This window comes from Zafaria cholistanensis (genome assembly GCF_008580665.1).
GTDB classification, from domain to species: Bacteria; Actinomycetota; Actinomycetes; order Actinomycetales; family Micrococcaceae; genus Zafaria; species Zafaria cholistanensis.
The window spans coordinates 1-56,831 of record NZ_BKDJ01000013.1 but is presented as its reverse complement, the minus strand read 5'-3'; the positions used below and the strand labels follow the sequence as shown (position 1 = coordinate 56,831).

The 56,831-nt window shown below is 69.7% G+C and carries 52 protein-coding genes (1 of these 52 running past the window's edge); 30 read left to right on the top strand and 22 right to left on the bottom strand.

What is annotated here, in order from left to right; genetic code table 11:
- From amaB to NCCP_RS11765, 4 genes are all read right to left on the bottom strand, one after another.
- A protein-coding gene (gene amaB / locus NCCP_RS11780) for an L-piperidine-6-carboxylate dehydrogenase (RefSeq protein ID WP_149957484.1) crosses the window boundary here: on the bottom strand, positions 1-1,144 show its 5' portion. The gene continues 383 nt to the left of window position 1, outside the view; 1,144 of the gene's 1,527 nt are visible here — the first part of the coding sequence; the start codon lies at positions 1,142-1,144; its stop codon lies beyond the left edge, outside the window.
- A 36-nt stretch (positions 1,145-1,180) separates the two neighbouring features.
- Positions 1,181-2,593, bottom strand: a complete 1,413-nt coding sequence (gene hglS, locus NCCP_RS11775) for a 2-oxoadipate dioxygenase/decarboxylase (RefSeq protein ID WP_149957483.1) — start codon at positions 2,591-2,593, stop codon at positions 1,181-1,183.
- Between the two features lie 49 nt (positions 2,594-2,642).
- Positions 2,643-3,833: an NAD(P)/FAD-dependent oxidoreductase gene (locus NCCP_RS11770; RefSeq protein ID WP_149957482.1), complete on the bottom strand. Its 1,191-nt coding sequence runs from the start codon at positions 3,831-3,833 to the stop codon at positions 2,643-2,645.
- A 238-nt stretch (positions 3,834-4,071) separates the two neighbouring features.
- Positions 4,072-4,752: a GntR family transcriptional regulator gene (locus NCCP_RS11765; RefSeq protein ID WP_149957481.1), complete on the bottom strand. Its 681-nt coding sequence runs from the start codon at positions 4,750-4,752 to the stop codon at positions 4,072-4,074.
- Between the two features lie 248 nt (positions 4,753-5,000).
- On the opposite strand from NCCP_RS11765, the gene NCCP_RS11760 reads away from it, so the two are divergent.
- The 8 genes from NCCP_RS11760 (at position 5,001) to NCCP_RS11725 (ending at position 13,596) form a co-directional block, all read left to right on the top strand.
- Complete coding sequence (locus NCCP_RS11760) at positions 5,001-5,843, top strand: ABC transporter substrate-binding protein (protein WP_216364710.1); 843 nt, start codon at positions 5,001-5,003, stop codon at positions 5,841-5,843.
- 73 nt (positions 5,844-5,916) lie between these two features.
- Complete coding sequence (locus NCCP_RS11755) at positions 5,917-6,906, top strand: ornithine cyclodeaminase family protein (protein WP_149957480.1); 990 nt, start codon at positions 5,917-5,919, stop codon at positions 6,904-6,906.
- A gap of 22 nt (positions 6,907-6,928) precedes the next feature.
- Positions 6,929-7,711 carry an amino acid ABC transporter ATP-binding protein gene (locus tag NCCP_RS11750; RefSeq protein ID WP_149957479.1) on the top strand — a complete coding sequence of 261 codons (783 nt, stop codon included), beginning with the start codon at positions 6,929-6,931 and terminating at the stop codon, positions 7,709-7,711.
- Positions 7,712-7,714: 3 nt separating this feature from the next.
- Complete coding sequence (locus tag NCCP_RS11745) at positions 7,715-8,353, top strand: amino acid ABC transporter permease (RefSeq protein ID WP_149957478.1); 639 nt, start codon at positions 7,715-7,717, stop codon at positions 8,351-8,353.
- Entirely contained in the window at positions 8,350-9,006 is a 657-nt protein-coding gene (locus NCCP_RS11740) for an amino acid ABC transporter permease (RefSeq protein ID WP_149957477.1), read from the top strand. Before NCCP_RS11745 ends, NCCP_RS11740 begins: the two co-directional genes overlap by 4 nt.
- 336 nt (positions 9,007-9,342) lie before the next feature.
- Positions 9,343-10,326, top strand: a complete 984-nt coding sequence (locus NCCP_RS11735) for an EamA family transporter (RefSeq protein WP_225873810.1) — start codon at positions 9,343-9,345, stop codon at positions 10,324-10,326.
- Positions 10,327-11,629: 1,303 nt separating this feature from the next.
- The gene (locus NCCP_RS11730) at positions 11,630-12,355 is read left to right on the top strand and encodes a FadR/GntR family transcriptional regulator (RefSeq protein ID WP_149957476.1); all 726 of its coding nucleotides are present in this window, start codon (positions 11,630-11,632) and stop codon (positions 12,353-12,355) included.
- Entirely contained in the window at positions 12,352-13,596 is a 1,245-nt protein-coding gene (locus tag NCCP_RS11725) for a CynX/NimT family MFS transporter (protein WP_149957475.1), read from the top strand. Before NCCP_RS11730 ends, NCCP_RS11725 begins: the two co-directional genes overlap by 4 nt.
- A 253-nt stretch (positions 13,597-13,849) precedes the next feature.
- On the opposite strand, the gene NCCP_RS11720 is transcribed toward NCCP_RS11725, so the two are convergent.
- Together NCCP_RS11720 and NCCP_RS11715 are read right to left on the bottom strand one after the other, a co-directional pair.
- A complete protein-coding gene (locus tag NCCP_RS11720) occupies positions 13,850-14,239 on the bottom strand; it encodes a hypothetical protein (RefSeq protein WP_149957474.1) in 390 nt (129 codons plus the stop codon).
- A gap of 303 nt (positions 14,240-14,542) precedes the next feature.
- Positions 14,543-14,839 (bottom strand): GroES family chaperonin, encoded by a 297-nt coding sequence (locus NCCP_RS11715; protein ID WP_149957518.1) that lies wholly within the window; start codon positions 14,837-14,839, stop codon positions 14,543-14,545.
- 155 nt (positions 14,840-14,994) lie between these two features.
- Here NCCP_RS11715 and NCCP_RS11710 point away from each other — a divergent pair, with 155 nt between their 5' ends.
- The 4 genes from NCCP_RS11710 to ilvA all read left to right on the top strand — a co-directional run bounded on the left by NCCP_RS11710 (position 14,995) and on the right by ilvA (position 19,553).
- Positions 14,995-15,822, top strand: a complete 828-nt coding sequence (locus NCCP_RS11710; RefSeq protein ID WP_149957473.1) for a Bax inhibitor-1/YccA family protein — start codon at positions 14,995-14,997, stop codon at positions 15,820-15,822.
- 216 nt (positions 15,823-16,038) lie between these two features.
- Positions 16,039-16,962, top strand: coding sequence for an aldose 1-epimerase family protein (locus tag NCCP_RS11705; RefSeq protein WP_149957472.1), 924 nt, complete (start codon positions 16,039-16,041; stop codon positions 16,960-16,962).
- A 42-nt stretch (positions 16,963-17,004) separates the two neighbouring features.
- On the top strand, positions 17,005-18,267 hold the full coding sequence (locus tag NCCP_RS11700; protein WP_149957471.1) for an AI-2E family transporter: 1,263 nt from the start codon (positions 17,005-17,007) through the stop codon (positions 18,265-18,267).
- Positions 18,268-18,302: 35 nt separating this feature from the next.
- Entirely contained in the window at positions 18,303-19,553 is a 1,251-nt protein-coding gene (ilvA, locus tag NCCP_RS11695; RefSeq protein WP_149957470.1) for a threonine ammonia-lyase, read from the top strand.
- Positions 19,554-19,663: 110 nt separating this feature from the next.
- Here the strand turns inward: ilvA and greA are convergent, their stop codons facing one another.
- On the bottom strand, positions 19,664-20,155 hold the full coding sequence (greA, locus tag NCCP_RS11690; protein WP_149957469.1) for a transcription elongation factor GreA: 492 nt from the start codon (positions 20,153-20,155) through the stop codon (positions 19,664-19,666).
- Between the two features lie 244 nt (positions 20,156-20,399).
- On the bottom strand, positions 20,400-20,834 hold the full coding sequence (locus tag NCCP_RS11685; protein ID WP_172627384.1) for a DUF4307 domain-containing protein: 435 nt from the start codon (positions 20,832-20,834) through the stop codon (positions 20,400-20,402).
- 112 nt (positions 20,835-20,946) lie between these two features.
- Here NCCP_RS11685 and mca point away from each other — a divergent pair, with 112 nt between their 5' ends.
- From mca to NCCP_RS11670, 3 genes are all read left to right on the top strand, one after another.
- The gene (mca, locus tag NCCP_RS11680; protein WP_149957517.1) at positions 20,947-21,813 is read left to right on the top strand and encodes a mycothiol conjugate amidase Mca; all 867 of its coding nucleotides are present in this window, start codon (positions 20,947-20,949) and stop codon (positions 21,811-21,813) included.
- Between the two features lie 46 nt (positions 21,814-21,859).
- Complete coding sequence (locus NCCP_RS11675; RefSeq protein ID WP_149957467.1) at positions 21,860-22,213, top strand: hypothetical protein; 354 nt, start codon at positions 21,860-21,862, stop codon at positions 22,211-22,213.
- Positions 22,214-22,355: 142 nt separating this feature from the next.
- On the top strand, positions 22,356-24,617 hold the full coding sequence (locus NCCP_RS11670) for a thioredoxin domain-containing protein (protein ID WP_149957466.1): 2,262 nt from the start codon (positions 22,356-22,358) through the stop codon (positions 24,615-24,617).
- Positions 24,618-24,622: 5 nt separating this feature from the next.
- Here NCCP_RS11670 and NCCP_RS15600 read toward each other — a convergent pair whose 3' ends face one another.
- The gene (locus NCCP_RS15600; RefSeq protein WP_414727726.1) at positions 24,623-24,736 is read right to left on the bottom strand and encodes a pentapeptide repeat-containing protein; all 114 of its coding nucleotides are present in this window, start codon (positions 24,734-24,736) and stop codon (positions 24,623-24,625) included.
- A gap of 17 nt (positions 24,737-24,753) precedes the next feature.
- Positions 24,754-25,422, bottom strand: coding sequence for a PAQR family membrane homeostasis protein TrhA (trhA, locus tag NCCP_RS11660; protein ID WP_172627383.1), 669 nt, complete (start codon positions 25,420-25,422; stop codon positions 24,754-24,756).
- A 170-nt stretch (positions 25,423-25,592) separates the two neighbouring features.
- Between trhA and NCCP_RS11655 the strand changes: the two genes are divergently transcribed.
- Together NCCP_RS11655 and NCCP_RS11650 are read left to right on the top strand one after the other, a co-directional pair.
- A complete protein-coding gene (locus NCCP_RS11655; RefSeq protein WP_149957465.1) occupies positions 25,593-26,354 on the top strand; it encodes an isoprenyl transferase in 762 nt (253 codons plus the stop codon).
- 431 nt (positions 26,355-26,785) lie between these two features.
- Positions 26,786-28,105: an RNA 5'-3' helicase PhoH2 gene (locus NCCP_RS11650; RefSeq protein WP_225873815.1), complete on the top strand. Its 1,320-nt coding sequence runs from the start codon at positions 26,786-26,788 to the stop codon at positions 28,103-28,105.
- 130 nt (positions 28,106-28,235) lie between these two features.
- Here the strand turns inward: NCCP_RS11650 and NCCP_RS11645 are convergent, their stop codons facing one another.
- Positions 28,236-29,102, bottom strand: a complete 867-nt coding sequence (locus NCCP_RS11645) for a hypothetical protein (protein ID WP_225873809.1) — start codon at positions 29,100-29,102, stop codon at positions 28,236-28,238.
- Between the two features lie 69 nt (positions 29,103-29,171).
- On the opposite strand from NCCP_RS11645, the gene NCCP_RS11640 reads away from it, so the two are divergent.
- On the top strand, positions 29,172-29,678 hold the full coding sequence (locus NCCP_RS11640; protein ID WP_149957464.1) for a prepilin peptidase: 507 nt from the start codon (positions 29,172-29,174) through the stop codon (positions 29,676-29,678).
- Positions 29,678-30,199 (top strand): NUDIX hydrolase, encoded by a 522-nt coding sequence (locus NCCP_RS11635; RefSeq protein ID WP_149957463.1) that lies wholly within the window; start codon positions 29,678-29,680, stop codon positions 30,197-30,199. Before NCCP_RS11640 ends, NCCP_RS11635 begins: the two co-directional genes overlap by 1 nt.
- Before the next feature lie 15 nt (positions 30,200-30,214).
- Here NCCP_RS11635 and NCCP_RS11630 read toward each other — a convergent pair whose 3' ends face one another.
- From NCCP_RS11630 to NCCP_RS11620, 3 genes are all read right to left on the bottom strand, one after another.
- Positions 30,215-31,633, bottom strand: a complete 1,419-nt coding sequence (locus NCCP_RS11630) for a class II fumarate hydratase (protein WP_149957462.1) — start codon at positions 31,631-31,633, stop codon at positions 30,215-30,217.
- A 69-nt stretch (positions 31,634-31,702) separates the two neighbouring features.
- Positions 31,703-32,338, bottom strand: coding sequence for a carbonic anhydrase (locus NCCP_RS11625; protein WP_149957461.1), 636 nt, complete (start codon positions 32,336-32,338; stop codon positions 31,703-31,705).
- A gap of 29 nt (positions 32,339-32,367) precedes the next feature.
- On the bottom strand, positions 32,368-33,036 hold the full coding sequence (locus NCCP_RS11620; protein ID WP_172627382.1) for a DUF4245 domain-containing protein: 669 nt from the start codon (positions 33,034-33,036) through the stop codon (positions 32,368-32,370).
- A 202-nt stretch (positions 33,037-33,238) separates the two neighbouring features.
- Between NCCP_RS11620 and glpX the strand changes: the two genes are divergently transcribed.
- Positions 33,239-34,261, top strand: a complete 1,023-nt coding sequence (glpX, locus tag NCCP_RS11615; protein WP_149957459.1) for a class II fructose-bisphosphatase — start codon at positions 33,239-33,241, stop codon at positions 34,259-34,261.
- 114 nt (positions 34,262-34,375) lie between these two features.
- Here the strand turns inward: glpX and manA are convergent, their stop codons facing one another.
- From manA to NCCP_RS11595, 4 genes are read right to left on the bottom strand one after another with little or no spacing between them, the layout of a single operon-like run.
- Positions 34,376-35,656, bottom strand: a complete 1,281-nt coding sequence (gene manA, locus NCCP_RS11610; RefSeq protein WP_149957458.1) for a mannose-6-phosphate isomerase, class I — start codon at positions 35,654-35,656, stop codon at positions 34,376-34,378.
- A gap of 7 nt (positions 35,657-35,663) precedes the next feature.
- Entirely contained in the window at positions 35,664-37,316 is a 1,653-nt protein-coding gene (locus NCCP_RS11605; protein WP_149957457.1) for an LCP family protein, read from the bottom strand.
- 6 nt (positions 37,317-37,322) lie between these two features.
- On the bottom strand, positions 37,323-37,856 hold the full coding sequence (purE, locus tag NCCP_RS11600) for a 5-(carboxyamino)imidazole ribonucleotide mutase (protein WP_149957456.1): 534 nt from the start codon (positions 37,854-37,856) through the stop codon (positions 37,323-37,325).
- A complete protein-coding gene (locus NCCP_RS11595; protein WP_149957455.1) occupies positions 37,857-39,032 on the bottom strand; it encodes a 5-(carboxyamino)imidazole ribonucleotide synthase in 1,176 nt (391 codons plus the stop codon).
- Between the two features lie 180 nt (positions 39,033-39,212).
- Here NCCP_RS11595 and NCCP_RS11590 point away from each other — a divergent pair, with 180 nt between their 5' ends.
- Complete coding sequence (locus NCCP_RS11590; protein ID WP_216364709.1) at positions 39,213-39,779, top strand: GtrA family protein; 567 nt, start codon at positions 39,213-39,215, stop codon at positions 39,777-39,779.
- Positions 39,780-39,816: 37 nt separating this feature from the next.
- On the opposite strand, the gene NCCP_RS11585 is transcribed toward NCCP_RS11590, so the two are convergent.
- The gene (locus NCCP_RS11585; RefSeq protein ID WP_149957454.1) at positions 39,817-40,626 is read right to left on the bottom strand and encodes a TIGR03089 family protein; all 810 of its coding nucleotides are present in this window, start codon (positions 40,624-40,626) and stop codon (positions 39,817-39,819) included.
- A gap of 387 nt (positions 40,627-41,013) precedes the next feature.
- Here NCCP_RS11585 and NCCP_RS15470 point away from each other — a divergent pair, with 387 nt between their 5' ends.
- Genes NCCP_RS15470 through NCCP_RS11570 form a run of 3 tightly spaced genes read left to right on the top strand, consistent with a single transcriptional unit; the run spans position 41,014 to position 46,915 of the window.
- Positions 41,014-41,535, top strand: a complete 522-nt coding sequence (locus NCCP_RS15470; protein ID WP_149957453.1) for a WhiB family transcriptional regulator — start codon at positions 41,014-41,016, stop codon at positions 41,533-41,535.
- Entirely contained in the window at positions 41,532-45,308 is a 3,777-nt protein-coding gene (locus tag NCCP_RS11575; protein ID WP_308655507.1) for a glycosyltransferase family 2 protein, read from the top strand. Before NCCP_RS15470 ends, NCCP_RS11575 begins: the two co-directional genes overlap by 4 nt.
- Positions 45,305-46,915, top strand: a complete 1,611-nt coding sequence (locus tag NCCP_RS11570; protein WP_149957451.1) for a DUF5719 family protein — start codon at positions 45,305-45,307, stop codon at positions 46,913-46,915. The genes NCCP_RS11575 and NCCP_RS11570 overlap by 4 nt, the downstream gene beginning before the upstream one ends.
- Positions 46,916-46,953: 38 nt before the next feature.
- On the opposite strand, the gene NCCP_RS11565 is transcribed toward NCCP_RS11570, so the two are convergent.
- Positions 46,954-47,463 carry a metallopeptidase family protein gene (locus tag NCCP_RS11565; RefSeq protein WP_225873808.1) on the bottom strand — a complete coding sequence of 170 codons (510 nt, stop codon included), beginning with the start codon at positions 47,461-47,463 and terminating at the stop codon, positions 46,954-46,956.
- Positions 47,464-47,576: 113 nt separating this feature from the next.
- On the opposite strand from NCCP_RS11565, the gene NCCP_RS11560 reads away from it, so the two are divergent.
- From NCCP_RS11560 to ahcY, 3 genes are read left to right on the top strand one after another with little or no spacing between them, the layout of a single operon-like run.
- Entirely contained in the window at positions 47,577-47,966 is a 390-nt protein-coding gene (locus tag NCCP_RS11560; RefSeq protein ID WP_149957450.1) for a DUF3499 domain-containing protein, read from the top strand.
- 17 nt (positions 47,967-47,983) lie between these two features.
- Positions 47,984-48,178: a Trm112 family protein gene (locus tag NCCP_RS11555; RefSeq protein WP_149957449.1), complete on the top strand. Its 195-nt coding sequence runs from the start codon at positions 47,984-47,986 to the stop codon at positions 48,176-48,178.
- 7 nt (positions 48,179-48,185) lie between these two features.
- Entirely contained in the window at positions 48,186-49,673 is a 1,488-nt protein-coding gene (gene ahcY / locus NCCP_RS11550; protein ID WP_149957448.1) for an adenosylhomocysteinase, read from the top strand.
- Between the two features lie 109 nt (positions 49,674-49,782).
- On the opposite strand, the gene NCCP_RS11545 is transcribed toward ahcY, so the two are convergent.
- Complete coding sequence (locus NCCP_RS11545; RefSeq protein WP_149957447.1) at positions 49,783-50,586, bottom strand: RDD family protein; 804 nt, start codon at positions 50,584-50,586, stop codon at positions 49,783-49,785.
- Positions 50,587-50,790: 204 nt separating this feature from the next.
- Here NCCP_RS11545 and NCCP_RS11540 point away from each other — a divergent pair, with 204 nt between their 5' ends.
- Positions 50,791-51,783, top strand: a complete 993-nt coding sequence (locus NCCP_RS11540; protein WP_149957446.1) for a stage II sporulation protein M — start codon at positions 50,791-50,793, stop codon at positions 51,781-51,783.
- 151 nt (positions 51,784-51,934) lie between these two features.
- Complete coding sequence (locus NCCP_RS11535; protein ID WP_149957445.1) at positions 51,935-53,797, top strand: TIGR01906 family membrane protein; 1,863 nt, start codon at positions 51,935-51,937, stop codon at positions 53,795-53,797.
- A gap of 33 nt (positions 53,798-53,830) precedes the next feature.
- Here the strand turns inward: NCCP_RS11535 and NCCP_RS11530 are convergent, their stop codons facing one another.
- Positions 53,831-55,438, bottom strand: a complete 1,608-nt coding sequence (locus tag NCCP_RS11530) for a dolichyl-phosphate-mannose--protein mannosyltransferase (RefSeq protein ID WP_225873807.1) — start codon at positions 55,436-55,438, stop codon at positions 53,831-53,833.
- Positions 55,439-55,675: 237 nt separating this feature from the next.
- On the opposite strand from NCCP_RS11530, the gene rsmI reads away from it, so the two are divergent.
- Positions 55,676-56,518 carry a 16S rRNA (cytidine(1402)-2'-O)-methyltransferase gene (rsmI, locus tag NCCP_RS11525; RefSeq protein ID WP_225873806.1) on the top strand — a complete coding sequence of 281 codons (843 nt, stop codon included), beginning with the start codon at positions 55,676-55,678 and terminating at the stop codon, positions 56,516-56,518.
- Positions 56,519-56,831 lie beyond the last annotated feature (313 nt).

Below are 56,831 nucleotides of genomic sequence, written 5' to 3'. Positions count from 1 at the left end.
CAGGTTCAACGTAGTAGGCGTCCGGACGCTCGTCGGCGAGAACGCGTCCGCCGCCGGTCAGGACGGTTCCGCCCTGGGCCCGGGCATCGGCAAGGGCGCGCTGCATGTCGTTGAAGCTCTTTTCGTTGATGAGCGGGCCTACCAGGGTGGAGGGCTCAGTCGGGTCGCCGATGCGCAGGGTGCCGTAGGCACTGACGAGCTTTTCGGTGAGTTCGTCGACGATGGATTCGTGCACGATGAGGCGGCGCATGGTGGTGCAGCGCTGGCCGGCAGTGCCGACGGCTGCGAAGACAATGCCGCGCAGAGCGAGATCCAAGTCGGCGCTGGGGGCCACGATCGCCGCGTTGTTGCCGCCAAGTTCCAGCAGGGCGCGGCCGAAGCGGGCGGCGATGCGCGGGGCGATCTCCTGTCCCAGACGCACGGAGCCGGTGGCGGAGACCAGGGCCACGCGTGGATCCTCAATGATCGCCTGGCTGGCGTGGCGGTCCGCGATGACCAGCTGGTGGATGTCGGCTGGGGCGCCGGTGTCCCTGATGGCACGGGCCAGCAGGGCGTGGGCGCCCAGAGCGCTCAGGACAGTGATGCCCGAGGGCTTCCAGACCACGGAGTCGCCGCAGACCAGGGCCAGGGCGGTGTTCCAGGAGTAGACGGCGACGGGGAAGTTGAAGGCGGAGATGACGCCCACGACACCGAGCGGGTGCCAGGTTTCCTGCAGCCGGTGGCCCGGGCGCTCGGACGGCATCGTCTTGCCGTAGAGCATGCGGGACTGTCCAACGGCAAAGTCGCAGATGTCGATCATTTCCTGGACTTCGCCCAGAGCTTCGGAGGTGATCTTGCCAGCCTCGGCCTGGACCAGGATCGCCAGGTCCTCCTTGTGCTCGGTGAGCAGCTCGCCCCACCGCTTGATGACGTTGCCGCGCACGGGTGCGGGCACCTCGCGCCACTGCAGGAAGGCTTCGTGGGCCTTGGTGATGGCTTCGGTGACGTCTTCGGCGGTGGCGGTCGGGACGGTGAGCAGCACTTCGCCCGTGAGCGGGCTGCGTGCTTCATGCTCGCCGCCGAGGGCCTCGGCGGTAACGCCGCAGGCCTCAAGTGCGCGGCTGACGGATGCTGCGAGGGAGGTTTCCCGGATGGTCTCGGTCATGTCTTCTGTCTCCTCTGGATTTGGGTGGTTTGCGGGTCAGACCTCGACGGTCGTGCCCAGGTCTTCTGCCAGTGCGGCAATGGAGGCGTCCTGCTGGCGCTGGTAGAGCTCGGCCGGGTCGGCCACGGGGCGGCCGACGATGGTGGACATCACGTCGATGTCGTAATCGGTGCCGGTCTGGGCGTCGTCGCGTGAGCCGTCGTCGGTGAGGTTGGACTGGAAGATCCCGGCTGCGGAGCGGGGCAGGAAGTCCTCGTAGACGATGGGCTCGGGAACCGCGACGCCCTTTTCGATCAATTCCGTCAAGGAAACGGTCCCGCCCCGCAGGGAGTCGCCGTAGTGGCTGCCCAAGGCATCGCCATCCACCGTAAAGGTGAAGTAGGCGAGCTTTTGGAGAGCCAATTCCTTCTCGGTACGGGGAAGGTTTTCCTCCCACACCCCACGGGCGACGTCGACGCGCACGCCGTTGCCTTCCCCTGCCGCCAGCCGGCGGTCGGTTTCGGCGACCATCCGGTCATAGAGGTCCCGCCCGGTCGGGGTGAGGGCAATGCCGCGCTGTTCGACCTCACCGAAGCGCACGCGCAGCTCGCCGGGGCCCACGGTGCCGTCCTCGAAACGGAAGATCCGGTCCTCGGACAGGGCGCGGAAGGAGGTCTGGCGCAGGAGGATGTCGGGGCCGTCCCACCGGGGCGGGCCCTGGATCTCGTCGATCATGGTGATCCCCTGGGCTTCCATCCGGGCATAGAGGTCATCGATGTCCAGCACCCGCGGGGTGAGGTGGTTAATGTGGGTGCTGGTGACGCCGCCGATGTCCGAGGCCACCGCGGAGACCGCTTCGAGCTTCTTGTACCAGGCGTAATCGACCGGGTCATCGGAGAGCTTGAACGCCGCGGTGGCCAGCTCAAGCAGGCGCTCGGCGTCGCCCCCCTCCAAGCCGCCGTGCTCCGCGGCCTGGTCCGCCAGCTCCAGCAGCTCTTCGGGGAAGAGTGTGCGCGCGCCAATGAAGTCGCGCAGCTGCTCCTGCAGCTCGGGGCTGAAGAAGCGAGGGTCGTCAGCGGCGAGCATGGAGGTGAAGACCCGGAATGGGTTCTTGGCCAGCTCGTCCGGTTCGACCGGCCGGAACGCGGTGGAGACGACGGGAACGGAGGACTTGGAGGCGTCCCGCAGGTCGTAGAAGCCCACCGGGTGCATGCCGAAGGCGGCGAACACGCGGGCTACCTGCGACATCTCTTGGGGGGAACCGACGCGGATGGCTCCGTGGCGTTCGGCGGTCACCCGGGAAATGCTGCCCAGGCGTTCGGCCTCGGCACCCTTATTGCGCAGGTGGTCTTCGTTCACCGCAGTGGAGACGTCCACGAGGGTGTTGTAGGCGGGGACTTCATCCCCGTACATGGCCGACAGCCGACGGGCGAACTCTGCCCGCAACTGCCAGTGCGCGCGGAAGGACATGGAGATGGTTCCTTTCTGGTGCGGTGTTTCGATGCCTGGATCGGGCGGGTCAGATGATGTTGACTTCCCGCAGCGCTGTTTCGCTCCCGTGGAAGCGGTCGGCCGAGAAATGGGAGGAGTCGAGGAAAGTGGGCTTGTCCAGGTAGAGGTCGGCCACGAGTTCGCCCACGGCGGGTCCCTGCAGGAAGCCGTGACCGGAGAAACCGGTCGCGTAGAAGAAGCCCGGCAGCTCGCGCGCCTGCCCAATGAGGGCGTTGTGGTCCGGGGTGTTCTCATACAGGCCTGCCCAGCCCCATTCCAGGTCCGGGTTTTCCAGCGCGGGGGCGCAGATTGAGGCAGCGGCATTGAACTCGGGGAGCCAGTCGTAGTTGAACTCCCGGGAGAAGCCGGACTCCTGTTTGTGGGAAATGCCGATGAGCAGGCCATTGAGGTAGTTGTGGAAGTACATGGTGGTGGACAAATCCAGCGTGAAGGGCACGCGTGGGAAAGGCTGGGGTTGCTGGCGGGTCATGCCAATAAGCCGCCGTACCGGGGTCACCGGCAGGTCGACGCCTGCCATCGCGCCGATCCCGGCACTCCACGCTCCGGCACAGCAGACGACGGCGCCGGTGCGGATGGTGCCTCGGTTGGTGGTGACCGATTCGATGGATCCGCCGTTGCGCTGGATGTCGACGACCTGCGTGCGGTTCAGGAACGTCACGCCTTTTTCCTTGGCTGCCGCCATATAAGCCCGGACTACGAGGCCGGGCTCGGCGAAGCCGTCGCTGGGGGAGAACGACGCGGCCACGAGTACGGACGGGTCCAGCAGGGGGTTGATTTCGGCCGCCTCGACGGGGGAGACCATGCGGCTGTTGACTCCCATGGAGTTTTGGATCTCCGTGGCCTTGGCCAAGTCCTCGGCCTCGTTGGCCGAGCGGCACAGGAACAGGTAACCGACGTTCTGCAGGCCGATGTCTGCCCCGAACTTCTCGGGGAAGTTGGCGTACTCGGCCAGCGAACGCTGCCCCAAAACGATGTTGCCCGGGTCCGAGAAGTTGGCCCGCACCCCGCCGAGTGGCTTGGCGGAGGAACCGCTGCCGAATTCGGCCTGATCAAGGATGACGATGTTTTTTACGCCGCGGTCCGCGAGGTGCCAGGCCGTGCTGACACCCATGATGCCGCCTCCAATGATGACGACCTCGGCTTCCGTCGGCTGGGACGGGGCGTAGCTCAGGCCTAGGGGGACGACTTGGTTTGCCACGGTGATGTCTCCTAACTGGGCTCTATGCGCCTTGAAACCGTGCCCACAAGCAATCGGTAATGGGTTATGGATTACATATATGGTGACCGGTCCCACTCGGGCCGTCAAGGGGGTAAGGCCAATTCCTCAGACCAGCCCGCCACGAGGCGGAATGTCGCATGCGCTGCAGTGTCACATTGGGCAACGAAAAAGCCCGCCCTGCCGGTGGGCAGGGCGGGCTCGGGGGCTGGAGGCGAGGTTATGCCGTCCCGCTATCGGGACGGGCGTAATCGAGGTGGCGGGTCATCAGTTCCGCGGCGCGGCGGTCGTCGCCCGCAAGGACGGCCTCAATGATGCCCCGGTGTTCTTCGGCACTGCTCATGAGCATGCCGCGCTCCTTGAGGTGGTACGAGCCGGTGATCCGGGACTGGTCCCGGAGGTTTTCGACGATCGCCAGCCAGCGGCGGTTGCCCAATAGTCCCACCAGGTGGCAGTGGAAGGCCTGGTCCGCTTCCAGGTATTCCAGCATGTCCTCAGTGCCCGCGGTTTCGATGGTCTTCTCGGTCAGGTTTTTCAGGACCAGTGCCTCCGACTGGTCAACGCCGGCTGCCGCCACCCGGCGGACGGCCTCAACCTCGATGAGCAGGCGGAGGTCGTAGACCTCCTGCTTGTCCCGGTCGCTCATCTCCACGACCCGGAAGCCGCGGTTGCGCACGACTTCGAGGAGTCCCTTGCCGGCCAAGGCCATCATGGCTTCTCTGGTGGGGCTGTTGGATACGCCGAGCTGGGCGGAGAGGCTGTTGGCCGAATAGATCTCCCCGGGCTTCATGGAGCCGCTCAGGAGTGCGCGGCGAACGATTTCTTCTGCCGAATCCTTCAGGGTCAGGTGTCGGAGGGCCGACGCGTCAACGTGGCCACCTAAGGCTGAGATAGACGCCATATTTTCCTCCCATAGTCGTGTGTAATCCATTGTCCGTCAGTCCACGGCCTTCCTGCCAGCAGAGAGTCGCAGTGGTCCTTTTGGACCTAAGCGGCAGGTGCTGAAACGTGGCGGAAATACCCTCGCAATCTCGGGCCGTCACAGAAAACTTTTACCTTGACATTGAGGCGGCGGTGATCTGTTATTAGTAATCGACAACCGATTAAGTGTTGTATATCACACTTCCTTCCCAGCAGAGGATCTCGTCCATGAAGAAGTCTTTCCTCACCACTGCGGCGCTCGGCGCGCTTGTCCTCTCCGCCATGACCGCGTGCGGCAGCGGGACTGCCAAAACGGTCGCCGCTGACTGCAAGCCCGCCGCCACGTTTGAGACCCTGACTGCCGGCACCCTTACGGTCGCTGTCCCTGAACTCCCACCGTTCTCCACTTATGCGGGCAACGAGCTGGCAGGCGTGGACGGAGAGCTGATCAAGGAATTTGCCAAGCGAAACTGCCTGGAGATCAAGGCAGAACCTACCTCGTACGCCGGCGCGATCCCTGCGGTCCAGTCCAACCGGGCGGATGTGGCCCTCGGGGCCTTTTACCGGACGGCTGAAAGGGACAAGGTCGTCGGACTCACCGCGCCGGTCTACACCGACGAGATGGCCACCATCAGCGCTGAAGGCATTGACCAGATCCCCGCCCTGGAAGCCCGCAAGGTGGGCACGGTGGACGGCTACCTCTGGGTGCCCGACCTGAAAACGCTTCTGGGCGACAAGCTGACCATTTACCCGTCCGCAGTGGAAATGCAGGCCGATTTGAAGACCGGCCGTATCGACACCGGTATCGACAGCTACGGGTCCGCCGTCGAAATGTACAAAAACGATGCCAAGTACAAGGTGGTGGCCGTCAAGCCGGATGCGCGCGTGAAGGCTTCCAAGGAACCGGCCCAAATCACCTTCCCCTACATCAAGTCCAACAATGCCCTGGGTGCGGCCTTGGATGAGGCCATCGCCTCGATGAAATCCGACGGCACGATCGGTTCCGCCCTTACGGGGGCCGGGCTTCCCGAGTCCGGTGCGGAGACGGGCGCGCCACGGCTCATTGGCTAACCCTGCCGGTTCCCGGGCAGGCGTCCGCGGCCCGGGAACCGACCCCTTCCCTCCCAACTTGAAGGACCATGCCGTGCCCGCCAACGCTGCCCTGCACCTCGCTGACCTTTCCCTCGCCGTGCTCGGATCCGAACAGGTCATGGAACTGCCGGCCTCGGCCGCAGTCAAAGCCCTCAGTGACGCATTGTCTTCCGGCCTGGACCCTGAACTCGACGGTATCCGGACTCGCCTGGAGACACCCCACGGTCAACTGCTGCAAATGCCGGCAGCGGCGGAAAACTATGCAGGAACCAAGATCCTCACGCTCACGCCCGGCAACCCGTCCCGGGGCCGGCCCGACATCCAAGGCGTCTACGTCCTCTTTGCAGGGGATGCCCAGCGACCGGCCGCGGTCATCGACGGTGCCGCACTGACCAGGCTGCGCACCCCCGCGGTCTCGGCCCTCGGCTTGAGGCTGCTGGGACACCGGGACATCCCGCAGATCCTCGTCTTTGGAGCCGGAGTCCAGGCATGGGAACACATCCGGCTCTTCCATGCCGTCTTCGGGGTACGGAGGGTGGCCGTCGTTGCGCGCCGCCGTGCAGCTGCCCGGAGCCTTGCGACCCGGGCCGGGGAGGAACTTGGACTCCAGGCAACGGCGCATGGCCTGGACGAGGCAGATGAACTGGTCAGCGGAGCGGACATCACCGTCTGCTGTACGGCCTCGCCCGTGCCGCTGTTTGCGGGTGCATCGGTACGGCCCGGAGTCACCGTGGTCGCCACCGGCTCCCATGAGCCCGGCAGCAGGGAACTCGATCGGGACCTGATGGCCAGGGCCCGCATCTGCGTCGAGTCGTCCAGGACCGCACTCACGGAGGCCGGGGAAGTGATAGACGCTGTCGCCCATGGAGTGACCGATGCACGCAGCCTGCTGACTCTGGCCCAGCTGCATCGGGACATCCAGCAGGCCCAAGGGGAGCAACCGACCGTATTTAAGACCACGGGGATGCCCTGGCAGGACCTTGCCATCGCGGCTGCCATTTACCGCCGCCGGTTCCCCGAAACCGGCACTTCAGCCCAGTGACCCATCGAAAGGACTCCCGGAAATGCAAAGCATCGCAACGGACCCCCTCACTACAGGACAAACAGCGGTTAGGGTGACCAACCTGGCCAAGGCCTATGGGGATCATGTGGTCCTCCGTGACGTCTCCCTGGAAGTTGCCCCGGGGACCGTGACGGCCCTCATCGGTCCGTCCGGAGCCGGCAAATCCACGCTCCTTCGCTGCATGAACCTGCTCGAACGGCCCGACAGGGGGCAAATCGAGATCTGCAGCCATCGCATCGATGCCTCCAAGGCGATCTCTGCCAAGGCCCTGGCACCACTGCGGCGCAGTGCCGGGATGGTCTTCCAGCACTTCAACCTTTTCCCCCACATGACCGTGCTGCGCAACATCAGTCTTCCCCAGCAACGCATCCTTGGGCGCAGCCGCGAGGAGGCGGACACCAAGTCCATGGAGCTCCTGGCCCGTATGGGACTGGCGGATAAGGCCAAGCAGTACCCCTCACGGTGTTCGGGAGGCCAGCAGCAACGCATCGCGATCGCCCGCGCCCTGGCTTTGGGACCGGAGGTGATGTTGTTTGACGAACCGACCTCCGCGCTCGACCCCGAAGTGGGCGTCGAAGTCCTTGAGGTGATGAAGGAACTCGCCGCCGACGGGATGACCATGATCGTCGTCACCCACGAGATGGGCTTCGCCGAGAACGTCTCTGACACCCTGGTAGTCATGGCTGATGGAGGCATCATCGAACAGGGAGACCCGCAGCGGATCATGCGCGATCCACAGCATGAACGTACCCGCCGGTTCCTGCGCGCGGTCCTGGAGCGCTGAGGCATGGAACTGCTCAAAGCCATTGCTCTCGGCCTGCCCATGACGCTGCTGGTCACCGCCGTTGCCCTCGGCATCGGCAGTATCGTAGCCTTACCCCTTCTCGCCGGTCTTCGCTCCGGAAAGACAGCCGTCCGCTTCCTCACTCGAGCAATTATCGACCTCCTCAGAGGTATCCCGCCGGTGGTGTGGCTGTTCCTTCTCTTCTATGGAATCAGCGCCGGCTCCTTCAGGCTTAGCGCTTTCGGGGCCGGTGTCATCGGTCTGGGCGTGGTCGCAGGGGCGTACCTGACGGAGATCTTCCGCGGGGCCCTGGGCGGCATCAAGGCCGGTCAGTGGGAAGCCAGTGAGGCTCTCGGGCTGGACCGGTTCACGATGTGGAGCAAAGTCATCGGCCCGCAAGGCCTTCGCGTGGCCATTCCCGGCTTCACCACCTACGCGATCGGCCTGCTCAAGGACTCCTCCATCGTGTCCACCATCGGCGTCGCGGAGATCGTATACCTCACCCAGCAGAGCGCCCGCACCTCCGGGCAGGGGATCACGGTGTATTTCATCGCCGCTGCCGTTTACATCATGCTGAGCATGCCCATTGGCATGCTGTCCCGAAACCTCGACATCAAGATGCGGAAGGCTGTGGCCAGATGAACACTATCTTCCAAGACATCCTCGACTATGGGCCCGCGCTGCTCGGTGGCCTGCGGATCAGCCTCGCCCTGACCGGCCTAAGCCTGTTGTTCGGAACCATCCTCGCCCTCGTCTTCGCCTTGGGCATTACTTCCAGGAACAAGGCCTTCCGCTGGACGTCCACGTTCTTCGTCGAAATCGGGCGCGGAGCACCGGCTCTGGTCCTGCTCCAGCTGATGTACTACGGGCTCCCCAACGCCGACATCACCTTGAGCTCCTTTACTTCCGCCACGCTGGCCTTGACGTGGACCGCATCGGCGTACATGGCCGAGTACATCCGCGGAGGACTCGCAGCGGTGCCCGGAGGCGAGATTGAAGGCGCTCAAGCCCTGGGAATGAGTCAGCAGGACACCCTTCGTTACGTCACCATCCCTCAGGGAATTCGCATCGCCCTGCCCGCGCTGATGGGATTCGCCGTCCTGCTGTTCCAGGCCACCTCCTTGGCCTATTCGGTCGCTGTTCCCGAATTGATGAGCCAGGCATACTCGGCAGGATCCTCATCCTTTAATTACCTCAGCCTCTTCATCATTGCCGGAGCCATATACGCGGCCATTTCCATTCCCGCCACCTGGTTGTCCGTAGGTGTCGAGAAGCACCTTGCAAAGCACCTCTGAAAGATAGGGAAAACCACATGAGCGCAATAATGCAGAACGCCCCGGCAACACAGGCAGCTGCGGAGAACAGCTCCGTGGAGCTTGACGACAACTGCGGCCCTACCTGTATCTACTGCACTGGAGCCGAGACGGACTAACGTCCCGGTGGGACCCCGTCTGAGGCCAGGGCCGGTCAGCCCGGAAGCGCCGCAATGGATGCCATCTGTCAACGGAAGTGATAGGAAATGACACAAACCCTGCGCGTGCGAGCCGTTAACCAGGACTTCAAATGAACTTATGGCTCTTAGCCATCGGGTCAGGAAAGAACTCCCGTGTCAGATGCGAGGAAGGTTCCTGATGCCCACGCAGGTGCAGCCCGATGTCGATGGCGGCTTCTCCTCGACGGCCCGAACCAAGCGCGATCATGTGGCGGGCATTGCCACAATGTTCGCCAGTTCGGCCTGCGCGCAAACGGGAGCTGCAGCCGGCGCACTCGCCTTTCCCTCCATGGGCCCCTTGGGCGTGGTGGCGGTTCGCCAACTTATAAGCGCCGTTGTTTTGTCGGCTCTAGCCCGCCCGAATTTCCGTACGATGACCCGCCACGAGTGGTGGCCCGTTGCCAGCCTCGCCTTCATCTTCGGGGCAATGAATCTGAGCCTCTACAGCGCAGTAGAGCGCATCGGCCTTGGGCTCGCGGTGACCTTGGAATTCCTGGGCCCTTTGGCTGTGGCCGTTTGTGCATCTCGTCGATTTCTCGACATCGCATGCGCCTTGGCGGCGGCGACTGGCGTCCTCGTGCTCACTCACCCGGAGCCATCGAGCGATTTCCTGGGTATTGGACTGGCGCTGTTGGCCGCCGTCTGCTGGGCCGCCTACATCCTGCTGAACCGGACGGTTGGGCGACGCATGCCCGGCTTGCAGGGAACATCAGCCGCGAACCTGCTCTCAGCGTGCGTGTGGGGGCCGATGGCGGCCGTATGGTTCGTCCTGCACCCTCCGGGATACGCTGCCTTGGGCCTCGCCCTGGCCTGCGGAGTTCTCGCATCCGCGGTCCCATACGCTGCTGATCTCCTCGCTCTCCGCAGGGTCTCCGCTTCCCTCTTCGGAATATTTATGAGCATCAGCCCGGTATGGGCCGCCGCGGCAGGCTGGGTCATGCTCGGGCAGACACTCAACGTCCAGGAATTGGCAGGAATAGGAATTATTGTTCTGAGCAACGTTGTGGTCAGCGTCCGCCCTATCCTTGGGCGTCCAAGCCATCGACGATCCTGGTTGAGTCATAAGGGACAACGCAGCGACGGTTACCCTCCTGGGGAAACGCGTCGCTCTATCCAGAACTGAAACACGGCCAGTGGGTTTGCAGCCCCGGGACAGGATTCCCAGCAGGCCGGGTCGTGCATGACGCTGCAACTAACAGCTAATAGCAACGTCATTTGTGCGGTAAAGCAGCGGAGCAGGCGAGCATTTGCAGTGCATATGGAACCGCCCGGGCGTTCGTCTGGATGGAGAAAAGGCGCTGCGGGAGAAGGCTTTGATCCCGCCAGGCAGCTCGACAATTGCCCAAGTTCCGGGGTGAATCGACCGATTGTCTTGCATCCCTTCAGCGGTTCCAAGACGCCGCTCGTGCGCTCCGGACCAGCGCCCCCGCTAGGCGGCTAGTTTTCCGTGCTGGTAAAGCCGCGGCTGACCGCTGCAATGCCAGAGCCGGGCCACTGGCCGGCAGTGCCCCGATGCCCCGGCCCGTAGTGCTAGCACGCCATGGACATTCCGGGGAGGGACCGGTGATCGACGATGCACGTGTTTCCGGAATACGTGGACACTGTCCCGCGGCCCCGCCGACTGCGACCTCGCTGGCCTAAACTTAGGGACTCGTCCAGGGCCTGGTTGCCTGTGGGCAGTCCTGCTGCGACTCCTTGCCGCCGGGCTTTGAGGGGGAGTCGGTGGATACGGCCCGATGGTTCACAGTCGAAGGCAACCGTAATGCCCAGCGCGGGGCGGATGAACTTGGCGAAGGGTTCGAGGTTTAGTTCGCCATTTGCGAAGGAAACATGCTGTTGCGCCGGTTCCGCGGTAACGTACCCGTCCCTCAATGAGTAGGTATTCTTGCCTCTGCCTCTGCCTCTGCCTCTGCCGTCGATTGCCAAGCCTGGTTACTAGGTTTGCGTCCCGTCGGAAGCGCTCCGGCAGCAAGTACACCTGCCGAGGCGTACCCTGCTCGACGGGCCCTCCATTGGCAACAGTCGGCTCAATGGGATCACGTACGCGGTGTCGTCGATGGCCCCGGCGCGCAACCGGGTCTGCCCCGGCCCCGCTCTTACATTGTCGATCGACCTGTCGGCCTGGTTCGCTTGGGCTTGTCGGCCATGCTGTCATCTCCTTTTGAGAACAGGGCTATTGAGCAATATCGAATCTGGTACATACGGGTCCTGAGCAACCACCCTTCAAGTACCGAGTGCGCGACCTCCGAGAACATTGAGGTGGGTGGGCAGCCGAGTTTGTAAATGCCGGTATTTTTCCCGGGGGCGGAATGCCCTTTAGGTGTGAAGCGACGAAACGCCTTATGGGGCTACCAGAGAGGGGCGGTAGGTCTCCAGCCGCCCTTTTCCTATTTGTCCAACATTAGTATATTTGGTATTTTCATGTAGTGCCAAAAATTACTCCACCCACCACCTTGCCGGAGCAAATCGCCGCTCAGCTTCGGCGCCGGATCGCCTCGGGTGAATTTCCGGTCGGGGCGCGGCTTCCGACCGAACTAGCGCTGGCGGAGGAGCTTGGGGTCAGCCGTAACAGCGTTCGCGAGGCTTTGCGTTCGCTTGTGCACTCCGGTTTGGTCGGCGCGCGGGCCGGATACGGCACGTTTGTCCTCGCTACCAGTGATGTTGCGCCGACCCTGGCGCGGCGGATCAGCCAGGAACGTGAGGCAGATGTTGCTGAAGTGCGATTCATCCTCGAACGCGAAGGGGCGCGTCTTGCTGCATCGCGGGCCACCCCGGAAGAGCGTCAACAACTCCTGGAAGCGCTCGATGCGCGACGAGTCGCCACCGACGGTCCGAGTTACGCCGCAGCGGACATCGCCTTCCATCGGTTACTGCTCCAGGCCTCGGGCAACGCGTTGCTCGCCGAACTGTACCGAGGGGTGGGGGGCAACGAGCAAGCACTCCTCCATCTCAATACGCCTGACATCGATTTCGCCGCCGAGGCCCGGCATCTTCGGCACATCGACGATGCGCACGCTGCGATCGCCGAGGCCGTCATTGCAGGAGACGCAGACGCAGCCGCCGACGCCGCGCAGCGGATTGAGGAGCTTGTGCGCGACTGGGTTCGGACCGATCGCCGACCGCCCTCAACCGATGGAGACTACATTCCATGACCACCAAAGTCACTGCGGGCAATATGGTCACTGCACCAGCTACAGCCGCTCGCAACTTGAGGCCCGCATTGGTCATCGCAGGGATACTGCTGGTTGCCAGTAACCTTCGAGCCGGTATCACCACCGTCGGACCGGTACTTGGAAATCTGCAGCAGGATCTCGGTTTGTCGTCGCTGACAGCGTCAACACTGATCAGCCTCCCGCTGCTGGCGTTCGCTGCCATGTCGCCGGTCGCGCCCGGCTTGGCCCGACGCCTCGGACTTGAACGCGCGCTGGCGTTAGGGTTGATCCTGCTCTCAATGGGGCTCGTGGTGCGGTCTGCGCCGGGAGTGCCTCTGCTATGGATCGGAACGGCCATGCTCGGCGTTGCCATAGCCGTCCTTAACGTGATCCTTCCCTCGCTCGTCAAACGGGATTTTCCTGCCAGGATAGGGCAGATCACCGGTGCCTATTCGGCTGTGCAGTCGGTCTTCGCCGCAATCGCGGCGGGCGTCGCAGTCCCAGTTGCGGATGCCGCTACAGCCGGCTGGCGGCTCCCGTTGGGAATGTGGGCCGGCCTTGCAGTCATCGCACTCGGCGTCTTGGCGCCTCAACTGCGCCACCGAAACAAGGCGGCGGAGCATCAACCAGGCATGTACGGCGGTACCAACACTACTATCGACACGGAGTGGAGGTCGCCGTGGCGGAGCGCCCTCGGCTGGCAGATCACGGCATTCATGGGGTTGCAGTCAGTCGGCTTCTACGTATTCATCACCTGGTTGCCCTCCATAGAGCGATCCGCCGGGATCAGTGACGCCGCAGCTGGCTTTCACCAGTTGCTGCTGAATGGATTCGCCATTTTCGGCAGTCTCCTCTGCTCGGCGCTGATGCCGCGATTCCGTGATCAACGGCTGCTGGGCGTTCTCGCTCCGGCCCTGTTCATCATCGCCGCGATCGGTGTGATGTTCGCCCCCCGGCTGGCCGCGGTCTGGAACAGCATCGCAGGTGTGTCAGCCGGGATGTGCATCGTACTCGCCTTGTCCTTCTTCGGTCTCCGCACCAGACACCATCGGCAGGCTGCGGCTCTGTCGGGTATGGCGCAGTCAGTTGGCTATGTGCTCGCCGCCGCCGGCCCCATCGCGGCAGGCGCATTGCATGACATCACCGGATCATGGACCCCCGCCCTTGTTGCCATCATTGCCCTCGAGTTGGTCTTGCTCGGCTTTGGCTGCTTCGCAGGCCGTAATCGGGTGATCGAGTAACCAAGGTCGGCCGTGGTCGCGCAAGCCCACAGTTCCGGCAGGCTTTTGGGCCTGCATTCTGTGGTGGCGGACGAGCAGTCGCCCCGCAAGGCGGTCGAGCAGCAGCTGGCGTTCCTGCCCCAGCGGCTCCGCGCACCGAGATGGACGACGCTTTCTAAAAGCTTCCCGTGAGGGGGTAGCGGTAGCGCACGGACCGCTCGTCGAGGCGTTGCCGGAGGCTAGGCTCGGGCAGAATCCGCGGCCAGGCCAGCGGTCAACTTTCCGTGTTTCCCACTGCCTTGGATTTGGCCATGGCCTCGCGCAAGGTGCCGGTGTCCAGGATGGTGGTAGCGGTCAGGCGCCCCATAGGCACCCCGAGCGGTGTCCATTCCGGAACCCGGAACGCGTCCACCGCCTCGGCCGCGTCGACCTCGATCCCGAGGGTCGCCCGAACCAGCGTGTCCAGGAACCCGAGTTCGACCCCGCCGTTCGGCCAGCGGGTGAGCGTGCGCAGCAGGTGTGCCCTGTGGTCCTGCCCGTAGACGAACGCGTGCTCGATCGCCAGGGTCGCGGCCAGCCGGTCGATGGTGCCGAGCCATGCCTGGTCCAGGGGGATGCGTGCCAGGGCGGAAGTTGTGCGGGCCGTGCTCGTTGAAGTCGTCATGCCCTCCCGTGTGCCCCTGGTCCATCCCGGTTCACGCCGAACCGGGCGGAATTGGGGTAACCGAGCGGGATCGGCTTCTCCATCCCGCTCGGTTACGTCACCACGTGTCACTTTGTGGCACTGAGTGGCACATGTCGGGTGTGAATGGTAAGGCCTTTTCCCTAGTCAATGCGCGAAATCCCCCGAGAACTCACGGGGGTCGAAACGTTTGACTGCAAATCCTTGTGGTGTGGGTTCGAGTCCCACTGGGGGCACTGGGTGGCCCGCGGGGCGCGCAGCCTAAAGGTCAGCCTGGAGGCCAGCCTAGAGGTAGAGTCCCATGGCGGTGTCCGGGTCCTCCGGCTGGGCCACCGCGTGTACGTCGCGCTCGCGCAGCAGGATGTACTCCCGGGCTCCGACCTCGACCTCGGCCCGGTCCTCCGGGTCGAACAGCACGCGGTCCCCGGCGCCGACCTGGCGCACATTGGGCCCGGTCGCTACCACCTGGGCCCAGGCCAGCCGCTTCCCCATCTGGGCAGTGGCCGGGATGACGATCCCGGACGCCGAGCGCCGCTCCGCCGCATCCTTGTCCAGCAGGACCAGGATGCGGTCGTGCAGCATGCGCAGGGGCAGGGAAGTGGGAATCTCGCTCACGGTGTCCTTTGAGGTGGGAGTGTTACGGTTTCATGAGAAAACACGGGCGCGGAACATTATGGCAGCGTCCGGACGTTGTGCCACGTAGGCTACTTTAAACAACCACCAGAGGAGAGATCCGCATGGCACTCGGGGGCAACCCGGTCTTCAATTCGAGGACCTACCGCGAAGAGACCCGTCCTGGCGGCGCGCCGTCGGCCACCCAGGCGCAGCAGCCGTACGGCCAGTACGGCCAGCTGAGCCCGCAGCAGCTCCAGGACATGTACAACCAGCCGGCGGCGGGGCCCGCGCAGACCGGCCGCATGACGTTCAATGACGTGGTCGCCAAGACCACGCTGACCTTCCTGGTGCTGCTCGCCGGCGCGTTCGTGGGCTGGCAGATCCCGGCGCTGATGCTTCCGGGCGTGCTGATCGGCCTGGTGCTGGGCCTGGTCAACAGCTTCAAGAAGGAGCCCTCGCCGGTCCTGATCCTGCTCTACGCCGCGGCGGAGGGCCTGTTCATCGGCGGCCTGTCCGGGGTGCTGGAGAGCATGTACCCGGGCATCGCGGTCCAGGCGGTCGCCGCCACCCTGAGCGTGTTCGCAGTGACCCTGGTCCTGTACCGTTCCGGCAAGTACCGGGCCACCCCGAAGATGACCCGCATGTTCATGATCGCCATGGTCGGCTACCTGGTCTTCAGCCTCGTGAACCTGGTCCTCTCCCTGACCGGAGCAGTTGACGGCATGTTCGGCCTGCGCACCGGCTGGATCGGCCTGGCCGTCGGTGCCCTCGCGGTGCTGCTGGCCACCTACGCGCTGGTGCTGGACTTCACCTCCATCGAGGAGGGCGTGCGCAACGGCGCCCCCGAGAAGTTCGCCTGGATGGGCGCCTTCGGCCTGACCGTCACCATGGTCTGGCTCTACGTGGAGATCCTGCGCATCATCGCGATCATCCGCGAGATGGCGGAGTAGCCTCCCCGCGAAGAAAACGGGCGGGACGGCGGCGGAAGGGAACTTCCGCCGCCGTCCTTTTGCTTCCCCGCCGTGTGCGGCGCCGCAGGTACCGCCGGCCGGGCTACCTTAGGGACCGGAAGAGGGGCCGGAAGAGGCGCCAGAAGCCAAAGGGCGGCACGGTGACGGAACGCGGAGGACGCATGACCGGGTGGGACAAATGAACGGGTGGGACAAATGAACGGGCAGGAGACGGGGGCGGCTGCCACGGGCCGCCAGTTCACGATCCGCAACGGCGGCGCCGAGGTGACGGTCACCGAGCTGGCGGCCGCCCTGCGCACCTACCGGCGGCAGGGGGTGGACCTGGTTGAGCCCTTCTCCGCGGACGAGCTGCCGCCGTCGGGATCCGGCATCCTCATGGCCCCCTGGGGCAACCGCGTCCGGGACGGGAAGTGGGTGCTGGAGGGCAAGGTGCAGCAGTTGGACCTGACCGAGCCCTCCCGCGGCAACGCGACCCACGGGCTCCTGCGCAACACCGGCTACACGGTGGCGGACGCGACCGCGGAGGCCGTGTCCCTGGTCGGGGAGATCTTCCCCCAGCACGGCTTTCCCTTCCGCATGCGCCACACGGCCACCTACTCGCTGGACGCCGACGGGCACCTGGCGGTGCGCCAGGAACTGGCGAACCTGGGACCCGCGACGGCGCCGGCGGCCTTTGGGGCCCACCCCTACCTGCGTCTCGGCGACGTCCCGGTGGAGGACCTGGTCCTCACCGTCCGGGGCCGGCGGCGGCTGGTCGCGGACGAGCGGCTCATCCCGGTGGGGGAGGAGGATGTCGACGGCGACACCGACTTCCGCGCCGGAAAGCGGGTGGGCGACGTTCGGGTCGACGTGGCGGTCACCGCGCTCGAAGCCGGCCCGGACGGCCGCTACCAGCATGTCCTGACGGCTCCCGACGGACGCCGGGTGGCGTTGTGGGCCGACCGCACATTCCCCTTCGCGCATATCTTCGTGACGGAGAACTACCGCAACGTGCCGCTGGCCGTGGCGGTGGAGCCCATGAGCGCCCCCGCGAATGCCCTGAACAGCGGAAACTCGCTGGCCTGGCTGGAAACGGGGGAATCCCTGGCCGGCACGTGGGGAATCAGGTCATGGCTGTGACATGCCCGCCGTTTCTCCGGGCCCATGTGTAAGTATGGGAATATGAACCGCTTCGCAATCCGTGGCACCCGTTCGGTCCAGCCGGACCCGGCCGTGCAGGGTCCGGTGCCCGCACGCCCGCCGGCACCCGGCCGGGCCGCTTCGGGGCCGGTCGCCAACACGGCCCACGACATTCCCTACGGGGTGCGCATCGCCGCGGCGTGGGCCTGGCGGGTCGGGCTCATCATCGCGGTCTCCGGCATCATCGTCTGGCTGTTGTCCCAGGTGTCGCTGCTGGTAATCCCGGTCATGATCGCGGCGCTGCTCTCCGGCCTGCTCTCGCCCGTCGTGGTGGCACTGCGGCGCTGGCACGTGCCGAACGGGCTGGCCACGGGCCTGACGATCGTGGCGTTCCTGGGGCTGATCGGCGGGGCGCTCTCAATCGTGGGGCGGACCCTGGCCAGCGGCTTCGCGAGCCTGTGGACCCAGGCCCTGGCCGGCATCGTCCAAGTGGAAACCTGGCTCTCCCAAGGTCCGCTGCAACTGACCAACGCCGAGATCAACCAGTACCTGGACAGCGCGCTGAAGCAGTTGCAGGGCAACAGCTCCTCGATCCTCAGCGGCGCGCTGTCCTGGGGCACCACGGTCGGCCACCTTGCCGCAGGCCTGCTGCTGACCCTGTTCGCGCTGATCTTCTTCCTGCTGGAGGGCAACCGCATCTGGGGTTTCCTGGTCGGCCTGATGCCCCGCACCGCCCGGGCGGCCACCGACGGCGCCGGACGCCGCGGCTGGAGCAGCCTGGTCAACTACGTCAGGGTGCAGCTTTTCGTGGCCTTCATCGATGCCGTAGGCATCGGCATGGGAGCGTTCATCCTCGGCGTCCCGCTCGCCCTGCCCCTGAGCGTGCTGGTGTTCCTGGGCTCATTCATCCCGATCCTCGGCGCGCTCTTCACCGGCGCAATCGCCGTCCTGCTGGCCCTGGTCGCCAACGGCTGGGTGAACGCGCTGATCATGCTCGCCATTGTGCTGGTGGTCCAGCAGGCGGAATCACACATCCTCCAGCCCCTGATCATGGGCAAGGCCGTCAGCCTCCACCCGCTCGCGGTGGTGCTGGCGGTAGCCGGCGGATCCATGGTCGCGGGCATCCCCGGAGCCCTGTTCGCGGTCCCGGCGATGGCCATCCTCAACACGGTGGTGCGCTATATCGCGGCCCGCAGCTGGGAGGCCGAGCCGGCGCCCTCGCCGGGCCCGCCGCCGTCCGAATCTGGCGAGGCGCCGGCCGACCTCGACGGCGAAGCCTCGCGGCCTGCGGCCACCGCCCCCTAACGTCCCACGCCCCCTCCACGCTCCAGAAGGCCCCGATGTTCCAAAAGACCCAACTGCCCGTCACCCTCGCCGACGTCGAGGCCGCCCGCACCCTGCTGGAGGGCGTCGTCGAATACACCCCGGTCCAGCACTCGCGGGCCCTGGGCCTGGCCACCGGTTCCGAGGTCTTCCTCAAGTGCGAGAACCTCCAGCGGGCCGGCTCCTTCAAGGTGCGTGGCGCCTACGTCCGCATGGCCAAGCTCAGCCCCGAGGAGAAGGCCCGGGGCGTGGTGGCCGCCTCCGCCGGCAACCACGCCCAGGGCGTGGCCCAAGCAGCCAAGCGCCTGGGCATCAAGGCGCGCATCTACATGCCGCTCGGGGTCGCGCTGCCCAAACTGACCGCCACCCGGGACCACGGCGCCGAGGTCATCCTGCACGGGCACAACGTGGACGAGGCGCTGGCCGAGGCGCAGCGTTACGCCGAGAGCAGCGGCGCGGTATTCGTGCCGCCCTACGACGACCCGGACATCATCGCCGGCCAGGGCACGATCGGGCTGGAACTGCTTGAGCAGCTCCCCGATGTGGACACGGTACTGATGGGCGTGGGCGGCGGTGGCCTGCTGGCCGGCGTGGCCGTCGCGGTCAAGGCCAAGGCCGCCGAACTCGGGCGGGAAATCAAGGTTATCGGCGTGCAGGCGGAGAACGCCGCCGCGTACCCGCCCTCCCTCGCGGCGGACGCGCTGGTTCCGCTCAAGCGTGTCTCCACCATCGCCGACGGCATCGCGGTCGGCCGGCCCGGCCAGCTGCCGTTCCAGATCATCCGGGAGCTGGTGGACGACGTCATCACCGTCAGCGAGGATTCCCTGGCCGCGGCCCTGGTGTTCCTGCTCGAGCGCTCCAAGCTGGTGGTGGAGCCCGCCGGCGCGGTGGGCGTCGCAGCCCTGCTCGACGGCAAGCTCCAGGAGATCGGCGTCCACCCGAACAAGGTCGCGGTTGTCCTTTCCGGCGGCAACGTCGATCCGCTGCTGATGCTCAAGGTCATCCAGCGCGGCCTCTCCGTGGCCGGACGCTACCTGACCGTCCGCATCATGCTTGACGACCGCCCGGGCTCCCTGGCCACGATCTCGCGCGTCATCGCCGAGTCCGACGCCAACGTCACCCGGGTCGACCACACCCGCATTGGCGGGGCGCTGAGCATGGGCGATGTCGCGATCACCATCGACATGGAGACCAAGGGCCACACGCACTCTGAGCAGGTCCTGCAGAACCTTCGGGCCGAAGGATTCCAGCCGGTCGTCGTCCACTAGCGCGCGGGGCAGGCTCCGCGCCTGCCCGGCGCGGGCGGCAACGGCCAAAAAGGCCGGCGTCCTCCGGGGCTGCCCGGGACGCCGGCCTTCGGCCGATGGATGCGGTTCCGCTATCCGGTGTACGGCTTGGCGGAAAGGATCTCCACCGAAATCTCGCGTCCGTTCGGCGCCGTGTAGCTCAGCTTGTCGCCGGCCTTCTTGCCGTGCACGGCGGTGCCGATCGGGGACTTCTCGCTGTAGACGTCCAGGTCCGAATCGCCCGCCACTTCGCGGGAGCCGAAGAGGAACACGGTCTTGTCCCCGGCGATAATGGCCTCGACCAGCATGCCGGGCTCGACGATGCCGTCGTCGGCCGGGGCCTCCCCGACGTGGGCCTTGGACAGCATGTCCTTGAGGTACGCGATGCGGGCCTCGGCCTTGCCCTGCTCTTCCTTGGCGGCGTGGTAGCCGCCGTTCTCCTTCAGGTCACCCTCGGAGCGGGCCTGCTCGATGCGCGCCACGATCTCCGCCCGGCCGGGACCGGACAGGTGCTCGAGTTCGGCGCTCAGGCGCGCGAACGCCTCCTGGGTGAGCCAGACAACGGGTTCGTTGGTGGTGGTCACGGGCTTCTCCTTGGTAGTGACGGGCCGGCCGATCCGTGGTCCGGCCAACGCAACTTTCCCACCTGCGCGAAAGTCTTGCGCAAGCAAAGACCCCGCCTGCGCCTGTGGTGGACCGGGGTCCCTCACCAGCATCCGGCGGGGTGGATCGTATTCGCTAGATATTAGCCCCACTTTGGCCCCGCCCCAAGAAGGCGCGGCCCGGGCGGGGGCCCGCGTCGCGGCCGGCGGGGCCCCTGGTCCAGTTTTAGTCCAGTTTCCAGCAGTCACCGACGCCGCCGGTGGTGCCCAAGGCCTCGGTGCGCAGCTCCACGGTATGGCGCACCTTTTCGTGTCCGGTGCCCTCTCCCGGCTCGAACACCACGGACTTCCACCCCACCACCGCGTAGCTGTCATCCAGGACCCTCACGGAGCACTCCACCCGTTCCCCGGCGTTGCGTTCCACATCGAAGGTGACGGTGGCGCGGGTGGGGGAGAGGATCTCGAACGCGATGTCCTTCGAGGTCACCCGGGGCCCGCCGGCGAACGAAAAGAAACCGGCCACGACGACGGCCACGGCCAGCGCGGCGGCCAGGAGGGCAGTGCGCTGGCGCCTGCCCAAAGCCCGCTTGGGCGTGCCATAGCGATTGGCTACGCTGGGTTCGGACGTGGCGCCGGCAGGTGCCGTTCGGTGGGGATTCATCCCTACCATTCTACGTCCCCGCCGCGGCCGACCGTGCCGCCGCCGAAGGGAGCAACAGCTAGTGGAACACCCCCGGACCCCATCCGTCCCGCCGTCCGGCGGCCTGCGCCTGATGGCCGTCCATGCGCACCCGGACGACGAGTCCAGCAAGGGTGCCGCGATGATGGCCGCGTATGTGCACGCCGGGGCCGAGGTGATGGTGGCCACCTGCACCGGAGGCGAACGCGGGGACATCCTCAACGCCGCCGTCGGGTCGCTGGCCCGGGCCCACCGTGACCTCGCGGGGCTGCGCCGGGAGGAGATGGCCGAGGCCGCGCAGATCCTCGGGATCCAGCACCGCTGGCTCGGCTTCATGGACTCCGGCCTGCCGGAGGGAGAGCCGCTGCCGCCCCTGCCCTACGGCTGCTTCGCCGCCCAGCCGCTCCAGCGCGCCGCCGAGCCGCTGGTGAGGCTGGTGCGGGAGTTCCGCCCGCACGTGCTCATCTCCTACGACGAGAACGGGGGCTACCCGCACCCGGACCACATCCAGGCGCACCGGGTCGCAGTGGAGGCGTTCGCCGCCGCGGGGGATGCGGAACGCTACCCCGGGGCCGGCCCGGCCTGGGCTCCGCAGAAGCTGTACTACGACCGCGCCTTCAACCCGGAGCGCTTCCGGGCGCTGCACTACGCGATGCTGGAGGCCGGACTCGAATCGCCCTACGCGGAGCGTGTCCGGGCCTGGGAGGAACACCCGGAGGGCGGGATGTTCGGCTGGGCCAGCCGCCATGAAACCACCACGCGGATCGAATGCGCGGAATTCTTCGGGTACCGGGACCGGGCCCTGCTGGCCCACCGGACCCAGATCGACCCGGAGGGCTTTTTCTTCAAGGTCCCTACCGAGCTCGCCGCACGGCATTGGCCGTGGGAGGAGTACACGCTGGTGGAGTCGGCCGTGGAAACCTCCCTCCCGGAGACCGACCTGTTCGCCGGGCTAAGATAGAGGGGTGCCGGCGCCGCCGGCGGACCAGTAGAAAGAGCCTTCCGAAGTGAACCTGCTGCACCTGATCGCCACCACCGTGACCCAAACCGAAGATGGCGCACGCGAAATCGGCCCCGGGTTCGTGGGGTTCGTGTTCACGGCGTTCCTGGCGATCGGTGTGATCCTGCTGGTGCGCGACATGCAGCGCCGCATCCGCCGCGTGCGCTACATGAGCGAGACCGAGCAGCGCCAGCAGGACATGGTCGAACGCGGCCGTGCCCTCCAGCCCGACGACGACGCTCCCGCGCCGCGCACCGGCACCGGCACCGGCACGGAGGGTCCCCGCACGGAGGGCCCCGGCACCAAGGGGGCCGGCAGGGAAGGCCCCGGCGAAACGAACGGCGGCGGCGCCGCCGGCTAGCCGGCTGCGGGCACGTACCCACACCCCTGCCCGCGTCCTTGTCCGGACGGGCCCTATCCTTGCCCTGCCCGATGTGCTGCACTGGAGGCGCCGTACCCGAGGCGTCTTCTCCGGGACGCCGCCTCCGAGACAAGGAGCACCCATGGCCGACCGCATCGCCCACGCCGCGTCCGCCTACCTGCGCCAGCACGCCCACCAGCCGGTCGACTGGTGGCCCTTCGGGCCCGAAGCCTTCGCCGCGGCCGCGGAGCGCGACGTCCCCGTCTTCCTCTCCATTGGCTACGCGGCATGCCACTGGTGCCACGTCATGGCCGCCGAGTCCTTCGATGACCCGGACGTCGCCGCATATTTGAACGCCCACTTCGTCCCCGTGAAGGTGGACCGCGAGGAGCGTCCCGACGTCGACGCCGTGTACATGGCCGCCACCCAGACCCTCACCGGCCAGGGCGGATGGCCCATGAGCGTCTTTGCCCTGCCTGACGGGCGGACCATCCACGCCGGCACCTACTACCCGCCCTTTCCGCGTCCCGGCGTGCCGGCCTTCCGGCAGGTCCTGGAGGCCGTCGTCGAAACCTGGACGCAGCGGCGGGAGGAGCTGCTGCGGCATGCCGGGGCGCTGGCCGAGCACATCGGCTCCGTCACCGATGCCCAGCGCGGGCTGCTGGCCCTCCCCGACGAGGGCGCCGCAACCGCCGCCGGGCCGGTGTCAGATGCGGCGGTGGCGGCGGCCGTCGCGGCGCTGGCGCGCAGCGAGTCCGCGGACGGCGGGTTTTCCCCGGCGCCGAAGTTCCCGCCGTCCTCCGCGCTGGACTTCCTGCTCCAGTGCGCCGCCTCCGGGACGGAAACGGCCGCCCAGGCGGCCGCGCTGGCGGACCGCACGCTGGAAGCCATGGCGCTGTCCGCCCTGTACGACCAGGTGGGCGGCGGATTTGCCCGCTATTGCGTGGATGCGCGCTGGCGGGTTCCTCACTTCGAGAAAATGCTCTACGACAATGCCCAACTGCTGCGCCATTATGCCCGCTGGGCAGTGCAGGCGGAAGCGCCGGCCCACCGCGCCCTGGGCCGGCGCGTGGCCCAGGGGACCGCCGCATGGCTGGCGGGCAGCATGGTGGTTGACGGGCCCGGGCTGGCCTCCTCGCTGGATGCCGACACGGTGATGGCCGACGGGCGCCACGTCGAGGGCGGCACCTACCTGTTCACCCGGGCCGAACTGGCTGCGGCGATCCCGGACGAGTACCCGCTGCTGGAGCCGATCCTGGACGGGGAGCCGGTGGAAGGCCCCGGCGGGGCGGGGGGACCGGGCGGCACCGGCGGGTTGGGCGGTGACCTCCCGCAAACGCTGGCCTTCGCCCGCCTGCCCACCGGGGAGCAATGGCGCGCCTGGGACCGGGCGCGCCCCCGGCTGGAGCGGATCCGGGCGGCCCGGCCCCAGCCGGGCCGGGACGCGAAGGTGGTCGCCGCGTGGAACGGCCTGGCCGTGCAGGCGCTGGCGCAGGCGGGCCTGCTGCTGGGAGAGCCGGGAATGGTGCGCCTGGCCCGGGACGTCGCCGGGTACCTCTGGCGGGTGCATTGGGCCGGAACCGGCGCGGCCGCAGCCGGGCCCGGCGGGGAGGGCGCACCGGCGGGACGGCTGGCCCGGGTCTCCTACGACGGCCGGGCCTCGGGCGCGGGAATGCTGGAGGACTATGCCGCTGTGGCACTGGGCTTCCAGGCCGTTGCCGCCGCGACCGGCGGGCCGGAGTGGATCCGGCGGGCCGGGGAGGTGCTTGGGGCCGCCGAACGGTTGTTCCTGCCGGACGGACAGCCCCGGGACACCACCGGGGACGACCCGCTTTTGGCCACCGCCCGGGGCGGCCGGGTCCCGGTGGAACCGTTTGATGGCGTGGTTCCCGGTGGAGTCGGGCTGCTGGCCGCTGCCCTGCTGGAGCAGGCCGGCCTGGAGTCCGCCCCCGTCCTCGGGAACGGGGGCGGGGGCGGACTTCCGGAGGGCGGGGAGGCGGTCCAGGGGGAACCGGCCGAAGCGGAAGCCGCCGCGGGGAACACGGACGAAGCGGACCGCTTCCGGCGGGCCGCCGCCCGCGGACGCATGGCTGCCGACCTGGTCCGGTTCGCCCAACGGGTCGGTCCGCGGGCGCCCGGCGCCACCGGAACGGCGCTGGCCGTGGCCCTGAGGCTGCGCTACGGCACCGGGACGGAAGTGGTCGCCGTCGGGGGGGACGCGGAGGAACGCGAGCGTTGCCGGCGGGCCGGGCTGCTGGCCGGAGCGGTGCTCCCGCCGCCGGACGGGTGGCCGGCCGCCCCGGACGGAAGCCTGCGCGTCTACCTGTGCCGGGGCGGCGTGTGCGCGTCCCCGTTCGGCTCCGCCGGGGAACTGGAAGCGGCCCTGGCCGCGGCCGGCACCTGAGCCGGTCACGGGCCGGGTCCGGGAAGGCGCGCCGTTCGCTGCAGGTCCGTTCGCTGCAGGTCCGTTCGGTGCCGGTCCGTTCGGTGCAGGTCCGTTCCGTGCAGATTTGCACCGCGCAGAAGGCCGCCGGGAGGGATCAGCGGACCCCGAGGACCGCAATCATGATCGCGATGAAGTGGCAGGCGAATCCGGCCACGGTGAACGCGTGGAACAGCTCGTGGAATCCGAACCAGTCCACGTGGATGTTGGGCCGCTGGAGCGCGTAGAAGACCGCGCCGGCGATGTAGAACGCTCCCCCGGCGCAGACGAGCACGGCCGCCGCCACGCTGGCCGCGAAGAAGTCGCCGATGAAGAGGAGGGCGCCCAGGCCCAGGGCGATATAGACCGGGACGTAGAGCCAGCGCGGCGCGTGTGTCCACAGGACGCGGAACAGTACGCCGAGCACCGCGCCGGACCAGACCAGGGACAGCAGCAGGGCCGCCTTGTCCGCTGGCAGCAGGGCCCAGGCCAGCGGCGTGTAGGAGCCGGCGATCACCAGCATGATGTTGGTGTGGTCCAGGCGCTTCAGGGCCAGCCGCACCCGGGGCGTCCAGTTGCCGCGGTGGTAGACCGCGCTCACGGTGAACAGCAGCAGACCGGTCAGCGCGTACACCGCGGAGACCAGCTTCCCGCCGGGCGTGGGCGCCAGCACCACCAGGACAATGCCCGCTGCCAGCGCAAGCGGCGCCGTCGCTGCATGGATCCAGCCCCGCAGCCGCGGCCTGGTTTCGGGGGAGCGGACCCGCTCGGTGGGCATTGCGGCCATGGCGAAATTCTAGCCTGCGCGAAGGTAACCTTCCGGCCGGGGCCGCGCCGCGGCCGGCGCGGGCGGGAACGGCGGGGCATCCGGCCCCGCCGTTCCCGTCCCCTGGGCCCGGAACCGGTAGCGTTGGGGGTGCGGGCGCCAGGGCCCGCGCTCAACGCGAGGAGGGTGCGGTGGAGCTTCCGGCGTTCGCATACCGGATATACGCGCGGAAGATGGTGCGGGAACTGTCGGCGGGCAAGCTGCCGCGGCATATCGGCGTCGTGGTGGACGGCAACCGCCGGTGGGCCAAGCTCGCCGGTGCCCCCACGGCGCACGGCCACCAGGTGGGGGCGGACAAGATCGTCGAGTTCCTGGGCTGGTGCGCCGAGCTGAAGATCGAGGTCGTCACCCTCTACATGCTCTCCACCGACAACATGAGCCGCTCCAGCGACGAGCTGGAGCAGCTGATGGGCATCATCGCCAACATGCTGGACCGGCTGGCCGAATCGGGGAACCTGCGGGTGCAGCCGGTGGGGGCGCTCGAGCTGCTGCCGGACTACCTTTCCGCCAAGCTCGACCGGCTGGCCGGGTCGACCAGGAGCGCCACCGGGCTGCACGTGAACGTTGCCGTGGGCTACGGGGGCAGGCGCGAAATCGTCGACGCGGTCAAGGAACTGCTCCGTGACGCCGATGCGCGCGGGATGACCGCGGCCCAGGTGGCCGACACCCTCGATGCGGACCAGATTTCCCGCTACCTCTACACCCGGGGCCAGCCGGACCCGGACCTGCTCATCCGGACCTCCGGCGAGCAGCGGCTCTCCGGCTTCCTGACGTGGCAGAGCGCCTACAGCGAGTTCTACTTCTGCGAGGCGCTCTGGCCCGACTTCCGCAAGATCGACTTTCTCCGCGCCCTGCGCGACTTCGAGAACCGCCAGCGCCGCTTCGGTTCCTAGCGGCGGTAACGGTTACGGCACGGAGAACCGGCGGGGGCGCCGCCGCGCGCCGGGCTGGCGCAGGGCGCCATCCAGTGGCGTACCGCCTTGTCAGAGAGCCTATCCCGCAGCGGCGAGGGAGGCAGGTCCGTTCACGAGGAATTAACCGTTCCGTGACCTCCGAAGGGGCTTGGCGGGCGTAATTTGGGCTTATCGGTCGGCACCGTGCCGCACCGATCGGAAAGGCCGCCAGTGGGGATGATTCTCTCGCTCGGAAGGGGCCGGACCGGCCCCGCGGCCGGCCCGCATCCCGCACCGAGACAGATCTAGGGTTCCGGCCCTGGTTGGGAGACATCGTGGCAGCAAAGACCCAAACCGCATCCCGCAGCGCCCAAGCCGCACCGTCCGCGGCCCGCACGGCGCCTGCGATCCGGAACGATGCGGACGCGGCGGTGGCTGGGGCCACCTCCGAACGGCTGAGCGTGGGCGAGAAGTCGTACGTCCTCGACACCTCCGTGCTGATCGCCGACCCGCGCGCCGTCCTTCGCTTTGCCGAGCATGAAGTGATCGTGCCGATCGTGGTGATCTCCGAGCTGGAGAAGAAACGCCAGGACCCGGAGGTGGGGTTTTTCGCCCGCACCGCGCTGCGCCTGCTCGACCAGCTCCGCGTCGAGCACGGCGGGCTCGACAAGCCGCTGCCGCTGGACGGCGGGGGTTCGCTGCGGATCGAGCTCAACCACGTCTCCACCGACGTGCTGCCGGTCGGCTTCCGCGGCACCGACAACGATGCGCGCATCCTCGCCGTGGCGAAAAACTTCAGCGACGAGGGGCGCGACGTCACGGTGGTCTCCAAGGACCTGCCGATGCGGGTCAAGGCCTCCGCGATGGGGCTGCAGGCGGACGAGTACCGCAACGAACTCGTCAAGGACTCCGGCTGGACCGGGGTCGCGGAGGTCGTGGTCCCCGACGAGGACGTCGCCGCGCTCTACAACAACGAGCCGGTGGCCATCGCCGCGGCGGCGGACGAACCCGTGAATACCGGCCTGGTGGTCCTTTCCAGCCGCGGCTCCGCGCTGGGCCGGGTGGGCGCCGACGGGCTGGTGCGGCTGGTCCGCGGCGACCGGGACGTGTTCGGCCTGCACGGGCGCTCCGCGGAGCAGCGGCTGGCGATCGACCTGCTGGCCGACCGGGAGGTGGGGATCGTCTCGCTGGGCGGGCGCGCCGGCACCGGAAAGTCCGCCCTGGCCCTGTGCGCCGGGCTTGAGGCCGTCATGGAGCGCCGGGAGCACCGCAAGGTCGTGGTCTTCCGTCCGCTCTACGCGGTGGGCGGGCAGGAGCTTGGCTACCTGCCCGGCACTTCCGACGAGAAGATGAATCCCTGGGCGCAGGCCATCTTCGACACCCTCGGGGCGCTGGTGTCCGAGAACGTCATGGAGGAAGTCATCGACCGGGGCATGCTCGAAGTCCTTCCGCTGACCCACATCCGCGGCCGGTCCCTGCATGATGCGTTCGTGATCGTGGACGAGGCGCAGTCCCTGGAGAAGAACGTCCTGCTGACGGTGATGAGCCGCATCGGGCAGAATTCCAGGATCGTGCTCACCCACGACGTGGCCCAGCGCGACAACCTGCGCGTGGGCCGCCACGACGGGATCGCCGCCGTGGTGGAGAAGCTCAAGGGGCACCAGCTGTTCGGGCACATCACGCTGACGCGCTCCGAGCGGTCCCCGATCGCGGCCCTGGTCACCGACATGCTCGAGGACAACCTCTTCTAGGAGCCCGAAAAGTTCCAGGCGCCCCGGAAGGGCCGCGCACGACGCCGGCAGGCACCACCCGCCGGCGCCGTGCGCGGGTGCCCCGCCCCGATCAGCGGGCTACAGGGGGCTGGAGGATGCAGGGCTGGGGCTACAGGGGCTGGGGGCCGTGGCCGACCACCCAGGGGACGTGGCGGCGCACGTCGGTGAGGTTGGCCGGGTGTTCCACGAAGAGGTCGTCCAGCATGTACTCGTCCACCCCGAGGATGCGCAGGTCGTGGCCGCTGCCCGCGCCGGGGCCGTCGAGGACCTCGGTGGAAACGCACACCGCCGTTACCGCGTCGATGCGCACCCGGGTGCGTCCGGGGCCGAGCAGCGGGTGGCCCGCGACCGCGGCCCGGTAGGTCCGGTTGGGGGTGAGCACCGCCTCCAGCACGGCACGGCCCGCATGGGTGGCCTCCTCCAGGGCCAGCACCCGCACGGGATGGGAGAAGGGCAGTTCCGCAGGGGCCGGTTCGGCGCCGCCCAGCTCCACCGGGTCCAGCACCGCGGCCCAGCGCGGATCGCCGAAGGAGGGATCCCCGTAGGCTGCCTCCGGACGGCGCCGGACCAGCCCGTCGTCGTCGTAGACCGGCGTGGTCAGCTGCGGCGGGAGCATCCACGAGGCGCGCGTGCCTGCCGCGTAGAAAAGGCCGCGCGAGGCGTGGATGCCCGTGGTGCTGTGCAGCAGGTGCCCGTCCGGTGTCTCCACCCGCAGCGCGTCCGGCCTGCGCAGCCACGCCCGCACCCAGACGGACTCCGCGGCCGAACCCGGGCCGGCATCCCGGTTCCGCGTCCCGGACGGGACGCCGGGCCCGAACCAGGCGACCTCGAAGCGCAGGGTGCTCCACCGCCAGGGCGAGGACCGGCAGAGGCGGCGGAACGCGGCCGTCCGCTCCGGGGGGATCCGCGGGTCCGGGAAGGGGCGCCGGTCGGGGGAGGGCTCGGGGTGCGGCTGCGGGGTGGCAGGGTTCGCCATGCCCACAGTGTAGGGCAGGGCAGGGCGTGCCGCGCCGGAGGCCGCGGGGCACTGGGGTAGCGTGGGGCCATGATCGACGCCCTCGGCGCCCTCCGCACAGACCACCCGGCCGCCGTCGTGCCCCTGGTCCTGGCCCTGCTGCTGTTCGTGGTCAACGGGGCCAGGCTGGCCTGGATCGATGCGCGCACCCGCCTGCTGCCCAACCGGATCATTTTCCCCTGGTACCCGGCCACGCTGGTGCTGCTGGGGGCGGCGGCGGCGCTCTCCGCGGACTGGGGCGCCCTGCTGCGGCTGGCCCTGGCGGGGATCGCCCTGTTTGCCTTCTACCTGCTCCTGCACCTGGTGCAGCCGGGCGGGATGGGGATGGGGGACGTTAAGCTGGCCGGGATCCTGGGGATGTACCTGGGCTTTTTGACTTGGGAACACCTGCTGCTGGCCACCCTGGTGACGTTCGTGCTGGGCGGGCTGTTTGGGACCGCGATGATCCTGGCCCGCCGGGCCACCCGCAAGTCCGCGATCGCGTTCGGACCCTTCATGGTGGCCGGGGCGGCGGCTGCCCTGGTGGTGGCGGGCTGATGCCGGTCCCGGACTTCGTCCTGGCGCTGCGCGCCAAAATCGGCACCGACCCGCTCTGGCTGCCCGGGGTCAAGGCCGTGGTGCTGCGCCCGTGCGGCTCCTCCCCAGCGGGCAGCGGGGCGGGCGGCGGCGAGGGCGGCGGCCCCGGCGAGGTGCTGCTGGTCCGCCGGGCGGACAACGGCCGGTGGACGCTGCCGGCCGGCATCCTGGAACCGGGCGAGGAACCCGCCCGGGGCTGCGTGCGTGAGGTGCTCGAGGAGACGGGGGTCAGCGCCCGCGTGGTGCGGCTGGCCGGGGTGGGCACCACGGATCCGGTGGCCTACCCTAACGGCGACCGGGCCCAGTACCTGGACGTGGTGTTCGGCCTCGAATACGTGGCCGGGCAGGCCCGGGTGAACGACGACGAAAACACCGACGTGCGCTGGTTCCCGCTGGAGGACCTGCCCGACCTCCCGCCCCACCACCGCAGGGCCCTGGCCTGGGCGCTTGATCCGGACCCGGCACCGAAGTTCCTGGCCTAGCCGCCCTTCGCCCGGCTACCGGCCGGAGGGGGAGGTCATGGTGGTGACGTCCAGCGCCGCGTCGAGCTGTTCCACGGTCAGTTCGCCGCGCTCGACGAAGCCGAGGGCCACGGTCGCCTCCCGCACCGTCATCCCCTCGGCCACCGCCTTCTTGGCGATCTTGGCCGCGTTCTCGTAGCCGATGTACTTGTTCAGCGGGGTCACGATCGAGGGCGAGGCCTCGGCCAGGAAGCGGGCCCGCTCCACGTTGGCGGTGATCCCGTCCACCATCTTGTCCGCCATCACGCGCGAGGTGTTGGCCAGCAGCCGGATGGACTCCAGCAGGTTGGCCGCCATGACGGGGATGCCCACGTTCAGTTCGAAGGCTCCGTTGGTCGAGGACAGCGCGATCGTGGCATCGTTGCCGACCACTTGGGCGGCAACCATGATGGCGGCTTCGCAGATCACCGGATTGACCTTGCCCGGCATGATCGAGGATCCCGGCTGCAGGTCCGGGATGGCGATCTCGCCCAGGCCGGTGTTGGGGCCGGAACCCATCCAGCGCAAGTCGTTGCAGATCTTCATGATCGAATACGCGATGGTGCGCAGCTGCCCGGACACCTCGACCAGCCCGTCGCGGTTGGCCTGCGCCTCGAAGTGGTTGCGCGCCTCCGTCAGCGGCAGGGCGGTGTCCTCGGCGAGCAGCGCGATGACGCGCTGGGGGAACCCCGCGGGGGTGTTGATCCCGGTGCCCACCGCGGTGCCGCCCAACGGGACCTCGGCCACGCGCGGCAGGGAGGCGTCGATGCGTTCGATGCCGTAGCGGACCTGCGCCGCGTAGCCGCCGAACTCCTGGCCCAGCGTCACCGGAGTCGCATCCATCAGGTGCGTGCGCCCCGACTTGACGACGTCCCGGAACTCCCCGGACTTGCGTTCCAGCGCCGCGGCCAAGTGGTCCAGCGCCGGGATGAGGTCGTTGACCAGCGCGGAGGTCGCCGCGACGTGCACGGAGGTCGGGAAGACGTCGTTCGAGGACTGGGAGGCGTTGACGTGGTCGTTGGGGTGGACCGTGGTGGTGCTGCCGGCAGCCTTGAGCGCGCGTGTGGCCAGTTCGGCGAGCACCTCGTTCATGTTCATGTTGGAGGAGGTTCCCGAGCCGGTCTGGAACACGTCGATGGGAAAGTGCGCGTCAAACTCCCCGTCCGCCACGCGGTCCGCCGCCGCGGCGACCGCTTCGGCCACCTCGGCGTCCAGGACGCCCAGGTCCCTGTTGGCCCGGGCGGCGGCTTTCTTCACCCGGGCGAGGGCCTCAATGTGCTTGCGTTCGAGGGTCTTGCCGGAAATGGGGAAATTTTCCACGGCGCGCTGGGTCTGGGCACGGTAGAGGGCATCGGCCGGAACCCGGACCTCGCCCATGGTGTCATGTTCGATGCGGAAGGAGGCAGAGGAATCCATGGCTTCACCGTACGCCGGAGCGCCCGGCCGGGAACAGCCCGCCCCGGCCGGGCGCACGGCGGTCCGAAGCTACAGGGCCCCGAAGCCGGAGACCATCTCGGCCTTGCCCTCGGCCAGCCGGTAGGTGGCTCCGATGACGGCGGTGCGGCCGCCGTCGACCGCTGCCGAGATGATCTTGGACGCGTCGACCAGGCGCTGGGTGGTTTGCTGCACGTGCTCCACGACATTGCCGTTGACGTCCTGGACGCCGTTGCGGTGGGCCGTGATGACTGAGGGGGTGATGCGTTCGACCAGGTCGCGGATAAAGCCCGGGGGCATCGCTCCGGTCTCGAAGGCGTCGACGGTGGCGCTCACCGCGCCGCAGCTGTCGTGGCCCAGCACGATGATCAGTGGCACGTTCAGCACCGCGACGCTGTATTCGAGCGAGCCGAGCACGGCGTCGTCGATCACGTGCCCGGCGGTGCGGACCACGAAGACATCCCCCAGGCCCACGTCGAAGATGATTTCGGCGGCCAGGCGCGAGTCCGAACAGCCGAAGATCACCGCGAAGGGGTTCTGCTGCCCCGCCAGTGACTGGCGGCGGGAGGCGTCCTGGTTGGGGTGGGCGCTGTTTCCGGAAACGAATCGGTCATTGCCTTCGCGCAGACGCCGCCAGGCCTGGGCAGGGGTCAGCTGGGAAGGTGTTGCGGTCAGATCAGTGGTCATGGGAAAACCCTAACCGAGAGCGTTTCCGTCTACCTGCCGCCGCCGGAGGGAAGTGCCTTCATCACGGCCCGCGCGGCCTCGTCCAGGTCCTCGAAGGAGGACTCCCCGGTGAGCATCACGGTGACGCCGCCGCGTTCAAGCAGCAGCGTGCGGTTTCCGGCCTTGTCCCGCAGCTCCCAATCGGTGCCGTCGACGGTGCGCACGCCGGTGGCGGGGGCGAAATCCGTTTGTTGGGCGATCCATGACGGGTTGGCGTCGGCGGTTTGCCGCATCCAGATGAAGCCCTCGCGGGCGGTCACGAAGCCGACCTCCCAAAAGGCCACGCCGTCGGCGCCCGCGCCGGTCCAGCGGGCGAAGTTCGCATACCAGCCCTCGGCCATGACGGGGGCAACGGGGGTGAAGTCGGCGGCCTGGGCGGCCTGTGCGGCGACTTCGGAGACGTTGATGTCCCGCTGGTACGTCCCTTCCCGGTTGGCCGGGTTCATCGCGATCACGGGCAGGACCACCAGCAGGGTCAGCACCACGGAGATAATCATGCCCTTGAGCGACTGGTTGGCCCGCTTGGCCTGCGCCGCCGTGAGCACGGGCTTTGCGGCCAGGCCCTCCGGAAGGTCCCCGGCGGCGCCCTGGGGGGTTCCGCCGGCAGGGGAGGAGGGGGCCGGGGACTGCTGGGACGGGGTGCTGGGCGCTTCACTCACCCCTCCATTGTCCCCGATTCCGGAGGGCATCCGCACACCCGCTTCACACCCTCTCCACGCCCGCGGCACCCCCCGCCGGCGCCCCGCTGCGGACCCGGCGCGGCACGCGGTAATCGGCCGTCACAGGCCCGGCTTTGGCCATCGGGGATATGATCGAAGCGACCCACCGGATACCGCAACCACTCGAAGACGAGGCAGCCACGTGACAGAAGCCACGAACTACGCCCACCTGTCCCCACGACTTTCCCTCGGGGATGCAGAACCGGACCGCAACCTGGCCCTTGAGCTGGTCCGCGTGACCGAGGCCGCAGCCATTGCGGCCGCGCCGTGGGTGGGCATGGGGGACAAGAACGCGGCCGATGGTGCCGCGGTGGACGCCATGCGCGCCCTGCTCTCCACCGTGTCCATGAACGGCGTGGTTGTCATCGGCGAGGGCGAGAAGGACGAAGCCCCGATGCTGTACAACGGCGAGCGTGTCGGCGAGGGCCACGGCGCCGAGGTCGATGTCGCCGTCGACCCGATCGACGGGACCCGCCTGACCGCCCTGGGCATCAACAACGCGCTGTCCGTGCTGGCCGTGGCCGAGCGCGGCACCATGTTCGACCCCTCCGCCGTGTTCTACATGGAGAAGCTGGTCACCGGCCCCGAAGCGGCCGAGCTGGTGGACCTGCGCCTGCCGGTCAAGCAGAACCTGCACCTGATCGCCAAGGCGAAGGGCAAGAAGATCAGCCAGGTCACCGTGACCATCCTGGACCGCGAGCGCCACCAGCCGCTGATCCAGGAGATCCGCGATGCCGGCGCCCGCACCAAGATCATCATGGACGGCGACGTCGCCGGGGCCATCGCCGCGGCCCGCGAGGGCACCGGCGTGGACGTGCTCATGGGCATCGGCGGAACCCCGGAGGGCATCGTCACCGCCTGCGCCATCAAGAGCCTGGGCGGCGTGATCCAGGGCCGCCTGTGGCCCGCCAACGATGAGGAGAAGCAGCGGGCCCTCGACGCCGGGCACGACCTCTCCCGCGTGCTGTCCACCAACGACCTGGTGACCAGCGACAACTGCTACTTCGCGGCCACCGGCATCACCGATGGAGACCTGCTGCGCGGCGTGCGCTACCGCAACGACAAGGTCCTGACCCAGTCGATCGTGATGCGCTCGAAGTCGGGCACCATCCGCTTCGTCGAGGGCGAGCACCAGGCCGACAAGTGGGAGGCCTACACCCGCTAGGGGAGGGCTCCGGGGCCCAGGGCCCCGAGACGACGACGGCGGCCGGAGGACGAAAGTCCGCCGGCCGCCGTCGTATCCGGGCTCAGGCGTATCCGGGCTCAGGCGTATTTGGGCTCAGGCGACGGTGAAAGCGAAGGCGAGTGCGCCGTGGCCGTCCACGGGGCGGGCGATGACGGGGGATTCGTCGGCGCCGATGAACACGGATTCGCCGCGGGCCACGCGCAGGTCCCCGCGGGGGGAATCGAGCAGCAGTTCCCCCTCCACGCACACCAGGGCCAGCGGACCGTTCTGGGCCAGCGGCACGTCGCCGCCGGCCAGGTTCCCGGCGGCCTGCCCGGGGGAGGGCACCGCGACGCGCTGGAGCTGGAACTCGGAGAACGGGGGGCGGTAGAGCTCCTGGCCCAGCTCCGAGAACTCGGGCGTGCACAGCGGCACGCCCAGGCCGGTAAAGTCGACCGTGGCCAGCAGCTCCGGCAGGTCGATGTGCTTGCCGGTGAGGCCACCGCGCAGCACGTTATCGGAACTGGCCATGACCTCGATGCCCAGTCCGCGCAGGTAGGCGTGCACGTTCCCGGCCGGCAGGTACATCGCCTGTCCGGGGGCCAGGACCACGTGGTTGAGCATCAGCGACACCAGCACGCCCGGGTCCCCGGGGTAGTGCCCGGCCAGGGAGGGCAGTTCGGCCAGGCCGGGGTCGGTGGCAGCCAGCGCGGGGTCGGTCCCCACCGCCGCCGCAGCCGCCTCCACCAGCGGCACGACCCCGTCCCCGGCCTCGAGCAGGAAGGCGAACGCCGCGCGCCGGTCCCCTTCCCGCAGCAGGGCCGCGGTGTGCCGGGCCGCCGCCAGCGCTTCCCCAGTCCCAGTGGTCTCTGTCTCAGCGGTCTCTGTCCCGGTGTCTCCTGCCAGGGAGCCCGCCAGGGCCTCGAACAGGGACGCGGCCTCCTCCACGGGGCGGAACCCGCACAGGGCCGCGAAGGGCGTCAGCGCGTAGAGCATCTCCGGCTTGTGGTTGTCGTCCTTGTAGTTGCGTCGGGGGGACTGCGGGTCGACCCCGGCGGCCTCCTCGGCCGCGAAGCCGGCGCGGGCCTGCTCCAGCGTGGGGTGGACCTGCAGGGAGAGCGGCTTGGCCGCCGCCAGGACCTTGGCCAGGAACGGCAGGCGCCCGAAGCGCCCGGCCGCCTCGGCCCCAAGCAGGGACAGCGGGGCCGAGGAGATCAGCTTGTCCAGCGGAACACTGGTTCCGTCCGCGGCGGTGGCCACCGACGGGGCCCCGGGGTGGGCCCCGATCCACAGTTCCGCCTCCGGGCCGCCGGTCGGCACCCGTCCCAGCAGGCCCGCGATGGCATCGGTCGATCCCCAGGCGTAGTCGCGGACGGTGTTGGACAAGCGGTACATGGTTCTCCTAGTCGGCGCTGCATTCGTCGTTGTTGGAGGCGATCGTAGAGATCAAACCTGTCTGTCCGGCCAACTCCAGTTGAACAAGGTAGGCCTCGGTGATCGGGGACCCGTCCGGTTGGGTGGTGGGGATGTCCTCCTTGGCGACATTCCCCGCCCCTGGAGGGGAGGAGGACGCGGAGGAGGAGGACGGGGTGGCGGAGGATGCGCCCGAGGGGCTTTCGGAAGAATCCCCCGAGGATCCGCCCGGGGATTTCGACGGAGCGGCCGCCTTGGTTGGGGCGGTGGCCGAGGCCTCCGCCAAAAGGGTCTTCACCCGGGCCCGGATTTGGTCGAAGTCCGGGTAGGTGGAGAACCGCTCCGCGGCGGTGCCGAAGTCCGGGGCGCCCAGGGTCAGGCGCTTGAACGCGCTCTGGCGGGCCTTCCCGGCCAGGTTCACGAAGCTGCCGAGCTGGTCCTGCGGGATGTCCGTTTCGAGGATCTGCTCACCGGCACCCATGATCTGGGAGAACCGGGTCAGGACGGTCTGCGGGTTGAACTGGTTGATCATGGCCTGCTGCAGGCACTGCTGGCGGCGGATGCGGTGGTAGTCGCTGGTGAAGTCGCGCGAACGGGCGAACCACAGGGCCTGCTTGCCGGAGAAGGTGTGCCGGCCCGGTTCAAACCAGTGGGTGCGCACCCTGGTGCCTTCCCAGTACTTGCCGTTGTAGGGCACCCAGCCGCCGGAGGTGACGGTCACTCCGCCCATCGCATCGATGAAGTCCGCGAAACCGGCCATATCGATCAGCACGTAGGCCTGGATCTTGAGGCCCGTGATGCCCTCGGCAGCATCCATCATGGCTTCGGCCCCGGGGTTCTCGGCGTCCGGGTAGAGGTGGGCGTAGTTGGCTTCCACCGTCGGATAGAGGGCGTTGAGGATGCATTCGTTGCCGCAGTTGAAGCCGTCCGGGAACACCTGCTTGAGCGGGGAGGAGCTCGGGAACTGGGCGTTCTGGAAGTTGCGCGGCAGGGAGATCACGGCAGTCTTGCCGGAAGTGGCTTCGACGCTGAAGATCGACATGCTGTCCGGGCGCAGCCCCACGCGGTTCGCGCCGGCGTCCCCGCCCATGACCAGGAAGTTGTAGCGGCCGTCGACCGGGTCGAAGGCGGGCCCGGAGGCAAACACGTTCTCTATGGTCTGGCGTCCGGTGTTCAGAACGTAGGTGCCGTAGCCGAGGACGCCGCTGGTGGCCAGCACCAGCAGAACCGTGGCGGTGGAGACGATGGCCTGCATCCCGGGAGCCAGCAGGCGCGGACGGATCAGCGCGATCGTGTTGATGAACAGCACCAGCCAGCCGACGGCCAGCAGGCCCAGCACCACGGCCAGGACCAGTTGCACCGTGGGACGGGCGAGCAGGTCGATCAGCAGGCCGCGGTTGAGCAGGGCGAGGGCCGCGGTGGCCAGCAGGGCGAACCAGCAGCACAGCGTCACCGTCAGGGCCGCGCGGCCCAGCCTGCGGCTGCCGGCCACCACTTGGGCGCCGCCGGGGACGAACAGCGTGAGGAGAAGCAGGAACAGGGCGCGCTTCGAGCGCGTCCTGGCCGATGCGCCTTCCGGGTTGCGGACAGGGTTGGCCAGGATCGCTGCACGGCCCGCGCTGTGGCGGCTCCGGTTCTCCACGCCCCGCTACTCGAGTCCGGCCTCGGCGGCGACCGTGCGCCGCAGGGCGGCGCCCTTGTCGGCCGCCACCTGGCGCAGGTCGCGCGCGAAGTCCAGCAGCTGTGCGCGCAGGTCGGCAGCCAGGTCGTCGGTGCCGGTGGCGAGAATGCGCGCGGCCAGCAGGCCCGCGTTGCGGGCCCCGCCGATGGAGACGGTGGCGACCGGTACCCCGGCGGGCATCTGGACGATCGAGAGCAGCGAGTCCATGCCGTCGAGGGTCTTCAGCGGGACCGGCACGCCGATCACCGGCAGCGGAGTCACCGAAGCCAGCATGCCGGGCAGGTGCGCGGCGCCGCCGGCTCCGGCGATGATCACTCGCAGGCCGCGCTCATGGGCGCGTTTGCCGTAGGCAATCATGTCCTCGGGCATGCGGTGGGCGGAGACGACGTCGGCCTCGAAGGGGATGCCGAATTCGGCCAGGGCCTCCGCGGCCAGCCGCATGACGGGCCAGTCCGAATCGGATCCCATGACGACGCCGACGAGCGGGGCGGGGGTGGTCATCTAGAGTGCTCCTTCGGTGCTGGCGGTGGCGCCGTCGCGGATAATGGCCGCGACGCGTTCGGCGCGGGAACGCACCGAACCGGCGTTTTCGCCGGCCATGCCGACGACGTTGACGTGGCCGATCTTGCGGCCCGGGCGCACGGACTTGCCGTAGGCGTGCACCTTCGCCCGCGGCTCGGCCGCCAGCGCCGTGCCGAACGCCGAATACAGGTCCACGTTGGCCCCGCCGAGGTAGTTCTTCATGACGCACACCTCGCCCAGGGCGGAGGTGTCGCCCAGGGGCAGGTCGAGCACGGCGCGCAGGTGCTGCTCGAACTGGCTGGTCACGGAGCCATTCATGGTCCAGTGGCCGGTGTTGTGGGGGCGCATGGCGAGTTCGTTGATCACGAAGCCCGCACCGACGCCGGGGGTTTCGAACAGCTCGGCGGCCATCACGCCGGTGACGCCGAATTCCTCCGCGATGCGCAGCGCGGCGTCCCGGGCGGCCGCGGCGACGTCGTCGGACAGGCCCGGCGCGGGGGCGATGACCTCGTCGCAGACGCCGTCGACCTGGATGGTGTGGACCACCGGCCAGGCCCGGGCCTCGCCGCCGGGCGTGCGGGCAACCAGGGCGGAGAGCTCGCGGCTGAACGCCACCTTCTCCTCGGCCAGCAGCGCGGAGCCGTCGAACCAGTCGGCGCAGCCGGCTGCGGCCGCGGCGTCGTCAACGATCCGCACGCCCTTGCCGTCGTAGCCGCCGCGCGGGGTCTTCAGGACCACGGGCCAGCCGGTCCGGTCACCGAAGCCGACCAGCTCTCCGACGGATTCGACGGCCGCCCATGCCGGGTTCGGCAGGCCCAGCCGCTCGATCGCGGCGCGCATGACCAGTTTGTCCTGGGCATGGATCAGCGCCGCGGGGCGGGGCTGCACGTTCACGCCCTCGCGGATGAGGACCCGCAGGTGCTCGTTGGGCACGTGCTCGTGGTCGAACGTCATCACGTCCAGGCCGCGGGCAAACGCGCGCAGGGTATCGAGGTCCTTGTAGTCGCCGACCGGGGCGTTGGCCACGGCATTGGCCGCGGAAACGTCCTCGGCCTCGGCCAGGATCCTCAGTTCGAATCCGAGGTTTATCGCCTCGGGAGCCATCATTCGGGCGAGCTGGCCGCCGCCAACCACGCCAATCACAGGAAACGTCACGGGGACAGACTATCGAACGGGGGACTCGCCCGGGTGCCCGCGGCACGGTGGGGAGGATCCTTTGTCAGGAAACCGGCAGCGGAGGTGCCTACAATGGGGGGTTGTCCGGGTTTTCGGGACCCGGCCGGCCGGGTGGGCAAGCAGGGCCCCCGGCGCTATCGACACCGACCTTGGAGGGTCATGCTCAAGAAGCTGTACGGCAGGGCCCGGGGCCTTGTGTCCGCGCTGTGGCGGGAAGTCGCCAAGTTCGGCACCGTCGGCGGCATCAGTTTTGTCATCGACAACGGTGTCACCCTCCTGCTGATGCACGGCGCGATGTCCGGCAGCGAGGCCAAGGCCCGTTTTGTCGGGGCAACCGTGGCCACGCTGTTCTCCTGGGTCGCCAACCGCTACTGGACCTTCCGCCACCGCCGCCAGACCAACATGGCCCGCGAGTTCGGCATGTTCTTCCTCATCAATGGCATTGGCATCGGCATTTCCACCGGTTTCACCGCGATCGCCAAGTACGGGCTGGGCATCCAGGACAAGAACCTCCTCTTCGCCGCAGGCGTGGTGGGCATCGTGGTCGCCACGGTGGTGCGCTTCCTGGCCTACCGGTTCTGGGTCTTCACGGCCGAGCGCCCCTCCCCGGGGGTTTCCTCCGGCGCCCGCGAGCTGGTGCCTGCCGCCCCCGGCACGCCCGAGGCGCTGGCCGGGACCGCGCCGGAGGCCGTCCCCGGCAGCTCCCAGGACGCGTCCTCCGCCTAGCCGCGCCGGGCCCGTACCCGCCGGGCCCCCGGCACCCCTACTCCGCAGTGCCCGCCTCCGCAGTGCCCGCCTCCGCAGTGCCCGCCTCCGCAGAGCCGGCTCCTGCAGTCCCGGCGCCGGCTTCCGCCGCGCCGAGTGTCCGCTGCACCCGTTCTGTCTCCAGCAGGTGGTCGGTGGCCTGCGCCCCGTCGCCGAGGACCACCAGGGTGTCCCCGGCGGACCAGACGGAGATGGCCGCGGCCAGTGCCTCGCCCAGCCCGGTGCCGGCGGGCAGCAGGGCCGTGCCGCCGGGGGCGGGGGTGCCGAACAGTTCCGCGTAGGTGGTGGAGCCGGTGCCGGTGCGCAGGGCCGTAGCCTCCGCCGGAACGGGATCGGCCAGGAAGTAGTCGCCAAAGGCGCGCACTTCCGCCGCATAGTCCACGGCGTCGGCGGGCGCCGAACCGCCAAAGGACAGGGCCAGCGTGCCCAACGCCACACTGATCACGTCCGCGGCCGGTTCCAGCTCGGCGGCTTCCTCCGGGGCGTCGGAGGCGACGATGTTGGCCTCGCCGGAGTCCTCGACGGCCCCCGCGACGGAAACCGTGGCCCCGGTGTGGAGGACGCCCAGGGCCAGGGCCAGCGACTTCCAGTGCAGCGGCAGGCTCAGCCGCACCACGGTCCCGGGACCGGCCCCGAACTCCTCGGCGAGCAGGTTGGCCGTCTTGGCGACCCAGTTGTCGAAGACGCGGCCGCTAAGCTCCACCCGCTCCTGGTTTGGGCCGTGCCACACCAGCAGCGGGGCGGTGGAGTGGCGCACGGGCTCAAGAAGGCGGTCGACGAAGGGCAGCGGCGCGGGGGAAGCAGCCATGGGGGTCTCCTATTCTGGTCGGGTTAGGTCGGGTCGGGTTGGGGTGTCGGATCGGGTGGCGGCGGCGAAGGCGCCCGGGGCGGATGCGGCCATCCCCAGCGGCGGCCGGCGGGGTGGATGGCCGCCGGGGAAACGAAAATGAAACACGAGTTAACACTTGCGGTGTGGCGCGGCGCGCTTTTTCACTCTTGCATCTATAGAATCACCGACCCCACTTGACGGACCCGGAGTTACACCAGTGTAATTAGTTAGCGAACCGACCGGGACGCGTCCGGCGGCTCCATAGTCACGTCCGAGTCATGTCCCGTGGCACCATGCGCCGCGCACCAAGTCTCAAACAGTGCGGTTCGGTTTGCTGACAGGACACAAGACGAAGGGCTCATCTAAATGGGGAATACAGAGCGCGTTCACGACCTTGTTCCGGGGGCGGTGACCGCCCCGGACGCTTCCGGTACCAGGGGCGTGCCATCGGACTGGTTCGTTGACCCGGCCGAATCGGCAGGACGTTTCGGGGAGCTTGGCTCCCCGGCGCTGGAGGACCAGGCCACGGCCTTCCTCGCCGCGCACGACCTGGCATCCGCGGAGGACGAGGCGGGGGAGGTCCTGCCGGTGCGGCCGCTGGACGCCGATGTCCCGGCGCAGACGGCCTGGGTGGCAGTGCCCGGATTCCCTGGCGCCGAGGACGAGGGCGAGCTGGGGTGGCAGACGGAGGCCCTGTGCGCCCAGACCGACCCCGAGGCCTTCTTCCCTGAGAAGGGCGGTTCCACCCGGGATGCCAAGAAGGTGTGCGGTGCCTGCAACGTGCGTTCCGAATGCCTCGAGTACGCCCTGGCCAACGATGAGCGCTTTGGTATCTGGGGCGGCCTGTCCGAGCGCGAACGCCGCCGGTTGCGGAAGCGAGCGGTCTGATTCACTCCCGGGTTCGTGTCACGGCCGTTGTCGCATCGCGCAACGGCGCCAAGTTCCTGCCGCGGACACTGTCCGCCCTCGCGGGGCAAACCCGCCCGGTGGACGGGTTTGTCGGCGTCGATGCCGAATCGGCGGACGGTTCGGTGGCCCTGCTGCGTTCGGGGCTGCCGGGCGGAACCCCGATCGCCGAGGCGCCCGCCCGCGGCTTCGGGGCCTCGGTCCAGGCCGCGGCACGCCTTCTTCCCGAGCCGCTCCAGGGCGTCCAGGACTGGATTTGGCTGATCCATGACGACTCGGCCCCGGCCCCGGACGCCCTGCAGCGGCTGCTCGCCGCCGTCGAAACCGCGCCCTCCGTCACTATCGCCGGCTGCAAGCAGTTGGACCTGGACCGCCCCCGCCGCCTGATCGACGTCGGACTGAGCATCAGCCGCTGGGGCGAGCGGCTGACCCTGATCGACGTCGATGAACTCGACCAGGGTCAGTACGACGGCCGCTCCGATGCCTTCGCCGTCAATTCCGCAGGCATGCTTGTACGCCGCGATGTCTGGGAGGACTTGGGCGGATTCGACCCGGCGCTGCCTGGCTTGGGCGACGACCTTGACCTGTGCTGGCGCAACCGGATGGCCGGCCACCGTGTCGTCGTAGTTCCCGGCGCCCACATGTTCCACGCGGCGGACGCCGTCCATGCCGTCTCCGGTCCCGCGGCCGCCCGCACCGCCGAGGTCTACCTGCGACTGAAGCACGCCCCCCTCTGGGCCCTGCCCCTGCTGGCTCTCGGCGCCGTGCTGGGCGGCCTCGTCCGCTTCGTTGCCAGCCTGCTGGCCAAGGATCCCGGCCACGCCGCCGGGCAGCTCGGGGCCAGCCTCCGGGCAGTGTTCAGCCCTTTCCAGCTCGTGCGTTCGCGCCGCGCCGCCGCCGCGACCCGCAAAGTGCCCCGCTCGCTCGTGCGCCCGCTGATGGTCCCGCGCCGCGATGTCTGGTCCCACCGGCGCAGCCTGCTCGAATCCTTCCACGCGGAGCAGGTGATGGGCGATGGCACTGGCTCGGTGGCGGAGGCTTCCAACCCGTCCGGCGACGCCAACGACGACTTCGCGGCGCTCGCCGGCCCCCAGCGCACCAGCGCCGGGGTGGGCGCCGGCGTCGCCGTGCTCGCCGCAGCCGCCGTGTCCCTGCTGGGGCTGCGGGCGCTGGTCGGTGCCCCAGCCCTGGGCGGGGGGTCCGCGCTGCCCCTGTCCGCCTCCCCGGGCGGCCTCTGGGCGAACGCCTTCGGCTGGTGGCAGTCGGCCGGCTCCGGACGGTTTGGGCACGGCGATCCGTTTGACGCCGTCCTCTGGATCCTGTCCCTGCTGGGCTTCGGCCAGGCCAACGGGGCCCTTGTCGCGTTCGCGCTGGCGGCCATGCCCTTATCCGCCCTGCTGGCCTGGACCGCGCTGGGCGCCGTCACCGGCAGCCGGGCCGCCCGCCTGCTCGGTGGCCTGGCATGGGCGGTCGCGCCCACGCTGCAGGTGGCCCTGGCCTCCGGACGCCTCGGGGCCGTGGTCGCCCACGTGCTGCTGCCCGTCGTCGTGCTCGGGGCCATCCGCGCCGTGGGTGCGGCGCGCCCGCGGGATCGGTCCGAATCCCGCGCCGCCTTCCCCTCCGGCCCCACCCCGCCCACCCGGCCTGGCGTCGGGGGAGTGCCGTCCTGGACGGCCGCCGCCGGGGCGTCGCTGGCCCTGGCCGCGGTCACTGCAGGCGCCCCCGTGCTCCTGCCGGTCGCGGTCGTGCTGACCGTGCTGGTGGCCTTGCCGCTGCGCCGCCGTGCCAAGGCCCTGTGGTGGATGCCCCTGCCGGCACTGGCGCTGGCCCTCCCGCTGGGCCTGTCCGCGCTGGGCAATCCGCGTGCCCTGCTCGCCGATCCCGGGGTGCCGCAGGCCTTTGCCGCCGCCCCGCTGTGGCAGCAGGCGCTGGGCTTTCCGGTCGCCTTCGATCCCTCCGCCGGGGTGGCCGGATTCGCCCTCCCCGGCTCTGCGGGTGCCCCGTGGTCGCTGGTGGCGGCCCTGCTGGTCGGCGTTCCCGCGCTGGTGGCCGCCGCCTGCGCGCTGTTCCTGCCCGGCCGCGCCGGCCGGATGGCCCGCGTCCTCTGGTTTGCGGGGACGCTGGCGCTGGCGGCGGGGTTTGGCGCCCAGTATGTTCCCACCGCGGTGGCCGGTCCCACCCTGACCACCGCCTTCACCGGTCCCACCGTCTCCGTCTTTGTCCTTGCGGTGCTCTTCGGGGCGGCACTGTTCCATGCTGCCTTCCACACAGATGCCCTGAACGCCGCTGCCCTGGACACCGCCGGGCGCGGCCCCGGGAAGGGCCGCAGGGCCGGGGCCGCCCTCCTGGCCGGTGCCGTCCTGCTGTCCACGGCCACGACCGGCGCGCTGTGGCTTGCCCCGCGGCTGGGTACGACGGCGGAGCCGGAGACGGTGGCGGCGCGCCCCGCAACGGATTTCGGCGCCTCACAGGAACTTGTGCCGGCAGCTGCCCGGACGCTGCCGGCGACCGCCGCGGACCGTGGCCACGGCACCTACGCCGAGCGCGTGCTCGTGATCGCCCCCGGCACCGACGGTGGCATGGCTGCCGTGCTGATGTCCGGCTCCGGCACCACCCTGGACCAGCTGTCCCAGGTGGCCGCGTCCGGGCGGCTCCACGGCTCCCTGACCGCGCCGGAGGTCAAGGCCGACGACGATGCCGATGCCGCCCTGCGCCGCACCGTCGCCGCGCTGGCCTCCGGCCAGGGGATCGACCCGCGCCCGGAACTGCAACAGCTCGGGGTGTCCTTCGTGGTGCTCCAGGAGACCGATTCGTCCTCCAGCCTGCTGGCCGGCCAGCTCGACGCCGTTCCGGGGCTGGCCGCCGTGGGCAGCACGGATTCCGGCTGGCTGTGGCGGGTCGACCCGGCGAGCCGGCTGGACGAGGACCCGGGCGTGGCGGCGCCAACGGCGCGGGTGCGCATCGTGGACGCCGACGGGCGGACCGGCGCGCTGGTCCCCGCCGAAACCGGCACCGTGCCGGACCCCGCCGGCCGGTCCATCCTGGTGGACGCGGCCCCCGTCGGGGCCGGGGCCGCGGGACGGCTGGTGGTGTTGGCGGAACGCGCCGACGCCGGCTGGAGCGCAACCCTGGACGGCAGGCCGCTGGAGCCGGCCACCTCCGGCTGGGCCCAGGCCTTCCGGCTGCCCGCCGGGGGCGGCACCCTGACGATCCGGCACACCAGCCCGTACGCGCTGCCCGTGGGCGTGCTGCAGGGCGCGGTCTTCGGCCTGGCGCTGCTGTTGGTGGTCCCGATCCCGCCCCGGCGCCGCTTCGCCCCGCGCCGGGTGGAGGAATACCGGGCCACCAGCACCACCCCGTCCATCGCGGAGCTCGACACCGGACGGCCTGCCGGGTCCGGGGGCGCTTCGGACCGTGCGCCGGTGGAACCCTCGGCAGTGGAAACCTCGGCAGCGGAAACCGCGCTGCCGGAGGCCACGCCCCAGGGCGCGCCGCCGGGTGCCACGGTTCCGGATCCCGCCGCGGGGAAGCAGGACCGGCAGCCGATTGCGGTGCCCGCCGCGCTTGAACGCCGCGGCGCCGAACGGCGGGCCCGCAGCAGCCGTGCCGCCCTTGCCGGTAAGGCCGGACCCCTGGATGCCGGACCCCTGGATGCCGGGTCCCGCCCTCCGGTGTCCCTGCCCGTCCCCTCCAGTGGCGCAGGGGCCCCAAAGCCTGAACCGAACGGCGACGAACCGATGGAGGCCAAACAATGAGTGGACGCAGGCGCCGCGGCGGACGGGGCCGTTCCGGCCGCCTCCTCGCGGGGGGACTGGCCATCCTGCTCCTGGGCGGCACCGCTACGGGAATCGGCGCGGCCGCGTTCGCGCTGGACCAGCCCGTCCAGCGCGAGGTCGGCGTGCCGCTGGCCGCCGTTCCGGCCGGCGACTTCGTTGCCCAGTGTCCGGCCACGCCCCGGCTCCCTGAGGGGGCCGCCGTCCCCGATACGGATCCCGCATTCGCCGCGTCGTCGCGCTCGGCCCGGACGGCCGTGCGGGCGGTGCTCCTCAGCGACCTCGCCCAGCGCGTGCCCGGGGCGTCGGTGGCGCTGCTGAACGGCAGGAACCTGCGCACGCTCTCCGAGGTGCTGCCCGCGGCGGAGGCCGAACGGACCGAAGCGATCAGCGAAGCGGGCACGTCCCGGCGCGAAGCGGTCGTGGAGTCAGGCATGGCCGAAACCGCCGCAGCCGTCCTGGCCGTCCAGCCGCTGGGCGGGCGCCAGCCGGTCGCCTCGATGGTCCGGGCCTACACCGCCGACGACGGCGACCTGGCCGGCCTGGCCGTGTCCCGCTGCCAGAGCCCGTCCACGGACCAGTGGCTGCTGGGGGCCTCCACCACGGTCGGTTCCACCGCCCTGCTGGTCCTGGCCAACCCTTCCCGCACGGCCGCCACCGTCAACCTGGAGCTGCACGGGACCGACGGGCCGATCGAGGCTGCCAACACCAGCGGCCTGGTCCTGGCCCCGGGGACGTCGCGCTCGATCGTCCTCGCCGGCCTGGCGGCCGGGGAAGCGGCGCTTTCGGTGCGGGTCCGCTCCGCCGGCGGGCCCGTCACCGCGCTCATCCAGCAAAGCGTCCTGCGCGGGCTCACCCCGGGAGGGGTCGACTACATCGAGCCGGCCGCGGCCCAGTCCCAGACCCAGGCCGTTCCCGGCGTGGCCGTGCAGGACCCGGCCGCGACGCGCAGAATCGCCGCCCAGGAGGGCTATTCCACCGCGGTGCCCGAGCTGCGCGTCGTGGTGCCGGGCACCCAGGCCGCCACCCTGCGCGTGCGTGCGCTCGGCCCCGACGGGGAGGCCGAGCTTCCCGGTGGCGGGCGGGTGACGGCCGCCGCCGGCGCCACCACGGCGGTCCCGCTGGACCGGCTGCCCGCCGGAACCTACACCCTGGTGGTCGAGTCCGACGTCGCCGTCGTCGCCGGAGCCCGCTTGGTGCGGGGCACCAAGAAGGACGCCTCCGTGGACGCCGCGTGGGCTTCCTCGGCGGCGCGGATCGGCAGCGAGCACCTTGTCGCCGTCGCCCAGCGTGCCGACGCGGCCCTGGCCTTCGGCAGCGCCGGCGGGAGCGGGACGGTGGAACTTCGCCCCGTAGACGCGGACGGCACCATCGGGGCCGCCCAGACCCTGGCGGTGGCCGAAGGGACCACGGCGCTGCGCCGGATCTCCGAGCTCGGCGGGGATACCGTTGCGGTGCTGGTCAGCAGCTCCGGTGCCGCGGTCTACGGCGCCCAGGTGCTGACGCGCGGCAACGCCGGGATCTCCGCCATCACGATCCCGCCCGCGGTCGAAGGCCAGCGCGGCGTGCAGGTGGACATCAGGTACTGAGCCGCCGGGGAAGGTGGTCCAGGGCTGGTGGTCCGGCGCTAGTGGTCCCGGTGCCCGCGCCCGTAGTCTGGATCCACGTCCTCCGGGGCCATGGCGAGCAGTTCGGCTGCCAGTTCCACGACGACGTCGTGCACCACCTCGGGCAGGTCCACCGGGTTCCCGGCCAGCTCCTCGACGGGACGCCGGTATACCGTGATGCTGGCGGCCCTGCGCGGGGACGCGGTCACGGCCCGGCCCAGCGGGACGCGCTGCCCGGCCGCCGCGGCCCGCTCCAGCGCCTTCTTGCCCGGCACCAGCTCCACCATGAACTCGATCCGGGAGATTTTCTCCCCCCACAGGTCCTCAAGGCGTTCGGCCGATTCCAGCACCAGGTCCTCGAAGCGCTCGTACCGGGTCCGGGACCCCGGCAGTTGGGGCAGCATCAGCGGTCCGCGCAGCCCGCGCCCATGGCGGTTGCGCCGCCGCTCCGCGAAGGAACGCACCCGGCCCTCGCCCTGCGTCCCGTCCGGGGACGTGGGGTCGAGGTCGATGAACAGGTGGTGTGACATGCTTCGAGCCTAGCTCCCTCCGCGCCGGTGCGGGAACGGGCGGTGCCGTGGACCGGGCCGGTTCGGCCGCGCCTGCCACGCAACGGCCCCGGGGGCGGGTACGCTAGTGCCTCGTGGGATCCCTCAGACTCTGTTCACGCTCCGCCTGCCGGCAGCCGGCCGTGGCGACGTTGACCTATGTCTACGCCGATTCCACGGCGGTGCTCGGGCCGCTGGCAACATATGCCGAACCGCACTGCTACGACCTGTGCGCCCTCCACGCCGGACGCCTGACCGTGCCGCTGGGATGGAACGTCCTGCGCCTGGAACTGCCCGGCGAGGCCCCGCTGGACCCGGAGGACATCTACGCGCTGGCCGATGCGCTGCGCCAGCCGGACCCTGTCCGCGAGGCCGCCCCGGCCGAGGACCCGTCCGGGCCGCGCACCCCGCCGGACCCGCTGGAACCGCCGCCCGGGGGAGAACTGACCCGCAAGCACCTGCGCATTCTGCGGGACCAGTGCTGAGCCCATAAACTGGGGGCATGGCCAACATATCCGCGCAGCTCCTGGCTGTTCTGCGCTGCCCGGTGACCGGATCCACGCTCGTCCAGCACGGGGACCAGCTGGTCTCCACCGTCGACGGGCCACACGGCGTGCCCTGCACCTACGGCATCGTCAACGGCATCCCCGTACTGCTTCGCCCCTCCGGCGACGCCCCCAGCGACACCCAGGAGTAGTTCCCGCATGACTTTCGAATACAAGATCGCCGACATCAGCCTGCATGAGGCCGGCCGCCACCAGATCCGCCTCGCCGAGCACGAGATGCCCGGCCTGATGTCCCTGCGGCGCGAATTCGGCGCGGCCCAGCCGCTCAAGGGCGCCCGCATTGCCGGCTCCCTGCACATGACCGTCCAGACCGCGGTGCTGATCGAAACCCTGACCGCCCTTGGCGCCGAGGTCCGCTGGGCCTCCTGCAACATCTTCTCCACGCAGGACGAGGCCGCGGCGGCGGTCGTGGTGGGCAAGGGCACCCCGGAAGACCCGCAGGGCGTTCCGGTGTTCGCCTGGAAGAACGAATCGCTCGAAGAATACTGGTGGACCGCCGAGCAGATCCTCACCTGGCCCGGTGCCGCCGAGAACCCGGCCCTGGGGCCCAACATGATCCTGGACGACGGCGGCGACGCCACCCTTCTGGTGCACAAGGGCGTCGAGTTCGAGGCTGCCGGCGCCGTGCCGGCAGCCACCGAGGAGGACTCCCACGAGTACCGGATCATCCTCGACGTGCTGCGCGCCTCGCTGGCGGCGGACCCGCAGAAGTGGACCCGCACGGCGGCCGGCATCAAGGGCGTCTCGGAGGAAACCACCACCGGCGTGCTGCGCCTGTACCAGCTGGCCGAGCAGGGCAAGCTCCTCTTCCCGGCGATCAACGTCAACGACTCGGTCACCAAGAGCAAGTTCGACAACAAGTACGGCATCCGCCACTCCCTGCCGGACGGCCTCAACCGCGCCACCGACGTGCTCATCGGCGGCAAGGTCGCCGTCGTATGCGGCTACGGCGACGTCGGCAAGGGCGCCGCGGAGGCGCTGCGCGGGCAGGGCGCCCGCGTGATCGTCACCGAAATCGACCCGATCTGCGCGCTGCAGGCCGCCATGGACGGCTACCAGGTCTCCACCCTCCAGTCGGTGCTGGACCAGGGCGACATCTTCATCACCACCACCGGCGGCAAGGACATCATCATGGCCGCGGACATGGCCAGGATGAAGAACAAGGCGATCGTGGGCAACGTGGGCCACTTCGACAACGAGATCGACATGGCCGGCCTGGCCGCGGTCCCGGGCGTGAAGAAGGTGGAGATCAAGCCGCAGGTGCACGAGTGGGTCTTCGACGCCGGCACCGACGCGGAGCGCTCCATCATCGTCCTGTCCGAGGGGCGCCTGCTCAACCTGGGCAACGCCACCGGCCACCCGTCCTTCGTGATGAGCAACTCATTCGCGAACCAGACCATCGCGCAGATCGAGCTGTTCACCAAGCACGGCCGGAAGGCCGCCGACGGGGAGGGCTTCGAGTACGGCAACGAGGTCTACGTCCTGCCGAAAATCCTTGACGAAAAGGTCGCCCGCCTGCACCTTGACGCGCTGGGCGTGGAACTGACCGAGCTGACCAAGGACCAGGCCGAGTACCTGGGCCTGGATGTCGCCGGCCCGTACAAGGCGGAGCACTACCGCTACTGACGCACCGGCCAAGGGCCGGGTTCGGGCACCCTCCACGGGTGCCCGAACCCGGCCTTTTCCGTGGGAACGCCCAGGGGGCGGCGGACGGCGGAGCAGCGGGGCGGCCGGATCAGCGGTCCGCGAACGGCAGGCGGTGCAGCCGCGCACCAACCGCCCGCTGGCGTTCCTTGACGGCCAGCAGGCGCCGGTAGTCCCTGTTGCGGCGCTCGGCCATGACGGCGACCAGGAAGTCCTCGGCTTCCGTACCCGGCGGGGGAGCGGGCGCCACGTGGCGCTGCAGCTCGGCGGCCAGGCCGGCGGCCACCTGCCGGCGTGAGGCCGGTGCCATGGCAGTGGCCTGGCGGCCGAACCGCGCCACCTTCGCGGCCAGGGCATCGGGGACCCGGCCCAGGTCCGCCAGCTCCACCCACGGCCGCAGCGGCGCGGGCACCGCGGGCAGCGCGGGCGTGAACTTCTTCCGGCGCTCGCGCATCGAGTAGGTGCCGGCCAGCAGGTCGCCCAGCCGCTTCCCGCGCCGGTTGGCGAAGGAGACCATGAGCGCCAGCGAACCCATCAGGGCAAGGATCTCCAGCAGGGCCAGCATTGCCCGGATGAAGGCATGCCGGAAGCGGATGGATCCGCCGTCGTCGCGCACGATCCGCAGGCCCAGCGCCAGCCGCCCCAGCGACTTGCCGCGGCTGAGCGTCTCCACGGCGACCGGCACGACGACGAACCAGAACACCGTCAGGCCGATGCCCCAGGCGCGGCCGGCCGCGGCGTCGAGCAGCGCGGTCGTTTCCGACAGCAAAACCAGCGTGGCCACGAGGCCGAGGGCGTACCCGGCATAGTCGATGAGGCAGCCGGCAGCGCGCGGCACGAAGCTGGCCTCGCTCAGTTCCAGCTCCACGGCCTCGCCGGTGATCACGGTGCTCACCGATCCCCCTTCCACCCTGGGCCACCGGGCGGGCCCTTGGTCCCAATCTAGCCGCACCGGGCAGGCGGGAGCATCCGGAACGGCGCCGGGGCGGTGGGACGGCCCTTTCCGGAGGCCGGGAGGCCCGGGTGCGCCGAATGCGCCGCCGCGCTCCCGCGTCCCGCCTCGCCCGTAGCGGGCCCCCTGCCCGCTACGCTGGGGGGCGTGGACCTCGATGCGTTTGTTGCCGTACACCAGGACGACTGGCGCAGGCTTGACGACCTCGCGCGCCGGCGCCGCCTCAGCGGGGCCGAAACGGACGAGTTCCTGTCCCTGTACGAGAAGGTTTCCACGCACCTGTCGATGGTCCGCTCGATCGAACCTGACACGCTGGTCTCGGCGGACCTCTCCGCCCGCGTGTCCCGGGCGCGCACCCGGTTCACCGGCGCGCGCGGGAACTTCCTGGAGGACATGGCGGTGTTCTTCACCGCCGCCCTGCCGGCGGCCTTCTACCGGGTCCGGTGGCTCACCCTGATTACCGGAACCGCGTTCTGCGCCGTGGCGGTGGCCTTTGGCCTGTGGACGGCGTCCTCGCCCGAGGTCATCAAGGCCATGGGCTCCGACGAGATGCTCAGGGCCTACGTGGACCACGAATTCGTCGACTACTACTCGGAGAATCCGGCCGCGTCCTTCGCCGGGGCGGTCTGGACCAATAATGCCCTGATCGCGGCGTTGTGTGTCGCGTTCGGGGTGACGGGGCTGTATGTTCCCTTCGTGCTCTACCAGAACGCGGTGGGGGTGGGGATGGCCGGGGGCGTCATGGCCGCCTACGGGGAATTGGACACTTTTTTCCTGTACATCCTGCCGCACGGCTTCATGGAGCTGACCGCTGTCTTCATCGCGGCGGCCGCGGGGCTGCGGATCTTTTGGGCCTGGGTGGCGCCCGGGAACAGGACCCGCACTGCGGCCCTGGCCGCCGAAGGCCGGGCGCTGATTACCGTGGCGCTGGGGCTGGTGCTGGTCCTGCTGGTCTCCGGGGTGGTGGAGGCGTTCGTGACGCCCAGTCCGCTGCCGCACTGGGCGCGCCTGGGGATCGGGCTGGCCGTGCTGGCCGGCTACTGGACCTACACGCTGGTCCTGGGCCGGCGCGCGGCCGCGGCCGGCGCCACGGGGGACCTGGGGAAGTACGACGCCGGGGCAAGCGTCCCGGCCGCATGATGCCCGGGGAACGCACGGGTGCAGGGGCACGGGGAACAGGGGGCCCGGAAACAGGGGCCCGGGAAGATGGGGTCCCTAGAGGACCGAGGATCCAGGAAGACGACTTGGGCGCCGGGAAGATCCGGTTCCGGGGAAAGAGGAGAAGCGCCGCATGACGGAGAAGGACAAGACCACGCCGCAGCCCGGCCACGCGGAACCTGCGGTGCGCAAGGACGCCGCCGGTGCCGAAGGGGACCGCCGGGCCGCCACTGCTGCCCCGGCGGCGGAGGCCCTTGCGGAGACCGGCGGTGCAGGGTCCCCGGAGCCTGCGGCGTCCGCGGCCGGGGAGGCACCTGCCGCGGATGCCGGTGGGCCCCAGGCGATGTCCGCGGGGGCCGCGGTGCCTGTAGAGGCCGCTGGGCCAGCGGAGGCCGCTGCGTCCGCCGAGGTTCCGGTATCCGCGCAGGCCCGGCGTTCGGCCCCGGCGTGGCTGGCCGGCGTGGAGGCCGCGGAGGATTCCCTCCCCGTCGAGGTGCAGGCCAAGCGGGCCCGGATGGCGGAACTGGCCGGGCAGGCCGAGCAGTTGGAGCGGGCCGCCAAGGCGCGCCTGGCCAACCGGACCCGGCAGCCGGGAGCGCGCACGCCTGCCCCCGGCTTCTTCGGCCAGCCCGGAGCATCGGCCGCCGCTGCGGAGGAGCCCGCCGCCGGGGAGGGAGCCGGGAAGCCTGCCGCCGCCGAACCCGCAGTCGTGGGACCCGCCGCCGTCGAACCCGCCAGCGTCGCACCTGAAGCCGCGGGACCTGAAGCCGCGGGACCTGCCGCCGCGAAAGGCTCACCGGCGGACGCATCCTCCCCGGGCCGGACTGCCCCGGAAGCACCTGCACTCTCCGCACCTGCACCCTCGGCACCGGCCTCAGCCACGCCGGGCGGACCTTTCGGACCGGACGGTACGGCCCAGCCGGCCTCCGCCGGGCCTTCCGGCCGGCGCTCCGCCCGGCGTTCGGCCGGACAGCCGGAACCGGACGCCGGGAAGGCGGCGCCGCAGGAAGCCCAAGGGATGGCGGCTGGCGGCCCGGTCCCCGCCAACGCTCCCGGTGAGCCCACCACCGGGACCTCCGCCCTGCCGGTCGTGGCGGCGGAACCCGCCGGCACCGCCGTGCTCCCGCCCACGCCCACGCCTCCGCCGGTGGCCGCCTCCACCCCGGACCCCGCGGAGGCCGCCAGGTCGGCCAAACGGTCCGGCTTCGGGTTCCCCGGGTCCTCCTCTGAGCCGGGGGCCGATGCCCAACGGCGCAGCGAGGCACGCGAGGCGGCCCTGGCGGCCAAGCCGCTGCTGGCGCGCATCCTGCAAACGGTCCTGGCGATCGCCTACCCCTTCCTGGTGCTGATCGGCGCCATCAAGCTGGTCGCCAGCCCCTGGTTCCTGTGGCTGGAGTACAACCGTCCGGGCTTCCCGGCCGACGCCTACGGTTTCTCGGCCGGGGAGCGCCTCACATACGGCTCCTACGGCGTGGACTACCTGAACAACGCGGCCGGCCCCGAGTACCTGGGCAACCTGACGGATCCCGGCGGGAATCCGCTGTTCCTGAACACCGAGGTCGCGCACATGGCGGACGTCAAGGCGGTGGTGGCGGTGACCTTCGCCGCCGGGCTTGTCCTGCTGGCCGCCTCCGTGGCCATCGCGCTGTACCTGTCCCGGCGGTACGCCGGGGGCATCCGCCGGGCCCTGTTTGCCGGGGCGGTGTCCACGGTCGCCCTCATGGTGGTCCTGGCCGTGGCGGGAACCCTGAACTGGCGCGCGTTCTTCTCCGGATTCCACAGCCTGTTCTTCGCGGAGGGAACCTGGACGTTCCGCCTCGAGGACACGCTGATCCGCCTCTACCCCACACAGTTCTGGGTGGACTCGGCGATCGCTGTCGCTGCCCTGGTGCTGGTGGCTTCCCTCGTCACCCTGGTCCTGACCTGGCCGACGGCCCGGCGGCGCGAGCGTTCCCGGCTGCGCCAGGAGGCACGCGACTTCGGGCTGGGCCACTAAGGCCGAACCGCCGCCGGGGCCGGCCCGCCGGAACTACCCCCAGCTGGGCATCCAGATCCGCAGGCGGTAGAAGTCGTACGGGAGCGTGCCGCCGGTCCACACGGGCAGGAAGAAGGCGGAGACCAGGACGGCGAGCGCCACGAACGCTCCCACCACCAACAGCCCGGCCCGGCGCCGGCCCGGGGGCGCCGGGCCGGCTGCCGCCAGGCCCAGAACGTACGTCAGGGCCAGCACCATGAACGGGCCGAAGGCGATGGTGTAGGTGAAGAACATGGTCCGCTCCGGGTAGGCGAACCAGGGCAGGAACCCGGCCAGCAGGCCGGACAGGGCGGCCCCGGCACGCCAGTCGCGCCGGCCCCCCCAGAACAGCAGCACCACCGGCAGCGCCAGGGCGGCAGACCACCAGATCACCGGATTGGGCAGGTCGGTCACGACCGCGAAGCAGGAGGAGGCATGGCACCCGGGTTCCCCCTGCGCCGTGGTCTCGATCCAAAACAGCACCGGACGGCCGGCAAACAGCCAGGACCACGGGCTGGATTCCCACTGGTGGTCCGAATGCAGCCCCTGGTGGAAGCTGTAGGCGCTGCGGTGGTACTCGGCCAGGGAACGCAGCCACGCAGGTGCCCAGCCCCAGCCATCCGGTGGATGGGAAGCTGCCCAATCACGGCTGTAGCCCCCAGAGGTGGCCAGCCATCCGGCCCATGTCGCCAGGTAGGTCAGCGCCGCCGCCGGAACAATGGTCAGGAATGCGGGCATACCCTCACGGAACACCGCTCCCAGGAACCAGTGCCGGATCCCCGCGGCGCGCCGGGCCTGCACGTCCCACAGGACGGTCATCAAACCGAACACGGCCACGAACGCCAGCGAGGACCACTTCACGCCCAGCGCGCAGCCAAGCAGCACCCCGGCCGCGAGCCGCCACGGCCGCCAGGGGATCCAGGGCCCGTAGAGCAGCAGGGAGGCCGGGGGCGTGCCGCCCGCCGCGGCCGCCGCCAGCCGGTCGGCCAGCAGCCGCCGGCCGTGGAACCGGTCCTCCACCAGCGCCCAGAACGCGGCAAGCGCGAAGAACATTACGAACACGTCCAGCAGCGCGGTGCGCGACTGCACCAGGTGGTGCCCCTCCACGGCCAGCAGCATCCCGGCGAGGCCGCCGAGCACCACCGAGGAGAACATCCGCTGCGCCACCAGCGCCAGCAACAGCACCGACAGCGTGCCAAAGAACGCCGGGGAGAAGCGCCAGCCCCAGCCGTTGTCCGTCCCGAACACCAGCATCCCCGCCGCAATCAGCCACTTGCCCAGCGGAGGGTGCACGACGTAGGCGGCGGCGTCCAGCGGAGCGGGGCTGCCCGCCGTAAAGGCATCGTTGGCGTCCTGGGGCCACTGCCGTTCGTAGCCGGACTGCAGGAGGGAGTAGGCGTCCTTGACGTAATAGGTTTCATCGAAGATCAGGGCGTGCGGGTGCCCAAGGTTCCAAAAGCGCAGGATCCCGGCCAGCAGGGCCACGGCCAGCGGAACGATCCAGCCCCACGCGCCGAAGCGCACGCCGTCGCCGAGCAGCCGTGTGCGCAGCGCCTCGCGGTCGAAGGCGCGCGAGGGATCGCGGACCCAGCGGGTCCGCGGCGGCTGGATCGGGGCGCTCACCTGCGCCACTCTACCGGCGGGCACCGCGCGGCATCGGCAGCTGGTCCCCCGCCGGGTACCGCTTCCCCGGCTCCCGCATCTCGCTGGCGCTCGATGCGGGTCCCTCGCCGAGTACCGCTTCCCCGGCTCCCGCATCTCGCTGGCGCTCGATGCGGGTCCCTCGCCGAGTACCGCTTCCCCGGCTCCCGCATCTCGCTGGCGCTCGATGCGGGTCCCTCGCCGAGTACGCTGGGGCTCGTGGAAAATCAGAAGACGGGCCGGATCGTGCTGGCTGCAACACCCATCGGCAACCTCGGCGACGCGTCCCCGCGCCTGATCGAACTGATGACGACGGCGGACATCGTCGCCGCCGAGGATACCCGCAGGCTCATCCACCTGGCCCAGGCGCTGGGGATCCGCGTCCCGGGCCGGCTAATCAGCTACCACGAGCACAACGAGGTGGCCCGGATCTCCGAACTCTTGGACCTGGTGCGCGCGGGAAACACCCTCCTGGTGGTCAGCGACGCCGGCATGCCCGCCGTCTCCGACCCCGGCTTCCGGCTGGTCCAGGCCGCCGTGGCAGACGGCGTGGACGTCACCGCGGTCCCCGGGCCCTCCGCGGTGCTCACCGCGCTGGCCCTTTCCGGGCTGCCCACGGACCGCTTCGTCTTCGAGGGGTTCCTGCCGCGCAAGGCCGGGGACCGGGCCTCCCGGCTGGCCGAGCTCGCTGCCGAGCAGCGCACCATGGTGTTCTTCGAGGCCCCGCACCGGGTGGAGCCGATGCTGCGCGCGCTCGCCGACGCGTTCGGCCCGAACCGTCCGGCCGCCGTCGCCCGCGAACTGACGAAGCTGCACGAGGAGGTCCGCCGCGGCACCCTCATGGAACTGCTCCAGTGGGCCGAGGGCGAGGTGCGCGGCGAAATCGCCGTGGTCGTCGGCGGAGCGCCCGAAGGCGAGCCGGCCAGGGCCGCCGACCATGTGGCCCGGGTGCGCGAACTGGTCGAGGGCGGGCTGCGCCTGAAGGACGCCGTGGCCGCGGTGGCGGAGCAGGAGCGCGTCTCCAAGCGCGAGCTCTATGCGGCGGTGCTCGAGGCCCGCTGAGGGCCTCCACAAGGGCCCCGGCAGGGGTCCGTTTCCCTGCCGGAACGCGGCGGGACCCGGCGGCGCGGGGTTGTGCGTTCGCATAGCGCAGGGCGTGCGTCATAGTGCAAAGCGGAATTTACAGTATTCCGGCCGGAGCCCTAACGTTTTTGTGAACCCTACGACCCTGCGTCTTTCCGGAGGTACCACCATGACTATCACGCCCGAACGCGAAGCTGAGCTGCTTTCCAAGGTCCCTGCCGGCCTGTTGATTGACGGTGTGTGGCGCGATGCTTCCGACGGGGGCACCTTCGATGTGCAGGACCCGGCGACC

Bases quoted from the DNA above. Each gene is read 5' to 3' on its own strand.
- hglS (WP_149957483.1), bottom strand. From the start codon at position 2,593: ATGTCCTTCCGCGCGCACTGGCAGTTGCGGGCAGAGTTCGCCCGTCGG.
- NCCP_RS11765 (WP_149957481.1), bottom strand. From the start codon at position 4,752: ATGGCGTCTATCTCAGCCTTAGGTGGCCACGTTGACGCGTCGGCCCTC.
- NCCP_RS11760 (WP_216364710.1), top strand. From the start codon at position 5,001: ATGAAGAAGTCTTTCCTCACCACTGCGGCGCTCGGCGCGCTTGTCCTC.
- NCCP_RS11750 (WP_149957479.1), top strand. From the start codon at position 6,929: ATGCAAAGCATCGCAACGGACCCCCTCACTACAGGACAAACAGCGGTT.
- NCCP_RS11745 (WP_149957478.1), top strand. From the start codon at position 7,715: ATGGAACTGCTCAAAGCCATTGCTCTCGGCCTGCCCATGACGCTGCTG.
- NCCP_RS11740 (WP_149957477.1), top strand. From the start codon at position 8,350: ATGAACACTATCTTCCAAGACATCCTCGACTATGGGCCCGCGCTGCTC.
- NCCP_RS11735 (WP_225873810.1), top strand. From the start codon at position 9,343: ATGCCCACGCAGGTGCAGCCCGATGTCGATGGCGGCTTCTCCTCGACG.
- NCCP_RS11725 (WP_149957475.1), top strand. From the start codon at position 12,352: ATGACCACCAAAGTCACTGCGGGCAATATGGTCACTGCACCAGCTACA.
- NCCP_RS11720 (WP_149957474.1), bottom strand. From the start codon at position 14,239: ATGACGACTTCAACGAGCACGGCCCGCACAACTTCCGCCCTGGCACGC.
- NCCP_RS11715 (WP_149957518.1), bottom strand. From the start codon at position 14,839: ATGCTGCACGACCGCATCCTGGTCCTGCTGGACAAGGATGCGGCGGAG.
- NCCP_RS11710 (WP_149957473.1), top strand. From the start codon at position 14,995: ATGGCACTCGGGGGCAACCCGGTCTTCAATTCGAGGACCTACCGCGAA.
- NCCP_RS11705 (WP_149957472.1), top strand. From the start codon at position 16,039: ATGAACGGGCAGGAGACGGGGGCGGCTGCCACGGGCCGCCAGTTCACG.
- NCCP_RS11700 (WP_149957471.1), top strand. From the start codon at position 17,005: ATGAACCGCTTCGCAATCCGTGGCACCCGTTCGGTCCAGCCGGACCCG.
- ilvA (WP_149957470.1), top strand. From the start codon at position 18,303: ATGTTCCAAAAGACCCAACTGCCCGTCACCCTCGCCGACGTCGAGGCC.
- NCCP_RS11685 (WP_172627384.1), bottom strand. From the start codon at position 20,834: ATGAATCCCCACCGAACGGCACCTGCCGGCGCCACGTCCGAACCCAGC.
- mca (WP_149957517.1), top strand. From the start codon at position 20,947: ATGGCCGTCCATGCGCACCCGGACGACGAGTCCAGCAAGGGTGCCGCG.
- NCCP_RS11670 (WP_149957466.1), top strand. From the start codon at position 22,356: ATGGCCGACCGCATCGCCCACGCCGCGTCCGCCTACCTGCGCCAGCAC.
- trhA (WP_172627383.1), bottom strand. From the start codon at position 25,422: ATGGCCGCAATGCCCACCGAGCGGGTCCGCTCCCCCGAAACCAGGCCG.
- NCCP_RS11645 (WP_225873809.1), bottom strand. From the start codon at position 29,102: ATGGCGAACCCTGCCACCCCGCAGCCGCACCCCGAGCCCTCCCCCGAC.
- NCCP_RS11640 (WP_149957464.1), top strand. From the start codon at position 29,172: ATGATCGACGCCCTCGGCGCCCTCCGCACAGACCACCCGGCCGCCGTC.
- NCCP_RS11635 (WP_149957463.1), top strand. From the start codon at position 29,678: ATGCCGGTCCCGGACTTCGTCCTGGCGCTGCGCGCCAAAATCGGCACC.
- NCCP_RS11630 (WP_149957462.1), bottom strand. From the start codon at position 31,633: ATGGATTCCTCTGCCTCCTTCCGCATCGAACATGACACCATGGGCGAG.
- NCCP_RS11625 (WP_149957461.1), bottom strand. From the start codon at position 32,338: ATGACCACTGATCTGACCGCAACACCTTCCCAGCTGACCCCTGCCCAG.
- manA (WP_149957458.1), bottom strand. From the start codon at position 35,656: ATGTACCGCTTGTCCAACACCGTCCGCGACTACGCCTGGGGATCGACC.
- purE (WP_149957456.1), bottom strand. From the start codon at position 37,856: ATGACCACCCCCGCCCCGCTCGTCGGCGTCGTCATGGGATCCGATTCG.
- NCCP_RS11590 (WP_216364709.1), top strand. From the start codon at position 39,213: ATGCTCAAGAAGCTGTACGGCAGGGCCCGGGGCCTTGTGTCCGCGCTG.
- NCCP_RS11585 (WP_149957454.1), bottom strand. From the start codon at position 40,626: ATGGCTGCTTCCCCCGCGCCGCTGCCCTTCGTCGACCGCCTTCTTGAG.
- NCCP_RS15470 (WP_149957453.1), top strand. From the start codon at position 41,014: ATGGGGAATACAGAGCGCGTTCACGACCTTGTTCCGGGGGCGGTGACC.
- NCCP_RS11570 (WP_149957451.1), top strand. From the start codon at position 45,305: ATGAGTGGACGCAGGCGCCGCGGCGGACGGGGCCGTTCCGGCCGCCTC.
- NCCP_RS11565 (WP_225873808.1), bottom strand. From the start codon at position 47,463: ATGTCACACCACCTGTTCATCGACCTCGACCCCACGTCCCCGGACGGG.
- NCCP_RS11555 (WP_149957449.1), top strand. From the start codon at position 47,984: ATGGCCAACATATCCGCGCAGCTCCTGGCTGTTCTGCGCTGCCCGGTG.
- ahcY (WP_149957448.1), top strand. From the start codon at position 48,186: ATGACTTTCGAATACAAGATCGCCGACATCAGCCTGCATGAGGCCGGC.
- NCCP_RS11535 (WP_149957445.1), top strand. From the start codon at position 51,935: ATGACGGAGAAGGACAAGACCACGCCGCAGCCCGGCCACGCGGAACCT.